At 31.3% G+C, this 43,073-nt stretch carries 42 protein-coding genes, 2 tRNA genes and 1 pseudogene; 31 read left to right on the top strand and 14 right to left on the bottom strand.

Going from position 1 to position 43,073, the window contains the following annotated elements; genetic code table 11:
* From QZV12_RS10150 to QZV12_RS10130, 6 genes are all read left to right on the top strand, one after another.
* Window positions 1-580 (top strand): HVO_0476 family zinc finger protein (locus QZV12_RS10150; RefSeq protein ID WP_295621208.1); only part of this gene is annotated, 580 nt, incomplete at its 5' end.
* 75 nt (window positions 581-655) lie between these two features.
* The gene (locus QZV12_RS10145; RefSeq protein WP_295621205.1) at window positions 656-1,930 is read left to right on the top strand and encodes a tRNA (N(6)-L-threonylcarbamoyladenosine(37)-C(2))-methylthiotransferase; all 1,275 of its coding nucleotides are present in this window, start codon (window positions 656-658) and stop codon (window positions 1,928-1,930) included.
* A 6-nt stretch (window positions 1,931-1,936) separates the two neighbouring features.
* On the top strand, window positions 1,937-2,071 hold the full coding sequence (locus tag QZV12_RS13715) for a TRAM domain-containing protein (RefSeq protein ID WP_366925561.1): 135 nt from the start codon (window positions 1,937-1,939) through the stop codon (window positions 2,069-2,071).
* Window positions 2,072-2,627: 556 nt separating this feature from the next.
* Window positions 2,628-2,828 (top strand): histone family protein, encoded by a 201-nt coding sequence (locus QZV12_RS10140; protein WP_012956484.1) that lies wholly within the window; start codon window positions 2,628-2,630, stop codon window positions 2,826-2,828.
* A gap of 311 nt (window positions 2,829-3,139) precedes the next feature.
* Window positions 3,140-3,202: transfer RNA gene (locus QZV12_RS10135), tRNA-OTHER, on the top strand.
* Between the two features lie 3 nt (window positions 3,203-3,205).
* Window positions 3,206-3,278: transfer RNA gene (locus QZV12_RS10130), tRNA-Phe, on the top strand.
* Between the two features lie 707 nt (window positions 3,279-3,985).
* Here the strand turns inward: QZV12_RS10130 and deoC are convergent.
* Window positions 3,986-4,711: a deoxyribose-phosphate aldolase gene (gene deoC / locus QZV12_RS10125; RefSeq protein ID WP_295621202.1), complete on the bottom strand. Its 726-nt coding sequence runs from the start codon at window positions 4,709-4,711 to the stop codon at window positions 3,986-3,988.
* 385 nt (window positions 4,712-5,096) lie between these two features.
* Window positions 5,097-6,803 carry a tRNA uridine(34) 5-carboxymethylaminomethyl modification radical SAM/GNAT enzyme Elp3 gene (locus tag QZV12_RS10120; protein WP_295621199.1) on the bottom strand — a complete coding sequence of 569 codons (1,707 nt, stop codon included), beginning with the start codon at window positions 6,801-6,803 and terminating at the stop codon, window positions 5,097-5,099.
* 515 nt (window positions 6,804-7,318) lie between these two features.
* On the opposite strand from QZV12_RS10120, the gene QZV12_RS10115 reads away from it, so the two are divergent.
* Both QZV12_RS10115 and QZV12_RS10110 read left to right on the top strand, forming a co-directional pair.
* Entirely contained in the window at window positions 7,319-7,717 is a 399-nt protein-coding gene (locus QZV12_RS10115; RefSeq protein ID WP_295621196.1) for a PRC-barrel domain-containing protein, read from the top strand.
* Between the two features lie 101 nt (window positions 7,718-7,818).
* On the top strand, window positions 7,819-8,121 hold the full coding sequence (locus QZV12_RS10110) for a DUF2098 domain-containing protein (RefSeq protein WP_295621193.1): 303 nt from the start codon (window positions 7,819-7,821) through the stop codon (window positions 8,119-8,121).
* 332 nt (window positions 8,122-8,453) lie between these two features.
* Here QZV12_RS10110 and QZV12_RS10105 read toward each other — a convergent pair whose 3' ends face one another.
* From QZV12_RS10105 to QZV12_RS10085, 5 genes are all read right to left on the bottom strand, one after another.
* A complete protein-coding gene (locus QZV12_RS10105) occupies window positions 8,454-10,532 on the bottom strand; it encodes a DEAD/DEAH box helicase (RefSeq protein ID WP_295621217.1) in 2,079 nt (692 codons plus the stop codon).
* Between the two features lie 253 nt (window positions 10,533-10,785).
* Window positions 10,786-11,256, bottom strand: a complete 471-nt coding sequence (moaC, locus tag QZV12_RS10100) for a cyclic pyranopterin monophosphate synthase MoaC (protein ID WP_295621190.1) — start codon at window positions 11,254-11,256, stop codon at window positions 10,786-10,788.
* A gap of 479 nt (window positions 11,257-11,735) precedes the next feature.
* Window positions 11,736-12,851 (bottom strand): glycosyltransferase family 4 protein, encoded by a 1,116-nt coding sequence (locus QZV12_RS10095; protein WP_295621187.1) that lies wholly within the window; start codon window positions 12,849-12,851, stop codon window positions 11,736-11,738.
* A gap of 380 nt (window positions 12,852-13,231) precedes the next feature.
* On the bottom strand, window positions 13,232-13,483 hold the full coding sequence (locus QZV12_RS10090; protein WP_295621184.1) for a thioredoxin family protein: 252 nt from the start codon (window positions 13,481-13,483) through the stop codon (window positions 13,232-13,234).
* Window positions 13,484-13,711: 228 nt separating this feature from the next.
* On the bottom strand, window positions 13,712-14,545 hold the full coding sequence (locus QZV12_RS10085; protein WP_295621181.1) for a S49 family peptidase: 834 nt from the start codon (window positions 14,543-14,545) through the stop codon (window positions 13,712-13,714).
* A 410-nt stretch (window positions 14,546-14,955) separates the two neighbouring features.
* On the opposite strand from QZV12_RS10085, the gene QZV12_RS10080 reads away from it, so the two are divergent.
* The 7 genes from QZV12_RS10080 to QZV12_RS10050 all read left to right on the top strand — a co-directional run bounded on the left by QZV12_RS10080 (window position 14,956) and on the right by QZV12_RS10050 (window position 21,540).
* The gene (locus tag QZV12_RS10080) at window positions 14,956-15,867 is read left to right on the top strand and encodes a shikimate kinase (protein ID WP_295621178.1); all 912 of its coding nucleotides are present in this window, start codon (window positions 14,956-14,958) and stop codon (window positions 15,865-15,867) included.
* 314 nt (window positions 15,868-16,181) lie between these two features.
* Window positions 16,182-17,246, top strand: coding sequence for a glycosyltransferase family 2 protein (locus tag QZV12_RS10075; protein WP_295621175.1), 1,065 nt, complete (start codon window positions 16,182-16,184; stop codon window positions 17,244-17,246).
* Between the two features lie 191 nt (window positions 17,247-17,437).
* Entirely contained in the window at window positions 17,438-17,554 is a 117-nt protein-coding gene (locus tag QZV12_RS10070; protein ID WP_295621172.1) for a glycosyltransferase family A protein, read from the top strand.
* The gene (locus QZV12_RS10065; protein ID WP_366925560.1) at window positions 17,538-18,068 is read left to right on the top strand and encodes a glycosyltransferase family 2 protein; all 531 of its coding nucleotides are present in this window, start codon (window positions 17,538-17,540) and stop codon (window positions 18,066-18,068) included. The genes QZV12_RS10070 and QZV12_RS10065 overlap by 17 nt, the downstream gene beginning before the upstream one ends.
* Before the next feature lie 73 nt (window positions 18,069-18,141).
* Window positions 18,142-18,519, top strand: a complete 378-nt coding sequence (locus QZV12_RS10060) for a hypothetical protein (RefSeq protein ID WP_295621168.1) — start codon at window positions 18,142-18,144, stop codon at window positions 18,517-18,519.
* A 285-nt stretch (window positions 18,520-18,804) separates the two neighbouring features.
* Window positions 18,805-20,187: an MATE family efflux transporter gene (locus tag QZV12_RS10055; RefSeq protein WP_295621165.1), complete on the top strand. Its 1,383-nt coding sequence runs from the start codon at window positions 18,805-18,807 to the stop codon at window positions 20,185-20,187.
* Between the two features lie 129 nt (window positions 20,188-20,316).
* On the top strand, window positions 20,317-21,540 hold the full coding sequence (locus QZV12_RS10050; RefSeq protein WP_295621162.1) for a nucleotide sugar dehydrogenase: 1,224 nt from the start codon (window positions 20,317-20,319) through the stop codon (window positions 21,538-21,540).
* 351 nt (window positions 21,541-21,891) lie between these two features.
* Here QZV12_RS10050 and QZV12_RS10045 read toward each other — a convergent pair whose 3' ends face one another.
* From QZV12_RS10045 to QZV12_RS10035, 3 genes are all read right to left on the bottom strand, one after another.
* Window positions 21,892-22,182, bottom strand: coding sequence for a hypothetical protein (locus QZV12_RS10045; protein ID WP_295621159.1), 291 nt, complete (start codon window positions 22,180-22,182; stop codon window positions 21,892-21,894).
* Window positions 22,148-22,276 carry a hypothetical protein gene (locus QZV12_RS10040; RefSeq protein WP_295621156.1) on the bottom strand — a complete coding sequence of 43 codons (129 nt, stop codon included), beginning with the start codon at window positions 22,274-22,276 and terminating at the stop codon, window positions 22,148-22,150. The genes QZV12_RS10045 and QZV12_RS10040 overlap by 35 nt, the downstream gene beginning before the upstream one ends.
* Before the next feature lie 131 nt (window positions 22,277-22,407).
* Entirely contained in the window at window positions 22,408-23,277 is an 870-nt protein-coding gene (locus QZV12_RS10035) for a radical SAM protein (protein ID WP_295621153.1), read from the bottom strand.
* A 329-nt stretch (window positions 23,278-23,606) separates the two neighbouring features.
* Between QZV12_RS10035 and QZV12_RS10030 the strand changes: the two genes are divergently transcribed.
* The 12 genes from QZV12_RS10030 to QZV12_RS09975 all read left to right on the top strand — a co-directional run bounded on the left by QZV12_RS10030 (window position 23,607) and on the right by QZV12_RS09975 (window position 36,824).
* A complete protein-coding gene (locus QZV12_RS10030; RefSeq protein WP_295621150.1) occupies window positions 23,607-25,340 on the top strand; it encodes an ABC transporter ATP-binding protein in 1,734 nt (577 codons plus the stop codon).
* A gap of 1 nt (window position 25,341) precedes the next feature.
* Window positions 25,342-27,111, top strand: a complete 1,770-nt coding sequence (locus tag QZV12_RS10025; protein WP_295621147.1) for an ABC transporter ATP-binding protein — start codon at window positions 25,342-25,344, stop codon at window positions 27,109-27,111.
* Between the two features lie 190 nt (window positions 27,112-27,301).
* Window positions 27,302-27,601 (top strand): chorismate mutase, encoded by a 300-nt coding sequence (locus QZV12_RS10020; protein WP_295621144.1) that lies wholly within the window; start codon window positions 27,302-27,304, stop codon window positions 27,599-27,601.
* 2 nt (window positions 27,602-27,603) lie between these two features.
* The gene (locus QZV12_RS10015) at window positions 27,604-27,801 is read left to right on the top strand and encodes a 30S ribosomal protein S17e (protein ID WP_295621141.1); all 198 of its coding nucleotides are present in this window, start codon (window positions 27,604-27,606) and stop codon (window positions 27,799-27,801) included.
* Between the two features lie 509 nt (window positions 27,802-28,310).
* The gene (locus QZV12_RS10010; RefSeq protein WP_295621137.1) at window positions 28,311-29,528 is read left to right on the top strand and encodes an aspartate kinase; all 1,218 of its coding nucleotides are present in this window, start codon (window positions 28,311-28,313) and stop codon (window positions 29,526-29,528) included.
* A 384-nt stretch (window positions 29,529-29,912) separates the two neighbouring features.
* Window positions 29,913-30,806, top strand: a complete 894-nt coding sequence (gene dapA, locus QZV12_RS10005) for a 4-hydroxy-tetrahydrodipicolinate synthase (protein WP_295621134.1) — start codon at window positions 29,913-29,915, stop codon at window positions 30,804-30,806.
* Between the two features lie 95 nt (window positions 30,807-30,901).
* Window positions 30,902-31,720: a 4-hydroxy-tetrahydrodipicolinate reductase gene (gene dapB / locus QZV12_RS10000; RefSeq protein ID WP_295621131.1), complete on the top strand. Its 819-nt coding sequence runs from the start codon at window positions 30,902-30,904 to the stop codon at window positions 31,718-31,720.
* Window positions 31,721-31,872: 152 nt separating this feature from the next.
* Window positions 31,873-32,922: an aspartate-semialdehyde dehydrogenase gene (gene asd, locus QZV12_RS09995; RefSeq protein ID WP_295621128.1), complete on the top strand. Its 1,050-nt coding sequence runs from the start codon at window positions 31,873-31,875 to the stop codon at window positions 32,920-32,922.
* Window positions 32,923-33,289: 367 nt separating this feature from the next.
* Complete coding sequence (locus tag QZV12_RS09990) at window positions 33,290-33,799, top strand: MarR family winged helix-turn-helix transcriptional regulator (RefSeq protein WP_295621125.1); 510 nt, start codon at window positions 33,290-33,292, stop codon at window positions 33,797-33,799.
* On the top strand, window positions 33,800-35,233 hold the full coding sequence (locus tag QZV12_RS09985) for an MFS transporter (protein WP_295621122.1): 1,434 nt from the start codon (window positions 33,800-33,802) through the stop codon (window positions 35,231-35,233).
* Complete coding sequence (locus tag QZV12_RS09980) at window positions 35,234-36,061, top strand: SDR family NAD(P)-dependent oxidoreductase (RefSeq protein ID WP_295621119.1); 828 nt, start codon at window positions 35,234-35,236, stop codon at window positions 36,059-36,061. It begins immediately after the preceding gene.
* Complete coding sequence (locus tag QZV12_RS09975; RefSeq protein ID WP_295621116.1) at window positions 36,039-36,824, top strand: SDR family NAD(P)-dependent oxidoreductase; 786 nt, start codon at window positions 36,039-36,041, stop codon at window positions 36,822-36,824. The genes QZV12_RS09980 and QZV12_RS09975 overlap by 23 nt, the downstream gene beginning before the upstream one ends.
* Before the next feature lie 104 nt (window positions 36,825-36,928).
* On the opposite strand, the gene QZV12_RS09970 is transcribed toward QZV12_RS09975, so the two are convergent.
* From QZV12_RS09970 to QZV12_RS09950, 4 genes and pseudogenes are all read right to left on the bottom strand, one after another.
* Complete coding sequence (locus QZV12_RS09970) at window positions 36,929-37,753, bottom strand: CorA family divalent cation transporter (protein WP_295621114.1); 825 nt, start codon at window positions 37,751-37,753, stop codon at window positions 36,929-36,931.
* 14 nt (window positions 37,754-37,767) lie between these two features.
* Window positions 37,768-38,067 (bottom strand): DUF2316 family protein, encoded by a 300-nt coding sequence (locus tag QZV12_RS09965; protein ID WP_295621111.1) that lies wholly within the window; start codon window positions 38,065-38,067, stop codon window positions 37,768-37,770.
* Window positions 38,045-39,408 (bottom strand): annotated as a pseudogene (locus QZV12_RS13710) (MATE family efflux transporter). The gene QZV12_RS09965 and the pseudogene QZV12_RS13710 overlap by 23 nt, the downstream one beginning before the upstream one ends.
* A gap of 166 nt (window positions 39,409-39,574) precedes the next feature.
* A complete protein-coding gene (locus tag QZV12_RS09950) occupies window positions 39,575-39,892 on the bottom strand; it encodes a MarR family winged helix-turn-helix transcriptional regulator (protein ID WP_295621108.1) in 318 nt (105 codons plus the stop codon).
* Window positions 39,893-40,344: 452 nt separating this feature from the next.
* On the opposite strand from QZV12_RS09950, the gene QZV12_RS09945 reads away from it, so the two are divergent.
* The 4 genes from QZV12_RS09945 to QZV12_RS09930 all read left to right on the top strand — a co-directional run.
* Window positions 40,345-41,187 carry an ATP-binding protein gene (locus tag QZV12_RS09945; protein WP_295621105.1) on the top strand — a complete coding sequence of 281 codons (843 nt, stop codon included), beginning with the start codon at window positions 40,345-40,347 and terminating at the stop codon, window positions 41,185-41,187.
* A gap of 12 nt (window positions 41,188-41,199) precedes the next feature.
* Entirely contained in the window at window positions 41,200-41,508 is a 309-nt protein-coding gene (locus tag QZV12_RS09940) for a hypothetical protein (protein ID WP_295621102.1), read from the top strand.
* A gap of 273 nt (window positions 41,509-41,781) precedes the next feature.
* Window positions 41,782-41,916: a hypothetical protein gene (locus QZV12_RS09935; protein WP_295621100.1), complete on the top strand. Its 135-nt coding sequence runs from the start codon at window positions 41,782-41,784 to the stop codon at window positions 41,914-41,916.
* Between the two features lie 176 nt (window positions 41,917-42,092).
* The coding region (locus QZV12_RS09930) for an ATP-binding protein (RefSeq protein ID WP_295621097.1) at window positions 42,093-43,073 on the top strand (981 nt) is incomplete at its 3' end.

Genomic DNA, 43,073 nt, shown 5'->3' with positions numbered 1-43,073 from the left:
CAAAAATAAGGAAATTAGAGAATTCCTATTGAAATGTGATGAATGCGGATTTGTTTATAATGAAAGAATTTCTCAGGATAACCCAAAACCATTCAGATTAATCATTAGTGAACATGAAGATACTCATAAGATAGTCATTGACTTATTCCCTGATGAACAACTTGCTGTTGGGGATTTCTTAATGTCCGAGCTTGGAAAAGTGAAAATCACTTCCTTAGAGCTTGAAGGAGAAAAAAGAGTTAAGAAAGCTGTTGCAAAAGATGTCAAGACCATCTGGGCATCATCTGAAGAGATTCCTGCACGTTTTGGAGTTTCAATAGACTTGCATGGAAAAGTCGCTTCATTCAAATGTGAAACTGAACGTGACTTCAAGATAGCTGTTGATGATATTCTAAAGATTGACAAGTATATTGCAAGAGTTCATGTAATCAAGACTGAAGAGAGAAAAACAACTAAAGGTTATGCTAAGGCAAGAGTCATTAAGAGAGTTTATGCAAAACCTGTAAAGTTCAATCATTACGATTATGATTTAACTAAATTCATTGTTCAGGCAAAACCTTTGAATAAACATAAAAATTAATTAAACATTTAAAATTTTCAATTGGGATTGTAGATTCAATCCCAATATAATCTATTTTTATTTTTAGAGGATAATATGAAAGTATTTATAGAAACTTACGGATGCACATTCAATCAAGCTGATTCTGAAATTATGGCAGGTATTTTAAATGCCAATTCCATTGATATTGTAGATAATCAAGAGGAAGCTGATGCAATCATCGTAAACACCTGTTATGTAAAATTGCCTACTGAAAGCAAGGTGATAAATAGAATCAAAAAGCTTCAAGAGGAATTTCCAGATAAGGAAATCATTGTTGCAGGATGTATGGTTGAAGTGGATCCTAAAAAGCTTGATGCAATTGGACCGAACTGCTCTTGGATTGGTCCTCACCAATTGAACAAGACTGCTGATGTTGTCAAGTCAGCTATTGGTGGGGAAGTTTCCAGAGAGTTTGGCTTTTCAGATGAGCCTAAAGTTTGTGTTCCTAAAATACGTCAGGACCCATATGTTCATGTTATCCAAATATGTGAAGGTTGCTTAGGTTCCTGCAGTTACTGTTGCACTCGCTTTGCAAGGGGCCATCTAAACAGTTATCCGATTGAGGATATTGTAAAGGAAGCAAAACAAGCTATTGAAGATGGTTGCGTAGAAATTGAGCTTACAGCTCAAGACACTTCTGCATTTGGAAAGGACACTGGTGAAAAGCTATCTGACTTGATTAAGGAAGTGGCTGGTTTAGATGGTGACTTTAAAGTTCGTGTTGGAATGATGCACCCTAAAAACATAGGAAATGACCTTGAGAATCTAATTGATGCATTTAAGATGGAAAAGGTATACAATTTCATCCATTTGCCTATTCAATCTGGAAGTGATGCAGTCTTGAAGCATATGAGAAGGAATCACACTGTTGAAGATTATAAGAAAATTGTTTATAGGTTTAAGGAGGAAATCCCAAACCTTACATTGGCTACAGATATCATTATAGGTTATCCTACAGAAACCGAAGAGGACTTTTTGATGACTGCAGACTTGATTGAAGAGATCAAATTCAATCTGATTCATTTATCCAAGTATCAGCATAGGGAAGGTGCAAGTTCATCTGCTCTTCCAAATATTCCATTTGAGGATATGAAAAGAAGATCTAAAATTTTATCCGATATTAAATTTGGAATTATTGAAGAGGAAAACAAATGCCTAAAGGGTAAGGAATTAAATGCATTGGTTGTTGGTAAAGGTTCCAAAGGTGGTTTCATTGCAAAAACCGATTCATATATTCCAGTAGTTGTTCAGGATGTCGAATTAGGTGAGTTTATCAAGGTTCATATTGATGAGACAACCGGAACTTATCTGATTGGTCATAAGATCTAATTTTTTATTCTTTTCTTATTCTTTTATTCAAAAACCGATTCCTATATTCCAGTAGTGGTTCAGAATGTTGAATTAGGTGAGTTTATTAAAGTTCATATTGATGAGACAACTGGAACTTATTTGATTGGTCATAAAATCTAATTTTTTTATTCTTTTATTTTTTTCTATTTTTCCTTTTATGAAATCATGAATACTTTAATTATTTTTTTAAGGAATTTTTTCTAATTATTATTACTTTTACACTAATATTTTCATTATTTTCTAATTTAGAAAATTCTTAGAAAATTTAGATAAAAAACTCTTTTAAAATTAGTTATTTTTTTAAATAACTTTTAAATTATCTTGTATTTTTGTTTTAAAGACTAATTTATATTTTATTTACCTTTTAAAGAAAATTTTCTTTCTTTGCTTTTTTTAAAGACTATTTGTTATTTATTTAATAAAATAAAGATATTTGGCTATTTATTTAAAGAATTAAGAGTTTTTAAAAGGTTTATTTTTTAAGAGTTCTATGGCTTTTAAATACCTTTTTTTCATATATTTTTTATTAAATTTTTTTAATTAGTTTTAATATTTCTCATTATTAAAAAATCTATATTTTTACAACTATTTTTTGAATAATAAGTGATTTAATGGCCTTAAAAAAACAAAACATTTATATACTAGGTAGAACACACTTTCAATTGGAGGTGAAAATATGAGTGAATTACCAATCGCACCTGTCGGTCGTATCTTAAAAAATGCTGGCGCACAAAGAATTAGTGATGATGCAAAAGTTGCATTAGCTGAAGCTCTTGAAGAAAAAGGTGACGAATTAGCTAAAAAAGCAGTTAACTTCGCACGCCACGCTGGTAGAAAAACCGTAAAAGCTGAAGATATCAAATTAGCAATTAAATAATTTTGTTATCTAAAGTTTTTAACTGTTAACTATTGGCCAATTATTTTTTTTTCAAATTTTATCTTTTTTTAAAAGCATTTATTTCAGAATTTTGTACTTTTTTGTAAAATTTTTCCATTAGGTTTATATGTGATAATTTACAAATCTTAATATGTATATTATATTAAGTACGAATTTCCGGGCATCGGTTTTTAAAAAATTTTGTTTTTAAAAAGTGGTATTTTGTTTGAAATTCTTAAATTCTAATTTCAAAAAATTCTAAATTTAGAAACATTTATATATAATTATTAACATACTTTTATGAGTAAGAGGGACCGGTGGTCTAGGGGTATGATACCGCCTTGACATGGCGAGTTCGAATCTCGTTCGGTCCATTTGCCGTAGTAGTTCAGTTGGGAGAACGCCAGACTGAAGATCTGGATGTCGCTGGTTCAAGTCCGGCCTACGGCATTTTTTTTATCTAAGAATATTTAGTTCGTTTTAATAAAAACTATTTTTTCATTATTTTTAAAATATTTGATTAATGTTGTTATTTTACTTTTAAATTATTAAATTGCTTTTAAAATGAAAAATTAAACTAAAAAAATAGTTAAATTAATAAAATCTAATTTATAAACTATTATTGGGCAATTCTAAAATTGGGTAGTTTATTTAGAACTACGAATTTTTTCAGCAGGGGGAAAACACGAGTATCTCCTGACTAAAAACAGGAGGTGGTTCTATGGTGGATGAAATTTTAAAACTGTTCAAAATTTTTAGTTTATTAAATAGAATTCATATTACAGTTTGTATAAAAATTAATTAAATTTTTATAGGAATAAATTAAAGTAATTTAAATTATCCCATTTTTAATTTTGCCTTAAAATATTAACAAGAATATTTAAATATTAAAAAAAAAACAATATTTAATTAAATACTCGTGTGTCAATCTCATTTTTGAGATTGATTTTTTCCTGCTAGTGGAGTTTATCTCCACTTTTTTTATGCATTATAATTTAGTTTTATCCTTTACGAATTGTTCTATTGATGGTATTATAATCCTTGAAATTTTAATCGGAAAGAATACACAATAAATCTACTGTTTTTAAAATGTTAAAAAATTTAAAAATTTATTAAAAAAAGAAAAAAAGAATTTAAATAAATTATTAAAAATTTATTTAAATAAGTCTTGGACCAGTTTTTTGATTAGGATCAGTTTTCTGATTTTCTAAAACATGATTTAGTTGATCCATAATGATATGTCCTGAAGAGGTTCCAATTTTAGTTACTCCAGCAGCCAATACATTATTTGCCAATTTGTAATTGTTAATTCCACCTGCAGCTTTCATTTCAAGATGAGGTGCATTCTTTTTCATGATTCTTAAACTTTCCATCAAAGAATAGAATTGTTGTTTTCCATTGAATCCGCTGGAAGTTTTTACATAGTCTGCTCCACCTTCTTCACACATTCTGGAAGCTCCAGCCATTTCATCTTCATTAAGTAGTGGGTTTTCGATAATCACTTTAAGGATATGGTCTCCTATAGCTTCCTTAACTGCTTTGATGTCGTTTTTAACATATTCAAAGTCACGGTTTTTAATTGAAGGAATGTTTGCCATCATATCAATTTCATCTGCACCATCTGCAATTGCAGCTTTTGCTTCAGCTACTTTTCCTTCAGTGTTCCCAGCACCTAATGGGAAGTCAACAACAGTTACGACTTTCATGTCTGTGTCTTTCAATTCTTCTTTTGCTAATTTAACATAGTGTGGTAAAACAACAACTGAGTAGAAAGGATATTCTTTAGCCTTTTCGAAAAATGCTTTCATCTCATCTACTGTTGCAGTGTTATCTAAGTGAGTGAATTCAATAGCTTGCGCAAGTTTTTCAGCTTTATTAATCATTTTGTTCATCTCCCTATTTTTAAAGCGATTTATTAATCATAATCTCCAATAATTTTAATTTATTCTTTAATAAATTTTTATCTCCAATATCTAATTTATTTTCAGATTAAATTTTAATCTCCAATAAACATGATTTTTAAGTTCAATGCAATTTTAATACATCATTAACATTAGTTTTATATGTATATAATAGTTAGTTTAACTTCAAACTATATAATACTTTTGTCTTGTTTGATTGTTTCATATTTTTTTAAAAAATATATAAAACAATCTCAAAGCTATTTTTTGTATTAGTTTTTTAGTTATTTTTAAGTTATTTTTTTATGCAATTATTTTTTTGGATTAATCTTTTATTTATTTTAAAGTATTTTTTTGCAATTATTTATTAGATTAATTTTTTAGCCATATATGGACCTTTACGTTCATATCCAAATTTACGGTAATAGTTTCTAGCTCCAATCCCACTGATAATCAAAAGCTCTTCCTTGTTTTGATCAATGCTTATCTCTTCAGCACGCTTAAGTAATTTTTCACCAAATCCTGTATGCTGACCGATATTATTGCCCTTTTGACCAATCTTAATCATATTTCCATAAACATGAAGCTCACGTACAATTGCTGTTTTCTCATCAATCTCTTCTCTATGAGCTTCTGGTGATGGCATTCTTAATCTTAGGAATCCTGCAAGGCTTTCCTCATTCTTGTCTTCAATGGATAGGAAATGCTCTTTTCCATTTGTAGCAATATAATCCTCTTCAAATAATTGATAATCATCAATGGTATATTCTTCTTTTGTCTTTTTATGACCTATCTCTCTGCATCTTATGCATTGGCAATTGATTTTCTCCTCTTCAAGACGATTGTAAACCAATTCTCCTAAATTGGATTTTTTCACTCCATCTTCAATCAATGTTGAAGGTATATCCCTTTGGATTCTCATGGTTCTTACCCATTTAGGCAAAATCTTTTTGATTTGGACTATCAGGTCTACAGCTTCTTCATCGCTGTATGGTCTGTATTTTCCTTCTTTCCATAAGTCGTGAAGTTCGCTGCCGTCAGTTACAAGACAAGGATAGATCTTTAGCATATCTGGCTTGAAGTTGTCATTTGTAAAAATGGTTTTAAACATTTCCAAGTCTTTCTTTGGGCATTGCTCAATTCTAGGTTCGTCCCTTTCAAGTGGGAAAAGCCCAGGCATCATGTGCATAGCCACCTTTACGCCAGAATCCCTAAGGATTCTATTTGCTTCAATGACATCCTCAACAGTATGGCCTCTTTTTATCTTTTCATAGATGTGGTTATGAATGGTTTGAACACCTAATTCAACACGGGTGACTCCCATCTTCAGCATTCTATCAACATGAGGCTCTTTACAGTAGTCCGGTCTTGTTTCAAAGGTCATTCCAATGCATCTTACCTTAGAACTTTCATTTATTCTTTGAATGTCTTCTATCAAGACATAATCATTTGGAGGATATGTCTTTAAGGCATGGTCGCTGTATGGAGGATATTTCAAAAGGTCTTCCTTATTGAATGTTTCGATGTCATCAATCTCTCTGATGTTTGAAAGAATAACTCCAAAATCGCTCATTACCTTTAAGCATTGTGAAACAAACCATTCCTGATAGCAAATGTCTTTGGAAGGGAATGTTCCTCCCATAATGATAAGCTCAACCTTGTCAATAGGGTGTCCAACCTTATGCAATTGCTTTAATCTGTTGTAGCATTGAACATATGGATGAAACTTAAACATTCTGCCTCTGAGTGCTGCAGGTTCCTCACCAGTATAGCTTGGAGGTGCAATATCACTTTCAGGACAATAATAGCATCTTCCATGAGGGCATTGGTGTGGATGGCACATCACTGCAACTATAGCAACACCAGAAATTGTTCTGGTTGGTTTCTTTTTCAATAAGTTAGAGACAATCTTCTTTTCTTCAAGACTTGCATGTTCTAGGATAACTGAATTGCTCATAAATTTCTTCAAATTTCTATCTCTACATAACTGTCTTTTCTCTACTTCAAGCTCACGTCGTGTAGTTATTTTTCCATTTATGATATCCTCTATGATTATTCGACATGCTTCGTCCATTAAATTCACCTTATGATCAATGATTATTAGCCATAAACTCTTCTTTCATAATTTTTTGTCTTTGTGTTTTTTGGCCTTAATTTTTATTTTGCTTTATTTTTTTGTCTTTGTGTTTTTTGGCCTTAATTTTTATTTTGCTTTATTTTTTTTGTCTTTGTGTTTTTTGGCCTTAATTTTTATTTTGCTTTATTTTTTTTGTCTTTGTGTTTTTTGGCCTTAGATTTTGATTTACAATATTTTTAAAATATATATTAGTATTTGTTTTTAAAATATTAAATTATTTTCATAGACTTTATTTTAAAATATGAAAAATTAGAATATTTACAATTTTCATAATTTTTTAGCTTTATGAAAAATTTTAGATAAGTTTATATAATTATCAATTCATATTTTTAAATAATTGAAATTATGTTAAAAGAATTTTTATAATTTATTTTTATTTTGACATTAATAAAACTAATGTTTTTTCTGGATTTAGCATGATTTCATAAAAAAATAATAATTGAGGTAATAAAATGAGAATTAAACAATTATTAGGTATGATGGCTTTAGATGCTAATGCAAATGAAGTAGGTAAAATTGATGATGTTGATTTTAATCCAGAAGAAGGAGTAATCAACAATATAACTATTATCCTTAAGAAAAACTTTATTTCTTCAGACAAAATCGAAGTTGATTTTGAAGATGTAAAAAGCATTGGAGATTATGTTTTATTAAATAAAGAAATCGACAAACAAGCTGCAATTGAAGTTGCTGAAAAAGCTAAAAAAGCTGCAAAAGCAGAAAAAGAAGCAGCAGAAGCAGCAAAAGCTGAAGAAGTAGAAGAAACTGAAGAAGAAGTTGAAGTTGAAGAAGCTGCTGAAGAAGAAGCCGAAGAGGCTGAAGAAGAAGCTGCTGAAGTAAAAATTGAATAAATTTAAAATTTCTTAGAATAGATTATCTGATTGTTTTTTTAAAATAATTAGATTTATCTATTTTTTTCATACTAAGTTTCTTGTAACTTATAGGTGATATTATGAGTTTCTGTGATATTAGAGGAGAAACCATTGATGTTGGCGCTTTTATAAGATACACAGGCACTGGTACCGTAAGCAAAGTTGTTGACTTAAAGGAAGAAGACAACCAACAATGGGTTAAATTAGATGATCCTGCATTATGGTATGCAGCCGACTCTTTAGAAGTTGTCAATGAAAAAGACATCATCGGTGTTGAAAGTATCGATAAAGACACTCTTGAAAAAGTTAAAGACATTAAGGAAGGTTACGACGAACTTAATGCTAACTTAAACGATATTCAAGGATGTGAAGGTGGAGGTTAATTCTCCCCTTTCTTTAAATTTTAACTTTTTTTATTATTCGTTTTTAGTCTTTTTTTTAGATTATTTTATTTATTAATTTATTTTCATTGATCTTTTTTTAAAAATAGTTTTTATTTTAATCAGATAAGATGTTTAATCTTTAATAATTGTTAATTCTTATGAAAATATTCTCTTTTTTAAAATTAGGGTTATTATTATTTTAAAATAGTTTATTCTTTTGAAAATATTGTCTTTTTTAAAATTAGGGTTATTATTATTTTAAAATAGTTTTATTCTTATGAAAAATTTGTTTTTTAAAAAAAATAGAAAACAGATAATTAAAAAAAATGAAATTAATAATTATCTGTGAATTTTTTAATGCTTTCAGCTAATTTTGGACCGATTCCTTCAACTTTTTGAAGCTCTTTTTCAGAGTATGGTCTTAAGTCTTCACCGAATACCTTGACTAATGCTCTTGCACGACGTCTTCCTAAACGTTTTACGTCAATTACAAGTGGGATAATGTCTTCTTTTACACCATAGTAAAGTCTTGCAGACAAGAAATCCAAATCCTTGGAATATGCATATTTTCCAAGAACTTCCAATGTGTTTTTTGTAAATCTGACAAGCAATGAAGCTTCATATGCTGAACGTCTTGTAGATGAAGAGTAAACATGATATGCATTTTCTATTTGGTATTCTGTTCTTTCATTTATCCATTCAATCAATGACACAGCAGTAGCTTCAGGATTTCCAATATCAATGGCAAAAAGACCATAATTTGAAAGCTTTTCACGAACAGGGTCTTTAGACTTTCTGCCTTTAAATGAGATAAGAGGCATATCTGCTGTTTGAGACAAGTGATAAATAAGCTCTTCAGGATTAAATTCATCAATATTGTTTGCATACTCTTTAATCTTAACTGCTGTTTCAACGCTGTAATTGGACCTTGCTATCAGATTACCAAATGCAGTTGTTTTCAATCCGCTTGGTGTAGCTTGCACAATCTGGTTTTGAAGCAGGAATTCCAAAGCGTTTTGGATTTCAAATTTCAATCCTTCCTCTGTAAAGAAGCTCATAGATGAATTGGTCATTTGATATCCGTAAAATGTTTTATTGAAGAAATCCAACAGCTCTTCAGGGGTTTTTGAGAGAGTGGATGCCACTTGTGCAATGATTTGCTTATATACAGCATCCTTGTTTTCAATAAGTTTTGAATTGGTTGGCTCTACATGTCCATTGATGTAGCGCTCTTCAAGTGTGAGAGACTCTTCCATAGATTTTGCAACCAGGTAAGAGTATCCTGTATCATCATATTGCGGCCTTCCTGCCCTACCTGACATCTGTTCATAGTCAAAAACAGGAATTGCCTGAGGACCTTGTGAAGTCCATCTGGTGTAGTCCCTAATGACAACATATTTTGATGGAAGGTTAACTCCATACATTAAGCTTGGTGTAGCAGCAATCATTAGAATGTTTCCATTTCTAAACTCTTCCTCAATGATTTCCTTTTGCTCGCTGAAAAGACCTGCATGGTGGAAAACAGCACCATTTTCACAGCTTTCAGATAATTTGAGACAAGTTGAAGTTGGCCTTGATCCTTTTTTCTCAGGAACTTCAAGCAATTTATCTGCAACTTCCTTAAAGCGCTGTTTCTGTTCTGCACTTGTTTTCTTTTTAAGCTTTCCAGCAACATAGCTTGCAAGGCTTTCTGTAAATCTTCTTGTTGAAACGAAGCTTAATGCTTGGGCATCATCTGCAATTGCCTTTTCAATAACCTTTACAACTACATCATTCTTGTTTTTGGTATTGAACATTTCAGTATCCAAAACATCCTTGTTCAATGGAACTGGCCTGTAGTCATGTTCCACTACCGTTGCATCAAGCCAGCTTTCAATCTCTTCCATATTTTCAAGTGTTGCAGATAATGCAATGATTCTTAATGAAGGATTGATTATATTTGCCCTTGTAATTGCACATTCTATTGTAGGACCTCTTGAAAACTCACCAATCATATGGAATTCATCAATGATGATTGTATCGACTTCTCTTAAAACATCCCATGAAAATCTTGTCAATGCATCAAATGATTCAAAAACCATAACTGATAAATCTGAAGAGGAAGGATGCTTTCCAACCTTGATTCCATATTCCTCAAATTTCTTAAACTCCTTTACCTTTTCATTCTGAATAGAAATGAGAGGTGCAGCATAAACGGCTTTTCCATCATCTAATATTGCCTTAAGGGCTGCCATTATCCCAAGTACAGTTTTACCACTTGCTGTAGGAATTGCAATAACCGTATTCCTATTGTTTTCCAAGTATCCTGATTCAATCACTGCTTTTTGGGCAGGATTAAACTCTTCAATGTAGGGGTAGCAACCATTTATTATTGTTTTAATGTTTTCTGGGATGTTTTCCATAATAATCAGTCTTTCTTATTTGTTTATAAAAATTAAAATTATTTCAATTCATATTCTTTTAAAAACTTGTTAAAATAATTTTTATATAATATTTGTTGTTTATATAAAATCTCAATTTTCATAGAGCAAATGAAAAGTTATTTGTTTTTAATGTAAAACCTATTTGTTTTTAATGTAAAACCTCAATTTTCATAGAGCAAATGAAAAGTTATTTGTTTTTAATGTAAAACCTCAATTTTCATAGAGCAAATGAAAAGTTTTATCATATCTTCTCTTTTTTAAGCACAACAATGTCAGAAATTTTAGTATCTGGATATTGTCCATCGTCATCCTTTTCAACTGCTTTTGTCATGTCCCAAATGGTAAGCAATGCTACGCTAACTCCTGTAATCGCTTCCATTTCCACTCCAGTTTGTCCAGTTAATCTGCATTCGCATGTTGCAGTGATTTCAGTTTCACCTACATCAAACTCTATTTCGATTCCGCTGAGATTTAATGGATGGCAAAGGGGAATGATATCAGATGTCTTTTTTACAGCTTGGATTCCAGCTATTTGAGCAGTTGTCAAAATGTTTCCCTTTTTGATTTCTGCATTTTTAATCATTTCAATTGTTTCCTTTTGAAGATGGATCTTTCCACTTGCAACTGCAGTTCTTCTTTGCTGTGGCTTAGCTCCAACTTCTACCATGTGAACTCCAGTTTCAGTTAAATGAGTAAATTCTTTTTCTCCCATATAAAAACCTCTGTTTTTTAAAATCTAAACTTTATATGATTTTGGTTATATTTATTATTTTGTTATTTGAGCAAACTTTCCAGTCTTATTTTTTTACTATTTTTTATTTTTTTTATTTTTTTTATTTTTTTTATTTTTTTTATTTTTTTTATTTTTTTTATTTTGAAAAATTCATTTTTGTTGAATTTATTCTATTAAGACTTTTATTTAACTTTTATTTCTCATTATTAATAACTATTATCTAAAATTTAATGATAATTTCGTTAATCAGTTGTTATTTTTTAATTTAAATCAAAATTATTAGTTAAAATCAATTTTACAATCTTTTTATGATTTTTTTATTCAATTTAATTTCATTAGCTTTTTATGATTTTTTAATATGGTGAATATTATTGATTTTATTCAATTTACATATCTTTTATGATTTTTTAATGAATGTAAATTATAGATTTACTATATTTTAACATTCTTTATGATTTTCAATTCAATTCATCATAAGGCAATTTAGTTTCTCCAAAGTCTTTAGCTCTGTTTCTTGCATTTGACTTGAATTTTTCCATTAAATCTTTATCATTTAATATCCTATCGATTGCATTAGCCAAATCTGTGCTGTCATTTGGATCAATCAACAATCCAACATCTTCTGTAATGATTTCATTTATTCCTCCGACATTGCTTCCAATAACTGGTTTGCCACAAGATAATGCTTCAATGAGCACAAGACCAAAGCTTTCGCTGATTGAAGGCAATACAATCAAATCACCGCTTGGCATAACATCTTCTATATCTGTTCTGGAACCTGTAAAGTAAACATTATCAAGGTTTCCCTCTAAATATTCCTTTTCAGCTTTTGCCTTTAAGCTTTCCTTTAATGGACCATCACCAACAATCACAAGATTGGCCTTTGTCTTCATTTCTTTTTTAGCTTCAAGAAGCAATCCAACATTCTTCCTTTTAATTAAATTTCCGACAAATAAAATGATAAGTTTGTCTGCAGCTATGTTGAATTCATGGACCAATTCTTTTTTAAATTTACTTTCATTATTTTTTGTAGTTTTAAACTTATTGACATCTACACTATTCCAGTGCAATCTTACTTTTTCTTTAATATTTGGAATTTTAGTGTTGATGATTTCATCCTTTAATGCATTGCTTACTGCAAGGACTATGTCTGCATCCGTAAGGACTTTTTTAATAAGAGGTCTTGTGTAAGCTTTATTATTATACATTTCAAACATGTCTGATCCATGTGCTGTTACATAGGTTTTAGTTCCTGTTGACTTTCCTGCCTTAACTGCTGCCCATCCTGCAGGGAAAAGGTAATGTCCGTGGATTATGTCAATGTCTTCCTTTTCAATCAGTTTTTTAAGTTCCTTTTTTGCATTTATTGCAAAGAACAATCCTCTAAGTCCTGGAACATTAACTCCTTTTGTGCCAATAACATGGATTCCATCAATATCCTTAATATCCTTGTGAGGGTATGTGATAACATATACTTCATGGCCTTGCTTGATCAATTCATTTGCTAAGTTGCGTATATGAACTCCAACTCCTCCAATATGTGGTGGAAACTGTCCAACCATTGCAATTTTCATCTTTTTACCTCTTATTAATTGATTTATTAAAAGATTAGATTTGTCTTTTGATTTACACATTTTAATCTAATATTATAATATATTTTGTTAATTCTATTTATTTTTATATAAAAAATATTGGATTGGTTTGTTTAAAAATAGGTTTTATGATTAAAAAGTTTCTTTTCATTAGAAAATAGTTAAAAAAAGAGCAATTAAAAAAATAGTTTTAATGAGTTAAAAAAGATTAGTTTAAAAAATTGTTAAAATAAAAAATATTAGAAATTTTCATTAGAAAATAGTTAAAAAAAGAGCAATTAAAAAAATAGTTTTAATAGTTAAAAAAAGATTAGTTTAAAAAATAGGTAAAATAAAAAAATATTAGAAAATTGTAAAAACAATTATTCTAATCTGTCTAATAATTCAGCAAGAGTTGGAGCACCAATAAATGCTAATGAATTATTGATTGCAATTGCAGGAACTGCTGTAACTCCGTAGCCAATTGCTATGTCTCTGTTTTCAGGATCAGCAATACTAAGGATTTGATAATCGATTTCATCACCTAATTTTGCTTTTGCTTCTTCAACAACTTTTACAGCACCAGGACAATGTGGGCAAGTTGGTGAAGTAAATACTTCTATTTTGTATACCATATTATCACCTTTGATTTTTTAATAAAGAATTGTTTATATTTTTTAAATATGATGATTGAAATTTATAAAAATCAAATTATTTAAAACTTTTATAAATTATTTAATATTATTAGTTCGTTAATATATAAATATTCCTATATTTTATTAAGAATTTTCCTCCTTGAAACAAATTGGGAATAATCAAGTTTTATTTTAAAAATTTTAAAATTATTGAATGTAAATCTAATTTTACTTTAAATGGAAAATCTTGTTTTCGCTTAAGGTTTCTGTTAAGCTTTTTTTAGCTGGAGGATAATTAACTACAGTGTAATTTGTTGCATTTGATGTTGATGCAGCTAATTTAATTGCATTATTTTTATTTCCAATTTCATCAATCAATCCATAGTTTTTAGCTTCATTTCCATTGTATTTTTTACCATAAGCCAATTGAGACAGGTAATTTGGATTCAAATCCCTATATTCAGCTATTTTTTTAATGAATTGGGTGTAATCCTGATCAATCATCATTTGGCCATTTGTAAGATTATCAATATTTGATTGATTTGTTTTCTTTATGTTTAGATAAGCCTCATTGTAGACTCCATTAAGCTTTTCATTTGAGTACTTTCCGCAATCGATATAAGTAAGACCTATTCCTCCTATAGATGAAGCTGAATTTGCTACGATGGAATCGCAAGCGCTTGAAATCAAGTAAGCTTCATCCCATCCCTTATCTCCAATATATGCAATGACTGGCTTAGGTGAATTCTTTATGTCTTCAGCTATTTCAGTGCAAGCCACTTCACTTCCGCCTTTGCTGTTGATGTCTAAAACAATGGCTTTCACATTCTTATCAGCGATTGCCTCATTCAATTCACTTTCTATTTTGCTTGCAGTTGTAAATATTCTTGTAGAATTGGATGAGTCATATGTGACTGCTCCACTTATTGAGATAACTGCAATTTGGTCTTGCTCAATAGCTAAATTGCCAAATGGTAAAACAAGAACTAAAAGCAATACTATAGCAAGTATGATAAATGTGCCTATTCCAATATTTAGCCAATTTATTTTTCTTTCGCTCATAGTATCACATCTTTAGCTTTTTTCATTTTCAATATTTTCTTTCATTTTTTTGAAATAATGTATTTTTTTTAAAAAATCAGTGTATTATAATATATTTATTTACATTAATATAAATTTTATTTTTAATAATAACTTTTTTCAAGATTTTTTCATATTATATTCATTTTATAAATTTTTCTTTTCAAAAAGAGCTATTTGCATATTTATTTTATAAATTTTTCTTTTCAAGAAGAGCTATTTGCATATTTATTTTATAAATTTTCTTATCATGAAGAGATATTTGCATATTTATTTTATAAATTTTACTTTTAAAAAGATCTATTGGCATTGAATGATTTTCAATTAACTATATATTATTTGATTTAAAAAATACTATATGTATTTTAATTTTAACTGATTAGGTGATTATATTGAGCAAAAAAGTTTTATCTCCAGGTTCCGCCACTATTATAAATGCGATTTCAACTGGCTTTGGCTCAGCATTTGGAATTGGTCTTGCCATTGAAGCTGAAGCTAAATTTTCTAGTCGTGGCGTTAACTGTTCCTCTGATTTGGGAGCTGATCCTCATTTGATGAACTTATGTGTGGAGAAGGTTTTAGACCATTATAAGATTGGCAGTGATTTGGATTTTGATGAGATTATCCCGAGCTTGGATTTTGGAAACGGTGAAGGGATTGAAGTTACGACAAAATCTAATTTGCCTTTAGGTTCAGGTCTTTCTTCAAGCAGTGCCTTATCAAATGCTGTTGTAATGGCTACTACTGCTTTGATTGCAGGAGAATTTTATTTAGAGCCATTAACTGATATGGAAATAATTAATTATGGAATTGAGGCTTCTCTTGAAGCGGGAGTTACAATTACTGGAGCTTTTGATGATGCTACAGCATCATTCTTTGGTGGCGTAACTGTAACAGATAATGGTGAGCGAAATATTTTGTATAGGGAAAAACTGCCTGAATATGATGTTTTGGTATTTATGCCTGATAAGGAATCATTAAGCGGGTCCTCTGATGTAAATAGGATGAAGCTTGTTGCTCCATTTGTTGAAATGGCATTTGAAAAGGCAATGAACAAAGAGTATTTCAAGGCTTTGACCTTAAATGGGCTTTTGTATGCTAATGCATTAGGATTTGACAATAATATTGCATTGGATGCACTTCAAGCTGGTGCTCTTGCTTCAGGATTGTCTGGAACTGGATCATCTTTTGTAGCTATTGTAGATGAGAATTCAATTGATGGCGTTAAGGAAGCGTGGGATGCTTATGACGGCAGAGTCATTGAAACCAAAGTGGACAATTTTGGAACAAAATTTATTCATTAATCCAGTTCATTCATTGTAGAATGATTCCAATTGATTTTCAGAGTCTCATTTAAGAATAATCTATAGATTTTTAAGTTTTTTTTAGAACAATCTATAGGTTTTCACACTCTTTTTTTTGAATAATCTGTTTATTTTTCTTATTTTCGAATGATTTATAGGTGGTTTATGCTTTTTTTGAATAATCTATGGTCATCACCATTTAAATTTTTAAATGATGATAGGGGATTTTTGTACAGTTCTTATCGAATGAAATTCTCTTCCTAAATTATATATGCATATGAAAAAAATATATATTCTTATCGAGAGTGATGAAAATGGTAGAGCTTTCTGTTATAATTCCTGCTTATAATGTTGAAGATTATATAGGGGATTGCCTAAACAGCATAATGAATCAGACATTTAAGGATTTAGAGATTATTTGCATAAATGATGGATCAGAAGACAATACTTTAAATATATTGAGGCAATTTGAAAGCAAGGATGATAGGATAATTGTCATCGACCAAGAGAATAATGGTGTAGGAACTGCTAGAAATGCTGGAATAGATGCAGCAACTGGTGAATACATTTATTTTATAGATTCAGATGATTTCCTTGATTCTAATGCCTTAAGTGAATTATACGACATTGCTAAGGAAAATGAAGCTGATTTGATCATTTTCAAATCCCAAAACTTCAATCAAGACCCAAATGAACCTTTTGTGGAAGAATATAATGAAATGGAGCAGATTCCATCTACATTTAGAAACAAACTGTTTAGCTTTAAGGATATGCTTGAACATTTCACAAGAATTGATGTAACCATATGGAATAAGCTTTTCAAGCATGATTTGATAGAAGATGTGCGATTTGATGAAGACATTATCTTTGAAGATAATTTATTCACAATGGACTATTTCTTTAAAGCCAATAGAGTCTATTTTTATGATAATGTATTGCATCATAGGCGCCTTAGGCCTAATTCAATAATAACCTCTGCTTCAAAAAGACATGTTGAAGGATTGGAAGTTAATAAGAGAATGATAAAAAGGATTAAGGAAGCAGGATACTATGATGATGTTAAGGAGAAATTGTTTATTAAGAATTTCACTAAAATCAGCTACAGATTTATTAACATTGATGATGAGTACAAAGAGTACTTTTTTGACTGCTTGAAAAAGGATTTAACAAGCAATGAAGATGAACTTAAAAACAGTCTTGATTTTTCATTAATTGATGATAGAACTAGATTTATTTTCAATAATATGTTGGAATCTTCTCATTTTTGGGAATTGGAATTAAGAATCAGATGTTATGATTATGAAAATAAGATAAATGAATTAGAGGACATTATTGAAAATTTAAATGATGAAGTTAAGAATCTTAAATCGGTTAAGTAAGTTTATTTCTAGTTTTTTTAGAATAGTCATAGATTTTAATACTTTTTCTTTTTTTAAATAACTTTTCGTTCTTCATTTTAAATTTTAAAATAATCTTGATGGAATTCGCATAGTTTTTATTAATGGCATCCGCTTCTTAAATTATATATACAATGAAAATTAATATATAAATATTGTTGAGAGTGATGAAAATGGTAGAGATTTCTGTTATAATTCCTGCTTATAATGTTGAAGATTATATTGGGGATTGCGTAAACAGCATAATCAATCAGACATTTAAGGATATAAAAGATTATTTGTGTAGATGACGGATTAGAAGACAATACTTTAAAGTTATTAAGGGAATTTGAAAGCAAGGATGATAGGATAGCTGTCATTGCCCTTGAACATAATGGTGTAGGAACTGCTAGAAATGCAGGATTAGATGCGGCAACTGGAGAATACATTTACTTTATGGATTCAGATGATATCTTGGATACTAATGCTTTAACTGAATTGTATGACATTGCCAAGGAAAAGGAAACCGATATGATTATTTTCAAATCCCAAAGCTTCAATCAGGACCCTAGTCAACCTTTTGTAGAGGAATATAATGAAATGGAACAGATTCCATCTTCCTTTAAAAATAAATTGTTTAGCTTTAAGGACATGCTTGAACATTTTACAAGCTTAGATGTGACAATGCCAACCAAATTTTTCAAGTATGATTTAATAGGGGATATACGCTTTGATGAAGATGTGATCTTTGAGGATAACCTTTTCACAATCGATTATTTTTTCAATGCAAATAGGATATATTTTTATGATAAGGTAGTATCATAGGCGCCTTAGGCCTAATTCAATCATAACATCAACTTCAAAAAGACATGTTGAAGGTTTGGAAGTCAATAACAGGATGGTTAAAAGGATTCAGGATGCCAGTTATTATGAGGATGTTAAGGAGAAATTGTTTGTTAAGAATTTCACTAAGATCAGTTACCGGTTTATTAACATTGATGATGAGTACAAGGAATACTTTTTTGATTGCCTGAAAAAAGATTTGGAACTTAATGGGGATATAATAAAGAATAATCTTGATTTTTCCTTAATTGATGATAGAACTACATTTATTTTTGAAAATATGATGGAATCTTCTCATTTTTGGGAATTGGAATTGAGAATCAGATGTTATGATTATGGAATTGTGATAAAAAAATTAAAATACCTTAATGAAGAATTGATGGAAGAAAATAAGAAGCTTAAATCTGAGTTAAAAAAATTGCCTGAAGGATAAAATGTTTTAATTTGATTTAGGAAGACTTTTACTTAAGGGATAAAATGTTTTAATTTGACTTAGGAAGATTTTTACTTAAGGGATAAAATGTTTTAATTTGATTTAGGAAGAATTATGTTTAAGATAAAACAATTAAGATTTGATTTAATGATTGTTCATTTATTGTTAAGCTTAAATCTGATTTGATGGTTGCTCATTTATTGTTAAGTTTAAATTGGATTTAATGATTGTTCCTTTAATTTTAAGTTGAATGTGATTTAAAGAATATCTAAATAAGATGAGAATATGGATGAAAATATAAATTTAATGATTAACTTTCCTAAAAAAGCTATTAGGACTTTAGCTTTTCCACTTATTTTAAACAATCTATTATTATTGTTAAATACGATTGTAGATGGTATTTGGATTGCCGGTTTAAATGTTGATTCATTGATTGCAATTGGTTTTGTAACACCTATAACTATAATAATCATTGGTATTGGAAATGGTTTGGCTTCTGGTGCAAATAGTTTAATTGGACGATGCATTGGTGTTGAAAATTATGAAAATGTTTCTAATGCAGCTTTGCATTCTATTATGTTAAGCTTGATTGCAAGTGTAGTTATTCTAGCATTCCTCTTGATTTTCTTAAGGCAAATACTCTTGTCACTTGGAGCTGCCAGTGTAATTGATTTGTCTATGGAGTATGGAATGATTTATGTTGCAGGATCATTTTCAATATTTGTTCCTTTTATGCTTTCAGCTGTTTTTAAGGCTGAAGGAGACATTAAAAAGGCAACTTACCCACTGATGGCATCAACAGCCATAAACATGATTGTTGACCCAGTCTTTATTTATGCCTTTGAGTGGGGAATCAAGGGAGCCGCTTTTGCAACAGTGTTGGCAGAAACCTTTTCACTGCTGCCATTCATCTACTGGCTATTCATTAAAAGAAGCAGTTATTTGGGAGTAAGGCTTAGCGATTATAAAACTAATTTCAAGGTATATAAGGATATTTTAACTGTAGGTTTGCCTGCAAGTTTTGAACAGCTTGCAATTGCTACTTCAACTATCATAATTAATTCTTGGATGCTGATTTTATCCAGTAATCTGGATGTGGCAACATATAATGTGGTTTGGAGGGTAATGGCTATTGGAACAACTCCAGTTACATGCATTGCAATTGCAGTTTCAACAGTTGTGGCAGTTGCTTTTGGTGGTAAAAACTATGAAAACCTAAGGACAAGTTTGGTTTATGGAATTAAGCTTTCAACCATTATTGCTGTAGTCATAGGAGTTATTTTTGTAATATTTGCCTATCAGTTCGCTTATATCTTTTCATATACAGAATCTACTCAAGTCTTGATTGAGTCTCTTGTTTTTGCAATTAGGATTCTGACAATATATGTGATAGCATTTCCTGCAGGAGCAGTGGCCACTATGGTATTTCAGGGAATGGGAAAAGGAACTTATTCTCTTTTATTGACCATTTCAAGGACTTTAATATTTGAATTGATATTCATTTACCTATTTGCTTTCCTATTTGATTATGGAACTTTAGGTGTGTATTTCGGTTTAGATGTTGGTATGACAATAGGCTCACTTGTATCCTTGGCATGCATTATACTTTATTTAAGAAGGCATAAGGATTATTTTAATGAAAAAACTGATAATTTAGATGTGGAATGATTATTTTTATGAAAATTTTAATGAAAAAACTGATGTTTTAGATTCATAAGGATTATTTTTATGAAAAAACTGATAATTTAGATTCATAAAGTTTATTTTTGAAAAATTAGATAATGAGAGGAATTAAAAATGAAAATTACCGTTGCAGGTGTAGGATATGTAGGACTTTCACTTGCAGTTCTATTAGCTCAAAGACATGATGTCACTGCCATTACAACAACAGAATCAAAGGCAGAAAAACTAAATCAGTTCATTAGCCCTATTCAGGATGCTGAGATAGAAAGATTCTTTAAGGAAGTTCGTGAAGGAAAAAGGGAACTTAATCTTCACACAACTACAGATAAGGAATCTGCATATAGTGATGCTGAACTTGTCATTATAGCAACACCAACAAATTATGATGATGTCAATCGTTTCTTTGACACATCTGCTGTTGAGGATGCTATAGAATCTACACTTAAGGTTAATCCGGATGTTCTTATGGTTATCAAGTCAACAATACCTGTTGGATATACAGAGTCTGTCCGTGAAAAGTATGGAGTAAAAAATATCATATTCTCTCCAGAATTCCTTCGTGAATCAAAGGCACTTTATGACAATCTCCATCCAAGCCGTATAGTTGTTGGATGTGATGATGATCAAATGGAAGAAGGACAGATGTTTGCAGATCTTCTCTTGGAAGGAGCAAGGGAAGAGGAAAATAGGGCAGGTTCTCAAAATCAGGATATTCCTATCTTATTGGCACATTTAACTGAAGCAGAGGCAATTAAGCTTTTTGCAAACACTTGCCTTGCTGTAAGGGTAAGCTATTTCAATGAGCTTGATACATATGCTCAAACCAAAGGCCTTGATACTCAAATGATTATAGATGGTGTCTGTATGGACCCTCGTATTGGCGGACATTACAACAATCCATCCTTTGGTTATGGAGGATACTGTTTGCCTAAGGATACAAAGCAGCTATTGGCAAATTATAAGGATGTTCCTCAGACTATGATAGAAGCTGTTGTCCATTCAAATTCAGTCCGTAAGGAGTTTATCGCTGGCCAGATCATTTCAAGGAATCCTAAAATCGTTGGAGTCTATAGGCTTACCATGAAAAGCAATAGTGACAATTTCCGTGCTTCTGCCATACAGGATGTTATGAAACGAATTAAGGCAGAGGGAATTCCTATAATTATTTATGAGCCAACATTAGATGATGGAAGCGAATTCTTCCGCTCTGAAGTTGTAAATGATATTGACCGTTTCAAGAGTGAAAGTGATGTGATTCTTGCAAACAGATTTGATCAGGATATTCTTGGTGATGTTGTAGAAAAAGTTTATACAAGAGACCTCTTTAGAAGAGATTAATACTGTATAGAAAAGTTTCGTATTATGGTTTTTTGGGCCATTTTATTGAACATAATTTATTTTATAAAAGTTTCGTATTATGGTGTTTTGGCCATTTACGAAGCTAATTTATTTTTTTAAGGATTTGGAAACTAAACTTATTTTTTATGGTATTTTTATTAAAAATAGTTTCTTTTAATGTTGTTTAGTTGTTTTTTTTTAAAATAGAAAAATAGAGGTTTCTTTTAATGTTGTTTTGTTGTTTTTTTTTTAAAATAGAAAAATAGAGGTTTCTTTTAATGTTGTTTTGTTGTTTTTTTTTTAAAATAGAAAAATAGAAAAATAAAAAATTGAAATGAGTAATTTCAATTATTATAGGTAAAATCTTTGTGTAGCTTCAAAATCATCGTCTTCATAATGGAAAAGGAATTCATGTTCTCCGTTATCCTCTAAGACAAATAATGCAATACCTTCAGAATCTGTAGAACGTCTAGATGATTTTTCTCCATATTGGATTTCAACATCTTTATCACTGCAAGGTTGACCATTTGGGTCTTTAAGGCATACTAAAATAGTAATCCTTCCATTTTGTCTAAAGCTTTTTACTATTTCAAAACTTCCTTGCCCATCATCTGAGGAAAGTGCATGGACATTTTTTTTCAACGTTTAACGCATCCCCATCACTAGAAGCGGAAACTGCACAAATGCCGATTATAAGAATTGACATAAAAATCAATAAACCGAATATTCTCTTCATTTTTTTCACCAAGTGGTAGTTTATAAAAAAGCATATAAATTTATTTCTGAAAGCAAGTACTTGCTTGCATTATTTTTAAAATGGTGGAAAATATGGTGATTTTTACTCTTGTAATCGAATTATGAGCTTATTTAAAACAATGTAGTCTGTTTTGTTTTGTCTTTGTTTGGAAACTCATGAAGATATTCAAATATTTCATCTGGCTTGTTCATTATATTGTTTTCATCGGTTCTTTTGTAGAATATCTTCATCAGCTTATTGCTATTAGGACTAGCTATTCCATAGCTGTCTCCAAAATTCTTTATGTACTTTTCCTTAAGTCCTGGGAAATGCTTATCAAGTTTGCTATAGAAATACTCTCTGTTTCCTTCCCTTAAGGTCATTCCCATTCCAAAGCAAATTATTCCCTTGACATTTGAATCTATGCAATAGTCAAGTATTCCATTGATGTTCTCTTCTGTATCGTTGATGTATGGAAGAATAGGGCATAGCCAAACGACGGTAGGGATGCCGTTTTTGTCCAGTGTCTTTAGAACCTTTACCCTTTCTTTTGTAGTGCATACATTAGGCTCCAGTATTTTGCATAAGTCTTCATCGTATGTTGTCAAGGTCATTTGAACAACTGCTTTTGCCTTTTCATTAATCTCCTTGATCAAGTCCAAATCCCTTAATATCAGGTTAGATTTTGTTATGCAGGCAAATCCATGCCCATATTTGTTTATTAGTTCTAATGATTCCCTCACATTTTCTATTTTCTTCTCAAGGGGAATATATGGGTCTGTCATTGATCCTGTTCCAATCATAACCTTTTCCTTTTTGAATTTTAGGGCTTTTTTAAGTAGTTCAGGTCCATTTGCCTTTACTTCAATGTCTTCAAAGGCATGGTCCATATTGTAGACATTGCTTCTGGAATCGCAGTAGATGCAGCCGTGGGTACATCCTCTGTATAGGTTCATTCCATTCTTTTGGGACAAGATGCTTTTTGAGTTCACATAATGCATGGTTCCACTTTATTCCTTTTCTTTTTGGGTTTATATTGTGTGGTTTTGTTTTATTCCATTATCTTTATGAGTTTACATGATGTATATTTCACTTTATTTATGCTTGTTTTAATATTGATTTTTTCATATTTAAGTATTTGTGAGAGAATTTGTCAACTATTGACTTAAATATAAATGTTTATAAAAATTTTTAATAATATTTATATTACTTAAATTAGATAATACTAAACATAAGTAAGTAAAGGTTAATGTTTAAAATGTGCAGATCTAATCTGTAAAAAGGGAAATGAAAACCCAACCATTTTATATTCGCAAAAAAAGGTTTTATAATGGAAAGATTTATGAAAGAATATGTATTGCCCTATTGGAAATATCTTATTTTGGCAATACTTGTAATTATACTGCAGGTGTATTTACAAATAAACATCATGCAGGAGACAAAAAACATCATTGATATTGGGATAAAGCACAGCGATTTCAATTTTATTGATAATGCTGGAATTTATATGATGGAGCTTACAACTTTATTTGGTTTAAGTATGATAGCTGCATCTTACTTAAGCGCATATATAAGTGCCAGTGTAACCTGTGATGTCCGTGAAGCATTATTTGAAAAAGTCGTTTCATTATCTCCAATTGACTTCAATCAAATAGGGGCTTCAAGTTTAATGACTCGTGCAACTGCGGATACAACCAGAATTCAAATTTTCATGATTAATTTCTTAAGAAATGCATTGGTTATTCCAGTTGTGATAATTGCAGTTATTATTGCAGCTGCAGAGATTAATTTAATATTGTGCGGTATTCTTGTAATTGCTTTTATATTGACTATTTTATTTATGGAATTGAAAAGCAAACAAAGCATTCCTCTATTTAATAGATTGCAGAAGAAATTAGATTATCTGAATTTAAAATTTAAAGAAAAAATAGAGGGTGTAAGATCAATTAGAGCATTCGGTAAACAACATTCTGAAATAGAAGAATTCCGGGAGTTAAATGATGAATTTAATGAGGAATCTGTTTATGCGGAATTAAAACTATATTATTTGACACCAGTAGCTTTAATTGTAATGAATTTGGCTATTTTATTAATTTATTATGTTGGTTCAATTCAGCTAAAGGCAAAAATAGTTTCAATATCTGATTTGATTTTGTTTTTCCAATATGTGACCTATTTCGTTTCATGTTTGGGTATTCTCCCATTTCTTGTAGATACAATGCCTAAAACTATTGTAGCGACTGAACGTATTGAAGAAGTTTTGTATATGGATGAAACTGTAGTCAACAATCCTGTGAATGATAGTCTCATTGATGATGACAATGCAGCATTAGTTGAATACAAAGAGGTTATTTTTGGATATACTGGTGCAAAAGGTGTTATTGCAGATATTAGCTTCAAAGCAGAAAAGGGTACAACAACAGCATTTATAGGGCCTACAGGTTCTGGAAAAAGTACAGTATTCTATCTTTTAAATAGATTATATGACCCTACTTTTGGAGAAATTCTTTATAATAGAAGGAATATTAAAGAAATGGATATTAGGGAGCTTAGGGAAAAGATTGCTTATGCAAATCAGAAAACTCTTGTTTTGAATGATACCGTTTATGCAAATATTGCCATGAACAACCCTAACTTATCAAGGGAAAAGGCAATGGAGGTCTGTGAGTTAAGTAGATTTAATGAGGTCTTTGACTTTTTGCCTGATGGTTTGGATAGTGTAATGGCACAGAGAGGAATGAATGTTTCAGGAGGTCAAAAACAAAGATGGTCTATTGCAAGAACATTAGCTAAAGATGCTGAAATCTATGTTTTTGATGATTGTTTCTCAGCTCTTGACTCTAAAACCGAGTATGCTGTTAGACAGAATGTTAGGGAATATCTAAAAGGAAAAACAGTATTTGTGATTGCACAAAAAATCAGCACAATTATGGATGCTGATAATATTATTGTATTGGATAAAGGGCGCATTGCCGATCAGGGAACACATGAATATCTTTTGGAAAACTGTGAACTGTATCAGGAGATCTATGCTACCCAAACTTATTTGAAGGAGGATGAATAGGATGGCTAAAGATAAAAAATATTCTTATTCTGAACTTTTTAAAAGATTGGGCAGATACATCTATGATGACAAAGGAAAATTCATCTTTGCAATTATCATTTTGGTAATTGGCAGTTTCATATTGTCCATTACACCTAAATTGGTTGGTAATATCCTTGATTACTTGGCCCAATATGTATCTAATGGCTATGTGGGTTTAGATGAGACTTATCTGATATTATACATCTTAGGAATTGCAGTGCTTTACATTTTAGGAAATCAGGCTACTATTGTAGCTAATAGAATCACATTGATCATATCCAGAAATGTTTCAAAGGTATTGAGAGATGAAATGTATGAAAAAATCAATAAGGTTCCTATAAATTATTTGGATACACATGCTTCAGGTGACATTATGGCTCGTTTAACAAATGACTTAATAACATTTGAAACATTTTTATCCAATGATCTAACAGACTTCCTTGTTCAGATTCTGATGATTATATTGGTATTTGTCATGATGATTGTGGTAAATCCTTATTTGACAGTGGTATATGCGATTTTGCTTCCAATTTCCTTTATATTCACAGGTTTGATTACTAAAGTCACCAAGAAAAATTTTAAGCTTCAGCAATCTTCAGTTGGCGAATTGAATGGATTCATTGGCGATATATTTACAAACCATACCTTAATTAAATCCTATAATATGGAAAAGGAGTCTGATGAACGCTTTAAGGAAATCAATCAAAAATTCCATAAATCCTATGTGAAGGCCAAGTTCTTTTCAGGATTTATTTTCCCTATAACTATACTGCTCAATAAAATAGGATACATTTGCCTATCCATGTTCGGTGCAATATTCATTCTGCATGGTCACTTGACTATTGGTGGATTCTTGGCATTCCTATTGTATGGACAGATATTGAACGGACCTCTGTCTCAATTCTCAACTGCCCTCAACCAAGTGCAATCAGGACTGTCCTCCCTTGAGAGAATATTTGAAATACTTGATGAAGAGGAGGAAGCTGATGAATCTGATCTTGCAAAGGTTGATGTAGATAATGTTAAAGGTGAAATTGAGTTTCAAAATGTTGAGTTTGGATATGTTCCTGAAAAACAGCTATTCAATGATGTTTCCTTAAAGTCTGAACCTGGAATGGTTATGGCTATTGTAGGTCCATCAGGTGCTGGAAAAACCACCTTAATCAATCTATTGATGAGATTCTATGATATTGATAACGGCAAGATTCTGTTGGATGGAAAGGACATTAATGAAATTAATCGGGAAGAATTAAGAAGCGCATTTGGAATGGTATTGCAGGATTCCTGGGGTTTCAAAGGTACCATTGCTGAAAATATTGCTTATGGTAAACCTGATGCTAGCATGGAAGAGATTGTAGAAGTTTCCAAATTGGTGGGATGTGATTCATTCATTGATTCATTGCCTAATGGCTATAGAACCATAATAAGTGAAGAGGATTCTCAGTTGTCTGTTGGAGAAAAACAACTGCTGGTACTTGCCAGAACCGTATTGTCCAATCCAAAAATATTGATTTTAGATGAAGCTACTTCAAATATGGATACAAGAACTGAACAGATGGTTACCTCAGCTATGGAAAATATGATGGATGGAAAGACTACATTTATCATTGCTCATAGGTTGTTTACAATTAAGAATGCAGATAAGATCATTTTTATGAAAGATGGTGACATTAAGGAAGTTGGTTCACATGAAGAGCTGTTGGAAAAAGATGGTTTGTATGCAGAGATGTATAGAAAAGCTTCATCATGAATCTAAATTCAATAAGTTAGAAGGCATTATGATGGTGGATTTGGTTTCTATAACTTGAAAATATGGCTTATTATTGATGGATTTGATTTTTCCTAATTTCAATAGCTATCTTTATATAATATGAAAAATAAAGTATATTTATTATCAACACTATGGAGTAATTTTTGTGGATGAAAAAGAAATGATGAGTATGTTTGAAAAGGAAGAAAACGCTCGTAATGTTCTTGTAGAATCTAGAAAAAGAATCGATGAAATTGATAATGATTTAGTTAACTTAATAAGTGAAAGAACTTCACTTGCTAAGGATATAGTATCTGCTAAAGTATTTTTAGGCATGGAAATTTATGACAAATCTAGAGAAAATGAAATCCATGCTAAAGTAAGCAAATTAGCTGATGAAAATAATATAGATAACGATATTCTTAGCGATATTATGAACATGCTAACAATTTTAAGTAAAAATAAACAGAGAGAATTATTGGAGGAATGATTATGGGAAACATTAGAACTTCATTTGTAAAACGTATAGCAAAAGAATTAATCGAAACTCACCAAGGTAAATTTACCACTGATTTTGAAGAAAACAAAAAATTAGTAGCAGAGTACTCAACTGTAAGTACTAAACACTTAAGAAATAAAATTGCTGGTTACATTACTAGATTAGTAAGACAACAAGCAAACCAAGCTTAATTTTATTTTTTACTATTTTTTAGATTAATTAATTTTAATCTACTACTTATTTTTATATTATTTTTATCACATATTTTAGCTGTTTTTCAATTTATTGTCAAGGATTTTTAATTTTCTATTTTGATCTTTGTTTTTGTGATTTTTAGTGAAAATAAATTTTAATATTTTGTCTGTATTTGTTTAGAATTAATTTTTATGCTTTTGTCTGTATTTGTTTAGAATTAATTTTTATGCTTTTGTCTGTTTTTGTTTAGAATTAATTTTTAATCTTGTCTGTAATTAATTAGAAATTATTTTTGACTTTTGACTTGCGCTTAAATATGAAATTTCTTATTATGATAATGGATTATTATTAAAATATTAAAAATTTTTATTTAAAAAAATAGCAATGAATAAATAAATATATTAATACCCTTTTATAAAATTAACAAATGGATAATAGTCTAAAATATAATTTTGCAAAAATTTATTATTTTAATTTTTAACTTATTTAAAAGGTGTGTAAACAAATGGAATTAATTGTGGCCAAATTTGGCGGTACTTCGATTGGAAATGGAAAAAGAATTAGAAAAGCTGCACAATCTATCGTAAATGCGTATATGGAAGGAAAGAAGGTTGTGGTTGTTGTATCAGCTATTAACAAGACTACTGATGATTTAGTAGCTATTGCTGACGAATCCATTGGAAAAGAAGTAACTGAAAAGCAATTGGCGGAAATTTTATCCATGGGTGAAAGAACCAGCATTAGAGTATTTTCATCAGTCTTGGAATCCTTAGGAGTAAAATCTGAATACATAGATCCAAATCATGATTTATGGCCTGTAATTACTGATGACAACTATGGAAAAGCTAAAATTGACTTTGAAAGAACTGAAGAACAGTCTCAAGGACTTTTAGGACTTTTAGAGCAAGGCATTATTCCTGTTATCTGTGGATTCTTGGGAAAAACTGAAAATGGAGAAGTGACCACCTTGGGAAGAGGTGGAAGTGATGTAACTGCATTCCTATTAGGTCATTGCCTAAAGGCAGATAATGTGATTATCGTTACTGATGTGGATGGAGTAATGTCAACTGATCCAAGAAAAATAAATGAAGCTGAAAAATTAGATTACATATCTGTTGAAGAAATGAGAGATTTAGCTACTCATGGTGCTCAAGTTTTACACCCTCATGCATTAAGATTTAAAGATCCAGAAATAAAGGCAAAAATTATAAGTTTTGAAAAAGGTGATTTATCCGACCCAGGGACTGAGATTGTAGGCCCTTTTGAAGATTCCATGAGCAAATCAGTATGCTTGCATCCTGAACCTATCTCTGTGGTAGCTTTAGTTGGAGAAGATTTGCTCAATCAAATTGGACTCCTTGCAAAAATGACTACATTGGTAGCTGAAGCAAACATCAATATTTATGGCATTTCTGCAGGTCAAAATTCAATTACCTTATTCTTGGATAAATGTGATGCTGATGAAGCATACCATCTATTGCATAATTTAGTCATTGCTGAAGACAGTTTAAGCTCTATTTCCTTAGGAAGAGACATTGCAATGTTAACTATGATTAATCCAGACTTTATTGAAACTCCTGGAGTAATCACTGAAGTTACCAATCCTCTTAAGGAAGCTCACATAAACATTGTAGAGATTTCATCATCCCAAACTGCTATTGTTTTATTCATTAACTGGGAAGATGGTAAGCCAGCATATGATTTAATAAAGGGAGTTTTATAACTCTCGCTTTTATTTATTTAACCTTATAAAGAAGTCTTTACTTTTATTTTCATTAAAGAGAAGTAATATGCTTCTATCGTTTTTTGCATGTAATTTCAATACGTCATTGGGTTTTGTAAAAATATTTGGTTTTTATTTCTACGAACTTTAATAAATTAAGTATTTGAAATTGCTCTAAGATTTTTTAAAAATTAAAATCATAAATTAAAATTATAAATTAGAATTCGTAAATTAGGATTATAATTAGAATTTTAAGCTTTAATTCATTAATTAAAATTATTAATTAGAGTTATAAGCTTTAATTCATTAATTAAAATTAAAAATCAGAATTCATATAATTAGAATAATAAATTAAACAATCATATAGTAAGTAAGGTGTTATTTATGTGTTTTGAAGGTACAGCTGTTGCTATGGTTACTCCTATGCTTGAGGATGGAACCATAGACGAAGAAGGATACAGACAAAATATTAACTGGTTGATTGAACAGGATGTTGACGGTTTAGTTGCTGCAGGAACCACTGGTGAATCTGCTACTTTAACTCATGAGGAACACAGAAGTGTTATTGACATCATGATTGATGAAGTTGATGGCAGAGTTACCACCATTGCAGGAACTGGAAGTAATGCAACCTCTGAAGCATTAGACTTAACCAAATATGCAGATGATGCTGGAGCAGATTTGGCTCTTTTAATCACTCCATATTACAACAAACCTCAACAACATGGTGTAATCGAACATTATACCCAAATTGCAAATGCAGTGGATATTGACTTGATTGCATACAATGTTCCATCTCGTACCAGTTTGGACATGGCTCCTGAAACCATTGTTGAACTTGCAAAAGTGGACAATATTGCTGCATTGAAAGAGGCGTCCTCTAATGTGGACAAAGTATCCAAAACCATGAAATTATTAAGGGATGAAGGTTTGGAAGATGATATTGTAATATTATCCGGTAGTGATGAATTGACCCTTCCTTTAATGTCTGTTGGTGCAAGAGGTGTAATCAGTGCATCTGCAAACATCGACCCAAGAACCATGGTTCAAATGGTAAACTGCATCTTAGATGGTGACTATGATAAAGCAATGGACTTGCATTACAAACAATATGACTTAATCAAAGCTTTATTCATTGAAACCAGTCCAGCACCTGCAAAAGAAGCATTGAAAATGATGGGAATGCCTGCAGGACCTTTAAGATTACCTTTAGTTCCTATGTTAGAAGATAACAAAGCAGTCTTAAGAAAAGCATTGGAAGATGCTGGAATTATATAATTTTATTTCTTATTTGGAAATTAGGAACTGTTCCTATTTTCTAATATTATTTTTTTAAATTTTTTATATTAACCAAATTAATTTTAGATGATATTATGATAAAAGTTGCTGTAACTGGAGCTGCTGGAAGAATGGGCTCCGGAATTATAAGAAAAATCTCAGAACAAGATGATATGGAAGTTGTAGCTGCTATTGAAATGCCAAACACTTCTTTAGCAGGTCAAGATGCAGGAGAAAGAGCAGGTATCGGTAATATTGGTGTTCCTATTGTCGGTTCAGAAGATTTGGAAAAAGCATTGAAAGAATCTGGAGCTGAAGTATTGGTTGACTTTACCATTGCTCCTGCTGCTGTTGAAACCATTAAAAGAACTGCTGACTGTGGAGTAAACCTTGTTGTTGGAACAACCGGTTTTACTGAAGAGCAAGCACAAGGAAATGCAGATGTAATCAAGGAAAAGAACATCAAAGCAGTTATTTCCTCTAACTTCTCAATTGGTGTAAACGTATTCTTTAAAGTATTGAAGGACTTGACTCCTATCTTAAATGACTTTGATATTGAAATCATTGAAGCTCACCACAACCAAAAGGCAGATGCTCCTTCTGGAACTGCAATGACTGCATTTGAAGTTATCGCAGATGCTTTAGAAAGAGATCCTGAAGAAGTGGGAGTCTATGGAAGACAAGGTCAAGTAGGTAAAAGAACCAAAGAGGAAATCGGTTTGCATGCAGTACGTGGTGGAGACATTGTAGGAGACCACACAGTATTGTATGTTGGCGATGGTGAAAGATTAGAAGTAAAACACATGGCACATACTAGAGAAGTATTCATTGCTGGTGTTATCAGAGCTTTAAGATTCGTAGGTTCAGCAGAACCTGGAAAAGTAAATGACATGTCTGATGTTTTAGGAATTTAATTTTAATTCCTTTTTTCTTTTAAGCTTAAATTTATTTTCTTTTTGAAAATAAAAATTTAATTTTAATTCCTTTTTTCTTTTAAGCTTAAATTTATTTTCTTTTTGAAAATGAAAATTTATAAATATATATTATAATTATCGAGATGATTTAAATGGTAAAAGTAGGTGTACTTGGTGCAACTGGAATGGTAGGTCAAAGATTTATCCAATTGTTGGCTGATCATCCTGATTTTGAAATTGCTGCACTTGCAGCTTCTGGAAGATCTGCAGGCAAAAAATATGAAGACGCTACCACTTGGTATATGAATAGTGAAATGCCTGAATCTGTAAGAGACATTACTGTTATTGAAACTGACCCTGCACAGATGGATAAGGATGTTGAAATAGTGTTCTCTTCACTTCCTGCTGATTTTGCTGCAAAAGTCGAGCCAGCATTTGCAAAGGATTTTGTTGTGGCATCAAATGCTAGTGCGATGCGTATGAAAAAGGACATACCTTTAGTCATTCCTGAAGTCAATCCACAATTCTTGGACATGATTGAAGCACAACAGAAAAACAACAACTGGGATGGATTCATTGTAACCAACCCTAACTGTTCAACTATTGCTTTGACATTGACCTTAAAGCCAATCTATGACAACTTCAACATAAACAGAATTTATGTATCAACCATGCAAGCTGTTTCAGGAGCAGGTTATAACGGTGTTCCTTCAATGGCTATTGTAGATAACTTGGTTCCATACATTGGCGGTGAAGAGGAAAAGATGGAAAGCGAAACATTGCATCTTTTAGGTTCACTTGACGGTGATGAAGTTGTACCTGCAAACTTTTCATTAAGCGCATCCTGTCACAGAGTGCCTGTTATTGACGGTCACACTGAAGCAGTATTCGTTGAGCTTGATGATGAGGCAGACATTGACAAGATCAAAAAGACAATGGCTGGTTTTAGAGGACTTCCTCAAGAATTAGGTCTTCACTCTGCTCCAGATCAACCTGTTATCGTCAAAGAAGAAGATGACAGGCCTCAACCAAGAATGGACAGAATGGCTTATGGTGGTATGGCTGCTACTGTAGGTAGAGTCAGAAAAGATCAAGCATTTGATAACAGCTTCAAATATGTTCTCGTAGGACATAATACAATTAGAGGTGCTGCTGGTGCTTCTATTTTGAATGCTGAATTGATTAATAAACAAATATTATAATATTTTTTATTAATTCTTTTTTTACTTTTTTTTAATTATTTTTTAATCTTTTTTTATTGATTTTTTAGAGTGTTTTGTAAAACTATTGTTTAATGAACTAAATTAAACCTAATTTTCATATCATTTGCTTAGTTTTGCATTAATTTTAAAAGAAGGTTGTGAAACTATATTTCAATTTTAAAGAGGATATTGTTAATAAAAATAGAAATTCATCAGTTAAATTTTTTACACTCCAAAATGTGATGTTTAAATTTGTTTTAGTTTATATTGATGTGATAAACTCCTCTAAAAATTAAATACATTGTAAATAATTCTATAAATCATTTTTCATTATATATGTTTAATGAAAATATAGTTTCAATTTGAAATGGTTTCAAATAGAAACTATTATATATTGCTATTTTCATATTATGATTTGGAGGGGATTAATATCAACTACGATTTATCTTCAAAAGATTTTTTTGGTGCAATGTTATTTTTGGTAAATAAAAATTATCTAATTTATTTAAATCAAAAATTTGAAAAATTTGAATTCAATGCCATTCAGGCATTCATGTTACTAAAACTTTCTGAAAATCCGGAGTTTTCCCAAAAGCAGTTGGGTGAATATTTATCATTATCCAAGGGTAGTGTTGCTAAATACTTAACTAATCTGGAAGAAAATGATTACATTAAACGTGAACGATTTGAGAATAACAAACGCAAATATAAATTGATTCTTGAAGAAAAATCATTGGAAATACTTCCAGAACTCAAAGCAATATCTAAAAAATGGGAATTGGAGACTGGATTAGAAAATTTTGGTCCTGATTTTTTCAATGATTTTAAACAATTGCTTGAAAGCAGTGAAGATATTTTAAAAAAAGAGGATGATTAAATGGAGTCAAAAAATATAGTCTTGATTATCTGTGCAATATTGTCATTTTTCACTGTGTTTGCATTCAATGCGGTTATGATTGCGGTTCCGTCAATTGATGCAGAGTATGGAATGAACAACATTGTCCAAAATTGGGTTACAATTATATTCTTATTGATTGTCGCAGCTATTTCAGTACCTGCAGGCCAAGTTTCGGGAAAATATGGTCTTAAAAAAGTTTCAATCATTAGCATAATATTTTTCATAATAATTTCAATAGCCAATGTTGTTGTCACCACTTCTGAAATGTTCCTTGTTTGCCGTTTGCTTATGGGCGTTTCCATTGCATTTTTGAATGTAACATCCATGGCAATGGTCGTATCTGCATTTGAGCCTCATGAAAGGGGAAAAGCGATTGGTATCAATATCACCGGTGTTTACCTTGGTTTATCACTTTCGCCGGTTATTGCCGGAATTCTCGATTTCCAATTAGGATGGAGGTCTATAGTGCTCTTTTCAATTCCATTCATGGTATTGCTTTTGGCAATGCTTTATAAAGTCAAAGATGAATGGATTACCTTTGAAGGCTTGCCACTGGACATTAAGGGGTCATTAGTTTATATTGTAGGAATATTGCTATTCATTTATGGATTTACAAGACTCAATGAACCAATCGGAGTGATTTTAACTGTTATCGGCATTGCTGTGCTTGCATTGTTTGCATATATTGAAATCAGATCAGATTATCCTGTATTTGATGTAAGATTCTTTAAAAACTCAAAATTCCTGTCTTCAAACTTTGCGGCATTGTGTGCTTATTTGGCCACATTTGCTGTCACCACTATCCTAAATTATCACCTTCAATACATCAAGGGATATGATTCACAGATGTCAGGAATGATACTGATTGTCGCACCACTGTTTCAGGTTGTTCTGGCACCTCTTGCAGGCAGGTGGTCCGATAAGGTCAATCCTCAAATATTGTCCGCAGTCGGTATGGGTCTTGGTACAATTTCACTTATTGGAGGCATAAGCACCAAAAAAACATTTAAGGTGGTCGGTATGGGTCTTGGTACAATTTCACTGTTACTGTTCTCACTTTTGGATGCAGACACCTCTCTGATATTTTTAATCGTATCCATGGTATTCTATGGTGTTGGATTTGGACTTTTCTCATCTCCAAACACCAATGTCATTATGAGTTCAGTGCCTCCGCAGGCAACACCGGTAGCGTCAGCATCAGTATCAACAGTAAGGGTGGTCGGTCAAACCATGAGTATGGGAATCTTGACACTTGTATTTGCGTTTGTAATGGGCAATGTGCCGATGACTGAGAAATACTTCCCTCAGTTAATAGCAAGCTCACAGATAACCTGTATAATTTGTGTCGTTTTGTGCATTGCATCTGTATTCGCATCACTTGTAGGAATTAAAGCAAAAGGAATGGGTGATTAAATGAAAAATGTCATAATTACTGGAGGAAATTCAGGGTTGGGATATGAAACCGCCTGGAAAGTTGCCAATTCATCAGATGATTTTAATGTTATTTTAGCATGCAGAAACCTCCAAAAAGCAGAGATTGCTCGTAATAGAATAAGTGGGGAAACTGGAAATCCTAATGTGGATGTGGCGCAGCTGGACGTGTCTAGTTTAAGTTCAGTTAGAAATTTTACAGAAAATCTGGAGTATGATGAAATCTATGCGCTATTATGTAATGCCGGAATCAGCGGAGAATCTACAGGGTTGAGTGAAGATGGAGTGGATATCGTTTTTGCAACAAACCATTTAGGACATTTTCTACTCACTGATCTCTTACTTGACAAAATTACAGATAGGATATTTGTTACAAGCAGTGATATGCATGATCCGCCAAGGGGAATTGATTGGATTGGAGCTCAAAAACTCGCATATCCTGATGAAAAATTGGCAAAAAGCCCAGCACGTTATTCATATTCAAAACTGTGCAATTTATATTTTGTTTATGAATTGGCCAAAAAAACTGACATATCAGTCAATGCATTTAACCCAGGATTAATGAAGACAAATCTGATGAAAATAAATAGACTTTCAATCGAATTTGTAAAGCGCACTATGCCTGAGAGATTGGGTGATTTAAAAACCTCATCTGATGCATATGCAAAATTAGTTATTGAAACTGATTTATCTGAAAGTGGATGTTACTTTGACAGAAGTACAAATACTAAAAAGACTTCAGATTTATCGTATAATGATTATAATTCAAATGAATTATGGGATTTAAGTGAAAAAATTGTTAGAAGATGATAATATGGACATGTTTGACTTAAGTGGAAAAAATGCACTTGTTGTGGGTGCATCTTCAGGACTTGGAAAGCAATTTGCAAAAGCTCTTGCAAGATTCGGAGCAAATGTTGCAATTTCAGCAAGAAGAGTGGAAAAACTAGAAGAACTAAAAAAAGAAATTGAAGAAATTGGCGTTGAATGCATTGCAGTTCCATGTGATGTAACTGATGAAGAAAGCATATTGAACTGTGTTGCAACAGTTAAAAATGAATTCAAAAGAATCGATATTTTGTGTAATAATGCAGGAAGTGACATTTTCAATGATTTTTTTACATTCACAACAGAAATGTGGGATGCTACAATGGACACCAACATTCGCGGAATGTTTATCATGAGTCGTGAAGTTGGAAAGATTATGAAAGAACAATGTTATGGTAAAATAATCAATACTGCATCAATCGGTGGAAGATTTGCATCTGAAGGTAATATTGCATACTATGCATCAAAAGGAGCTGTAGTGAACTTCACAAGAGGTCTTGCAGCAGATTTGGCACCATATAATGTGACTGTAAATGCAATTGCACCCGGCGTATTTGAAACAGAACTGACTCGAGACTCATTTGAAACCGATTTCGGAAGGGAATCTCTTGCAAGAATCCCATTTAAACGCCCGGGTCGTGACGGTGATTTAGATGGAATTTTAATCTACTTTGCAAGTGATGCATCCAACTACTGTACCGGACAAATCATTTTCATTGATGGCGGAAGCACAATGTTAATTTAATGGTTATAATCTATTATAACCATTTTTCCTTTTAAAGTATAATATTCCTCCAACTAAAATTATTAAAGATACAACAAAAACCATTGGATATGCCCATCCAAATTCTATTCTGGCATATACTTGAAATTCATACCATACCATCCCACAATAAGAGTCAACGGCATGAAGATGGTTGTAACGGCTGTCAAAATTGTCATGATATTGTTCTGCTTGATATCAAGATGCATCTTATACAAATCCCGGATTTGCATGGTATAATCTCTGATTGATGATGCAGTCTCATACAAGCGATCCAAATGATTTAGATAAATGTTGAAATACCTTAAGTTCTCTTCCTTGAAGAACTTGTTTTCGTTGGCTTCAAAAACCTGCGCAATATCAATCAGTTCCTCGTAATGGTTTCTCAAATCACGAATGTTGCTTCTAATCTCATAAACCCTATCTGATGTTAGGGAGGAATCTTCATTAAGGATTGCCAGTTCCATATTGCCCAGTTCAAGTTCATATGATTTCAAAAGTTTTAAGTCATCTTTGGTTATCTGATTCAAAAAATCGTACAGGAATCTCTCAAGGCTAGGCAATCTCCATTTTTTGGAATTTTGGATATTTGATATTATTTCATTCATGTTTTCACTATCATCAATGAAGACAATCCCTTTCTCATCAAGTGCGAATGCGAATGTTGTTGGGGATTTTTCAAAATCATGTCTGTCAGGTATTGAGAATGTCCCTGTAATTGAATCGTAATTCACTTTTGCCTCGCTTGAAAGAATCTCCTCATTTAAAGGTTCGATGTCTATGCCCATATCGAAGCTGTTTTTTGTTTTCATCCATTCATCAGGGGTCAATACTGCAATGAATTGTGTTTCATTATTTTTAATACAGTTTTCGCAAGATTCCTCCAAAACATTATTAATTTGATAATACATGATATCACAATTATTTATTCTATTATTTCACCGTTATTAATGTATGTTGAATCTAAAAATATGTAATCTTCACAGTTTCCAACAAGTGCCGTAAATGGAGTTATCTCAGTATTGTTCTGAGTTAAATAATCTATGAGGAAATTTCTTAAAATCCACGGATCTTCTATTCTTAAAGAATTTAGGTTAAAAAACCTTTTCAAATATTCTGGGGAGCATTTTAGTTCATCTGCAATTCCATCAATTGTCAAATTTGTTTTTTTGAAGTTTTCCTCTAATTCGTTTTTTGTCTTTTCAATCTGTTGCTGTGTAAACATTCACATCACCTTCAGGCATTTTCTTAAGTTCATTGTATATTAAAAATATGGCTAGCAGAAAAGCTATTAAATCTGTTATTGGGGTTGCATATATTATTCCGTCAAGGCCCATGAACATAGGCAGTATGACTAGAAGGGGCAATAAAATTATAATCTGTTTGGTTAAGGATAAAATGATTCCCTTTTTCGCATTTCCAATCGCCTGGAAAAAGTTTGAACAGGCAATTTGGACCCCGTTGATGAATACGAAAAACAGGAATATGCGCATGTATTTTACTGCAAACTCCATATAAAGTTCGTTCCCGCTTCCAAAAAGCGAAATAATCTGACTTGGAAATATCTGGAAAACTATCCAGAATGCAACCGAAACGATTACTGCAATCTTTAAAACCAGCTTGAACGTTTCACGAACACGACCATATAATTTTGCACCATAGCTATATCCTATTATTGGATGGCTTCCATGGTATAATCCGATTATTATTGTTGTAAATATTACATTGATTTTAAATACGATTCCTGCAACTGCAATTGGGATATTGTTTCCGTATATGCTTGCAGCACCGTAAATGTTCAATAGGTTGTTGCTTACAATTTGGATGAGAACATTTCCAAGCTGAAAAATCAGTCCGTTCAATCCCAGTGCAAACACTGATGCGAGAATTTTCATATCAGGTATGAAATCTGTCATCTTAAGTTTTACGAATTCAAAGCGTGGAAGATATGCGATTACCATTAAAGCGGATGTGACTTGACTTGCTACAGTTGCAATAGCCGCACCTGTTATTCCCATATTCAATGGAAAAATGAGGATATAATCAAGTATTATGTTCAATATCGCTCCGACTATTACAGATGCCATTGCATATGTTGCATGCCCGTCTGATCGGATTATCTGGTTCTTCCCTGAAGTCAGAATAGTAAATGGTATTCCAATAGAGGTAATTCCACTGTATATCATAGCATATTCCAACACTTCGGGAGTTGCTCCGAAAAGCAGCATCAAGGGTTTTAGAAAGATTATTACAAGGATTGCAATAACACTCCAGTTACCAGTATTGTTGAAGCTGCTGTTCCAACGGTCTTTCTTGACGTTTCAATATTTCCCTTTCCAAGCTCTAGGCTAAATGTGGCTGATGATCCAAGACCTATTAAAAGAGCTATTGCAAGACAAATTGTTGATAGTGGAAAAGCAATGTTTGTTGCAGCGTTTCCAAGATATCCTATTCCCTGTCCGATGAATATCTGGTCGATTATATTGTATAGTGCATTGGTCAGGTTTGCAATAATTGCAGGTATTGTCAGCGTTAAAAGCAGTTTGGGGATGGGTTTGTATCCCATAGGGTTTTGTTCAGTCATTTTTCTATCTCTATGCTTTTTATTAAACTGTTTTTTAGAATGGATTTGAATTCATTGAATTCATTGTCTGTTAAAAATTCAAAGACTTTATTTTCCCATTCTTTTTGGTATTTTTTTATCTTTGTTGCACTCTCTTGTCCTTTTGGAGTTATTGTGATGATTTTTCGTCTTTTGTTTTTTTGTCCACTTCTCTTGTAACATATCCTTTTTCTTCAATACTTTTTAAAACACGTGTGGTAAGTCTTTCACTTGTTCTAAGGGAATAGGATAATTCTTTTTGTGTGATTTTGTCATGTTCGTTTAAAACAAAAAGAAATGGGACCTCACCAGAGGTTATATTCATGTCATTTATCTTATGGTCAAGATATCGTATGTATGAACGTTTAATCATTGCAAATGTTGCAGTAATATCTAAATTGCTTTCGTCGATTTTTTTTAGCTCATCAATCACATGTGTGTAAATCATATCAACCAACTCTTTACATGTAAAGTATTGTTGTGGTTATATATAAATCTTTACATGTAAAGAGTTAGTAATTTTGTTGGAGGGATAATTATTGTTTAATATTTGCGAACAAATTGGACAATTTCTATTGCATTATGCCAACAGCAACATGAAGCGGGTCAAAAAGAACCAGAAGTTGCATAATCCTGATTCGTCATTCTGATTGGGAGGTTAAAGAGAGTAATCTTGTAAAGGAAGTCAATGAGCCAAGTTTCATTGATGTCCAACAAAGATTAATTTGATTTGTGCGCTTTCATATTTATTTTCATTGGTTTGAAATTTTTTTATAATTTTCACTTTAGTTTTCATTTAACTGAAAATAATATTGAATTTATTATTCTCTTTTCAATATACTGAAAACTTTATATTATTGTTATGATAAATTAATAATTATAAAAAGAAGTGTGATTTTAATGATTATTCAAAGAGAAGATTATATTGATAAAATCAATCCTTTTGTAAATAAACACATTATTAAGGTTTTAATAGGAACAAGACGTTCCGGCAAGTCAACCATATTAAAACAAATTATAGATTCATTAATAAAACATGGAATTCCTAAAGAAAATATTGTTTGGATGAATTTTGAATTAAGTGATTATTTTGAAATAGATAATATTAAAAAGCTTGAAGAGTTCATATCTGATAAAACTGAAAATATTGATGGAAAAATTTATCTGTTTTTTGATGAAATTCAGGTTGTTCCTCAATGGGAAAAATTAATCAATTCTTACTTTGCAAAAGAAAATTATGACATATACATTACTGGATCAAACTCAAAATTATTGGCTGGCGAGTTTGCCACATATTTGTCTGGCCGCTATGTGGAATTAAACATATATCCATTTTCTTTTAGAGAATATCTTGATTACAATGAAATTACTTCTGATTTTAAAACTCATTTTTACAGATATTTGGAAGAGGGAGGCATGCCTTCAACATTTGACTATCGGGGTGATGATAAAAGATTAATTCTAATTGATTTATACAATTCAATTGTCCTTAAAGATATAATTCAAAGGAATAATGTTAAAAATGTTGACTTGTTGGACAGGATTATGAGATTTGTAATGTATAACATTAGCCAGCCTTTTTCCGCAAATAAAATTCATAAAAGGCTAAAGCAGGATATGGTAAACTTATCTGTAAATACAATTTATAATTATCTTAAATTCTTTCAAAATGCATGTTTGATTTATCAGGTAAAACGTGAAGATTTACAGGGTAAAAAAATATTAAAATATGATGAAAAATAGTATCTATGTGATTTGGGCTTTAAACAAGCGATAATAGGAAACAATCAACGGGATATCACACGCGTAATCGAAAATATTGTTTATTTAGAACTTTTAAGAAGGGGATATGAAATAACCATCGGTAAAGTTGATAAATTGGAAGTGGATTTTGTATGCAAAAAACAAAACAAACCCATTTACATTCAAGTTTCTTATTTATTGGCAAGTGAAGAAACTATTGAAAGAGAATTTAAACCATTAAAAAATATTCCGGATAATTATCCAAAATATGTAATAATTTTGGATGATTGGGACATGTCTCATGATGAATTATTCATTTGAATTTGATTGATTTTTTAATGGATAATGAAGTTATTTAACATCTTTGGACATCATATCCTTTTGGGGAGTTTATCAACTCTGAGTTAATAAACTAATTTTGGTTTTTAAATAATTTTTTGGTGACAAATGATATTTGTTTTTATATATGAAACAAAATTCACTAAAAAGTAGTAGATAATTCCACTACTTCTTAATCATTTTTTGTTCGTAGGGTATGGGACAAATTTCACTAAAAGTAGTAGATAATTTGAAGTGTATTATGCCAACGCCAATATGAAGCTGGTCAAAAGGAATCAAAAGTTGCATAATCCTGATTCGCCGTTGCTGATTGGGGATGTTAAAGATGATGATGTTGTAAAGGAGGTCAATGAACCTAGTTTCATTGATACACAAACCAGATTATTTTAATTTGTTGATTTATAATATAATAATTTTAATTTTTAAATTTTATTAACTTATACTACAATAATTTTTTTATTATAAAATCAATATTTATATATGTTTATAATTTTTATTTTTTAAAAAACATAAACTTATATGTTAATAATTTCATAAGTATGGTTATGGTAAAGAGAGATTTGTATTTGAATAGAATTTCTTCATTAATTGATAAGGATATCATTAAGATCATTGTTGGTGTAAGGCGTTGCGGCAAATCTTACATGTTTAATTTAATCATAGAGGAACTGCTTAAAAGAGGAATTGACAAGGAAAATATTCTTCTCATCAACTTTGAAAGTGCAAAATATAGGAATGTTTCAAATCCTCGTGAACTGGACCTGCTTGTAGGAGATTTGACAAAAGACATTGATGGTAAGATCTACATGTTCTTTGATGAAATTCAAAATGTTGACGAGTGGGAAAAGTCAATCAACAGCTTCCGTGTAGACTATGACTGTGATATCTACCTAACAGGTTCCAATTCAAAATTATTGTCTGGTGAACTGGCCACTCATCTGGCTGGAAGGTATATGGAAATCAAAATGTATCCATTTTCATTTAAGGAATATTTGGACTATAAAAAAACATCTCCCAATAAAAAGGCATTTGCAGATTATTTGATTTATGGAGGATTTCCATTTCTACTGTCTCTTGAATCTGAAATCGATAAAACAGAATATCTGAACGATATTTTCAACTCAATATTCCTAAAGGACATAATCGAGAGATACAATATTCGAGATGCTGGTCTTCTTACAAGAATAGTTGACTTTATCCTAGATAACACTGGAAAAATAGTTTCTTCAAAAAGCATTTCAGATTATCTGCGCACAAAAGAAAAAATCAAGGTTTCACCAAAAACAATTTATAATTATTTGGATTACCTTACAAATGCTTGTCTTTTGTATAAAGTCCAAAGGGAAGATTTGGAAGGCAAAAAAATACTGTCCATTAATGAAAAGTATTATTGTGTTGATCAAGGTTTTAACCAAGTGCGCATTGGCAGAAATCAGGTTAACAATAGCAGAATAATGGAAAATATAGTCTATTTTGAACTTTTAAGGAGAGGATATGAAGTAACCATAGGGTGTGTTGGAAATTATGAGATTGATTTTGTCTGCAAA

Source organism: uncultured Methanobrevibacter sp., assembly GCF_902769175.1.
Classification (GTDB): Archaea; Methanobacteriota; Methanobacteria; order Methanobacteriales; family Methanobacteriaceae; genus Methanobrevibacter.
This window is presented reverse-complemented; position numbering and strand designations above follow the sequence as displayed.

What these genes read in the sequence shown, in the direction of transcription:
- QZV12_RS10090 (WP_295621184.1), bottom strand. Translation starts at nt 13,483, where the DNA reads ATGGTATACAAAATAGAAGTATTTACTTCACCAACTTGCCCACATTGT.
- QZV12_RS09950 (WP_295621108.1), bottom strand. Translation starts at nt 39,892, where the DNA reads ATGATTTACACACATGTGATTGATGAGCTAAAAAAAATCGACGAAAGC.
- asd (WP_295621128.1), top strand. Translation starts at nt 31,873, where the DNA reads ATGGTAAAAGTAGGTGTACTTGGTGCAACTGGAATGGTAGGTCAAAGA.
- QZV12_RS09945 (WP_295621105.1), top strand. Translation starts at nt 40,345, where the DNA reads ATGATTATTCAAAGAGAAGATTATATTGATAAAATCAATCCTTTTGTA.
- QZV12_RS10095 (WP_295621187.1), bottom strand. Translation starts at nt 12,851, where the DNA reads ATGAAAATTGCAATGGTTGGACAGTTTCCACCACATATTGGAGGAGTT.
- moaC (WP_295621190.1), bottom strand. Translation starts at nt 11,256, where the DNA reads ATGGGAGAAAAAGAATTTACTCATTTAACTGAAACTGGAGTTCACATG.
- QZV12_RS10025 (WP_295621147.1), top strand. Translation starts at nt 25,342, where the DNA reads ATGGCTAAAGATAAAAAATATTCTTATTCTGAACTTTTTAAAAGATTG.
- QZV12_RS10030 (WP_295621150.1), top strand. Translation starts at nt 23,607, where the DNA reads ATGGAAAGATTTATGAAAGAATATGTATTGCCCTATTGGAAATATCTT.
- QZV12_RS09985 (WP_295621122.1), top strand. Translation starts at nt 33,800, where the DNA reads ATGGAGTCAAAAAATATAGTCTTGATTATCTGTGCAATATTGTCATTT.
- QZV12_RS10010 (WP_295621137.1), top strand. Translation starts at nt 28,311, where the DNA reads ATGGAATTAATTGTGGCCAAATTTGGCGGTACTTCGATTGGAAATGGA.
- QZV12_RS09935 (WP_295621100.1), top strand. Translation starts at nt 41,782, where the DNA reads ATGAAGCTGGTCAAAAGGAATCAAAAGTTGCATAATCCTGATTCGCCG.
- QZV12_RS09990 (WP_295621125.1), top strand. Translation starts at nt 33,290, where the DNA reads ATGGTTTCAAATAGAAACTATTATATATTGCTATTTTCATATTATGAT.
- QZV12_RS10145 (WP_295621205.1), top strand. Translation starts at nt 656, where the DNA reads ATGAAAGTATTTATAGAAACTTACGGATGCACATTCAATCAAGCTGAT.
- deoC (WP_295621202.1), bottom strand. Translation starts at nt 4,711, where the DNA reads ATGATTAATAAAGCTGAAAAACTTGCGCAAGCTATTGAATTCACTCAC.
- dapA (WP_295621134.1), top strand. Translation starts at nt 29,913, where the DNA reads ATGTGTTTTGAAGGTACAGCTGTTGCTATGGTTACTCCTATGCTTGAG.
- QZV12_RS09970 (WP_295621114.1), bottom strand. Translation starts at nt 37,753, where the DNA reads ATGTATTATCAAATTAATAATGTTTTGGAGGAATCTTGCGAAAACTGT.
- QZV12_RS09965 (WP_295621111.1), bottom strand. Translation starts at nt 38,067, where the DNA reads ATGTTTACACAGCAACAGATTGAAAAGACAAAAAACGAATTAGAGGAA.
- QZV12_RS10115 (WP_295621196.1), top strand. Translation starts at nt 7,319, where the DNA reads ATGAGAATTAAACAATTATTAGGTATGATGGCTTTAGATGCTAATGCA.
- QZV12_RS10070 (WP_295621172.1), top strand. Translation starts at nt 17,438, where the DNA reads ATGGTAGAGATTTCTGTTATAATTCCTGCTTATAATGTTGAAGATTAT.
- QZV12_RS10085 (WP_295621181.1), bottom strand. Translation starts at nt 14,545, where the DNA reads ATGAGCGAAAGAAAAATAAATTGGCTAAATATTGGAATAGGCACATTT.
- QZV12_RS10040 (WP_295621156.1), bottom strand. Translation starts at nt 22,276, where the DNA reads ATGAAGAGAATATTCGGTTTATTGATTTTTATGTCAATTCTTATAATC.
- QZV12_RS10140 (WP_012956484.1), top strand. Translation starts at nt 2,628, where the DNA reads ATGAGTGAATTACCAATCGCACCTGTCGGTCGTATCTTAAAAAATGCT.
- QZV12_RS10035 (WP_295621153.1), bottom strand. Translation starts at nt 23,277, where the DNA reads ATGCATTATGTGAACTCAAAAAGCATCTTGTCCCAAAAGAATGGAATG.
- QZV12_RS09980 (WP_295621119.1), top strand. Translation starts at nt 35,234, where the DNA reads ATGAAAAATGTCATAATTACTGGAGGAAATTCAGGGTTGGGATATGAA.
- QZV12_RS10015 (WP_295621141.1), top strand. Translation starts at nt 27,604, where the DNA reads ATGGGAAACATTAGAACTTCATTTGTAAAACGTATAGCAAAAGAATTA.
- QZV12_RS10120 (WP_295621199.1), bottom strand. Translation starts at nt 6,803, where the DNA reads ATGGACGAAGCATGTCGAATAATCATAGAGGATATCATAAATGGAAAA.
- QZV12_RS10055 (WP_295621165.1), top strand. Translation starts at nt 18,805, where the DNA reads ATGGATGAAAATATAAATTTAATGATTAACTTTCCTAAAAAAGCTATT.
- dapB (WP_295621131.1), top strand. Translation starts at nt 30,902, where the DNA reads ATGATAAAAGTTGCTGTAACTGGAGCTGCTGGAAGAATGGGCTCCGGA.
- QZV12_RS10110 (WP_295621193.1), top strand. Translation starts at nt 7,819, where the DNA reads ATGAGTTTCTGTGATATTAGAGGAGAAACCATTGATGTTGGCGCTTTT.
- QZV12_RS10050 (WP_295621162.1), top strand. Translation starts at nt 20,317, where the DNA reads ATGAAAATTACCGTTGCAGGTGTAGGATATGTAGGACTTTCACTTGCA.
- QZV12_RS10020 (WP_295621144.1), top strand. Translation starts at nt 27,302, where the DNA reads ATGTTTGAAAAGGAAGAAAACGCTCGTAATGTTCTTGTAGAATCTAGA.
- QZV12_RS10075 (WP_295621175.1), top strand. Translation starts at nt 16,182, where the DNA reads ATGGTAGAGCTTTCTGTTATAATTCCTGCTTATAATGTTGAAGATTAT.
- QZV12_RS10060 (WP_295621168.1), top strand. Translation starts at nt 18,142, where the DNA reads ATGGTTAAAAGGATTCAGGATGCCAGTTATTATGAGGATGTTAAGGAG.